Annotated in this window: 55 protein-coding genes and 4 tRNA genes (2 of these 59 only partly in view); 36 read left to right on the top strand and 23 right to left on the bottom strand. The window is 70.1% G+C overall.

Going from position 1 to position 56129, the window contains the following annotated elements; genetic code table 11:
* A protein-coding gene (locus AB3M90_RS06275; protein ID WP_412950692.1) for a TetR/AcrR family transcriptional regulator crosses the window boundary here: on the bottom strand, positions 1–420 show its 5' portion. 159 nt of this gene lie to the left of the window's left edge; the window shows 420 of its 579 coding nt (coding positions 1–420); it begins with the start codon at positions 418–420; its stop codon lies beyond the left edge, outside the window.
* A 20-nt stretch (positions 421–440) separates the two neighbouring features.
* Between AB3M90_RS06275 and AB3M90_RS06270 the strand changes: the two genes are divergently transcribed.
* The 3 genes from AB3M90_RS06270 to AB3M90_RS06260 are packed head-to-tail and all read left to right on the top strand — an operon-like array spanning position 441 to position 4608.
* Positions 441–2075, top strand: coding sequence for an FAD-binding oxidoreductase (locus tag AB3M90_RS06270; RefSeq protein ID WP_412950689.1), 1635 nt, complete (start codon positions 441–443; stop codon positions 2073–2075).
* On the top strand, positions 2076–2990 hold the full coding sequence (locus AB3M90_RS06265) for a YegS/Rv2252/BmrU family lipid kinase (protein WP_412950686.1): 915 nt from the start codon (positions 2076–2078) through the stop codon (positions 2988–2990).
* Positions 2977–4608 (top strand): GMC oxidoreductase, encoded by a 1632-nt coding sequence (locus AB3M90_RS06260; RefSeq protein ID WP_412950683.1) that lies wholly within the window; start codon positions 2977–2979, stop codon positions 4606–4608. Before AB3M90_RS06265 ends, AB3M90_RS06260 begins: the two co-directional genes overlap by 14 nt.
* A 69-nt stretch (positions 4609–4677) precedes the next feature.
* Here AB3M90_RS06260 and AB3M90_RS06255 read toward each other — a convergent pair whose 3' ends face one another.
* From AB3M90_RS06255 to AB3M90_RS06240, 4 genes are all read right to left on the bottom strand, one after another.
* Positions 4678–6837 carry a 3-hydroxyacyl-CoA dehydrogenase NAD-binding domain-containing protein gene (locus AB3M90_RS06255; RefSeq protein WP_412951235.1) on the bottom strand — a complete coding sequence of 720 codons (2160 nt, stop codon included), beginning with the start codon at positions 6835–6837 and terminating at the stop codon, positions 4678–4680.
* An 8-nt stretch (positions 6838–6845) separates the two neighbouring features.
* Entirely contained in the window at positions 6846–8054 is a 1209-nt protein-coding gene (locus AB3M90_RS06250) for a thiolase family protein (protein ID WP_412950682.1), read from the bottom strand.
* Positions 8055–8127: 73 nt separating this feature from the next.
* Entirely contained in the window at positions 8128–9321 is a 1194-nt protein-coding gene (locus AB3M90_RS06245; protein WP_412950680.1) for a ribonuclease D, read from the bottom strand.
* A complete protein-coding gene (locus AB3M90_RS06240) occupies positions 9314–9895 on the bottom strand; it encodes a DUF3000 domain-containing protein (RefSeq protein WP_412950679.1) in 582 nt (193 codons plus the stop codon). Before AB3M90_RS06240 ends, AB3M90_RS06245 begins: the two co-directional genes overlap by 8 nt.
* A gap of 25 nt (positions 9896–9920) precedes the next feature.
* On the opposite strand from AB3M90_RS06240, the gene AB3M90_RS06235 reads away from it, so the two are divergent.
* Positions 9921–11075, top strand: coding sequence for an alpha/beta hydrolase family protein (locus AB3M90_RS06235; RefSeq protein WP_412950678.1), 1155 nt, complete (start codon positions 9921–9923; stop codon positions 11073–11075).
* Here AB3M90_RS06235 and AB3M90_RS06230 read toward each other — a convergent pair.
* Positions 11059–11490: a SufE family protein gene (locus AB3M90_RS06230; protein WP_412950677.1), complete on the bottom strand. Its 432-nt coding sequence runs from the start codon at positions 11488–11490 to the stop codon at positions 11059–11061. The genes AB3M90_RS06235 and AB3M90_RS06230 overlap by 17 nt on opposite strands.
* Positions 11491–11509: 19 nt before the next feature.
* A complete protein-coding gene (locus AB3M90_RS06225) occupies positions 11510–12403 on the bottom strand; it encodes a sulfurtransferase (protein ID WP_412950676.1) in 894 nt (297 codons plus the stop codon).
* A gap of 143 nt (positions 12404–12546) precedes the next feature.
* Between AB3M90_RS06225 and zapE the strand changes: the two genes are divergently transcribed.
* The 4 genes from zapE to AB3M90_RS06205 all read left to right on the top strand — a co-directional run bounded on the left by zapE (position 12547) and on the right by AB3M90_RS06205 (position 16019).
* The gene (zapE, locus tag AB3M90_RS06220) at positions 12547–13581 is read left to right on the top strand and encodes a cell division protein ZapE (RefSeq protein ID WP_412950675.1); all 1035 of its coding nucleotides are present in this window, start codon (positions 12547–12549) and stop codon (positions 13579–13581) included.
* Between the two features lie 134 nt (positions 13582–13715).
* On the top strand, positions 13716–14954 hold the full coding sequence (locus AB3M90_RS06215; RefSeq protein ID WP_412950673.1) for an ammonium transporter: 1239 nt from the start codon (positions 13716–13718) through the stop codon (positions 14952–14954).
* Between the two features lie 23 nt (positions 14955–14977).
* On the top strand, positions 14978–15550 hold the full coding sequence (locus tag AB3M90_RS06210) for a type II toxin-antitoxin system PemK/MazF family toxin (RefSeq protein WP_412950671.1): 573 nt from the start codon (positions 14978–14980) through the stop codon (positions 15548–15550).
* Positions 15551–15632: 82 nt separating this feature from the next.
* The gene (locus AB3M90_RS06205) at positions 15633–16019 is read left to right on the top strand and encodes an SPW repeat domain-containing protein (RefSeq protein WP_412950669.1); all 387 of its coding nucleotides are present in this window, start codon (positions 15633–15635) and stop codon (positions 16017–16019) included.
* A 56-nt stretch (positions 16020–16075) separates the two neighbouring features.
* Here AB3M90_RS06205 and AB3M90_RS06200 read toward each other — a convergent pair whose 3' ends face one another.
* Positions 16076–16261, bottom strand: a complete 186-nt coding sequence (locus tag AB3M90_RS06200; protein ID WP_412950667.1) for a hypothetical protein — start codon at positions 16259–16261, stop codon at positions 16076–16078.
* Positions 16262–16377: 116 nt separating this feature from the next.
* Entirely contained in the window at positions 16378–16809 is a 432-nt protein-coding gene (locus AB3M90_RS06195; RefSeq protein ID WP_412950666.1) for a GIY-YIG nuclease family protein, read from the bottom strand.
* 144 nt (positions 16810–16953) lie between these two features.
* On the opposite strand from AB3M90_RS06195, the gene AB3M90_RS06190 reads away from it, so the two are divergent.
* The 3 genes from AB3M90_RS06190 to AB3M90_RS06180 all read left to right on the top strand — a co-directional run bounded on the left by AB3M90_RS06190 (position 16954) and on the right by AB3M90_RS06180 (position 20794).
* Positions 16954–18042: a PQQ-dependent sugar dehydrogenase gene (locus tag AB3M90_RS06190; protein ID WP_412950665.1), complete on the top strand. Its 1089-nt coding sequence runs from the start codon at positions 16954–16956 to the stop codon at positions 18040–18042.
* A 125-nt stretch (positions 18043–18167) separates the two neighbouring features.
* Entirely contained in the window at positions 18168–19133 is a 966-nt protein-coding gene (locus tag AB3M90_RS06185; protein ID WP_412950663.1) for a TIGR03885 family FMN-dependent LLM class oxidoreductase, read from the top strand.
* Entirely contained in the window at positions 19130–20794 is a 1665-nt protein-coding gene (locus AB3M90_RS06180; RefSeq protein WP_412950661.1) for an alpha-amylase family protein, read from the top strand. Before AB3M90_RS06185 ends, AB3M90_RS06180 begins: the two co-directional genes overlap by 4 nt.
* Here AB3M90_RS06180 and AB3M90_RS06175 read toward each other — a convergent pair.
* From AB3M90_RS06175 to AB3M90_RS06165, 3 genes are all read right to left on the bottom strand, one after another.
* Positions 20746–20970, bottom strand: a complete 225-nt coding sequence (locus AB3M90_RS06175) for a hypothetical protein (RefSeq protein ID WP_412950660.1) — start codon at positions 20968–20970, stop codon at positions 20746–20748. The two genes, AB3M90_RS06180 and AB3M90_RS06175, sit on opposite strands and share 49 nt — an antisense overlap.
* A gap of 38 nt (positions 20971–21008) precedes the next feature.
* Entirely contained in the window at positions 21009–23282 is a 2274-nt protein-coding gene (locus tag AB3M90_RS06170; RefSeq protein ID WP_412950659.1) for a hypothetical protein, read from the bottom strand.
* Positions 23283–23292: 10 nt separating this feature from the next.
* Positions 23293–23365 (bottom strand) — tRNA-Val (locus AB3M90_RS06165).
* Between the two features lie 151 nt (positions 23366–23516).
* On the opposite strand from AB3M90_RS06165, the gene AB3M90_RS06160 reads away from it, so the two are divergent.
* The 4 genes from AB3M90_RS06160 (at position 23517) to AB3M90_RS06145 (ending at position 24416) form a co-directional block, all read left to right on the top strand.
* A tRNA-Gly gene (locus AB3M90_RS06160) sits at positions 23517–23589 on the top strand.
* Positions 23590–23644: 55 nt separating this feature from the next.
* Positions 23645–23715 (top strand) — tRNA-Cys (locus AB3M90_RS06155).
* A gap of 25 nt (positions 23716–23740) precedes the next feature.
* Positions 23741–23812, top strand: a tRNA-Val gene (locus tag AB3M90_RS06150).
* Between the two features lie 91 nt (positions 23813–23903).
* On the top strand, positions 23904–24416 hold the full coding sequence (locus AB3M90_RS06145) for an AAA family ATPase (protein WP_412950657.1): 513 nt from the start codon (positions 23904–23906) through the stop codon (positions 24414–24416).
* 145 nt (positions 24417–24561) lie between these two features.
* Here AB3M90_RS06145 and AB3M90_RS06140 read toward each other — a convergent pair whose 3' ends face one another.
* Genes AB3M90_RS06140 through AB3M90_RS06125 form a run of 4 tightly spaced genes read right to left on the bottom strand, consistent with a single transcriptional unit; the run spans position 24562 to position 27307 of the window.
* Positions 24562–25035 (bottom strand): GNAT family N-acetyltransferase, encoded by a 474-nt coding sequence (locus AB3M90_RS06140; RefSeq protein WP_412950655.1) that lies wholly within the window; start codon positions 25033–25035, stop codon positions 24562–24564.
* Positions 25032–25502, bottom strand: a complete 471-nt coding sequence (locus AB3M90_RS06135) for a GNAT family N-acetyltransferase (RefSeq protein ID WP_412950652.1) — start codon at positions 25500–25502, stop codon at positions 25032–25034. The genes AB3M90_RS06140 and AB3M90_RS06135 overlap by 4 nt, the downstream gene beginning before the upstream one ends.
* Positions 25503–25506: 4 nt before the next feature.
* Complete coding sequence (locus AB3M90_RS06130; protein ID WP_412950651.1) at positions 25507–26856, bottom strand: cryptochrome/photolyase family protein; 1350 nt, start codon at positions 26854–26856, stop codon at positions 25507–25509.
* A 49-nt stretch (positions 26857–26905) separates the two neighbouring features.
* The gene (locus tag AB3M90_RS06125; RefSeq protein ID WP_412950649.1) at positions 26906–27307 is read right to left on the bottom strand and encodes a DoxX family protein; all 402 of its coding nucleotides are present in this window, start codon (positions 27305–27307) and stop codon (positions 26906–26908) included.
* Positions 27308–27416: 109 nt separating this feature from the next.
* On the opposite strand from AB3M90_RS06125, the gene AB3M90_RS06120 reads away from it, so the two are divergent.
* The 3 genes from AB3M90_RS06120 (at position 27417) to AB3M90_RS06110 (ending at position 30410) form a co-directional block, all read left to right on the top strand.
* A complete protein-coding gene (locus AB3M90_RS06120; RefSeq protein WP_412950648.1) occupies positions 27417–27776 on the top strand; it encodes a YnfA family protein in 360 nt (119 codons plus the stop codon).
* Between the two features lie 122 nt (positions 27777–27898).
* Entirely contained in the window at positions 27899–29845 is a 1947-nt protein-coding gene (gene thrS, locus AB3M90_RS06115) for a threonine--tRNA ligase (RefSeq protein WP_412951233.1), read from the top strand.
* A 22-nt stretch (positions 29846–29867) separates the two neighbouring features.
* A complete protein-coding gene (locus tag AB3M90_RS06110; RefSeq protein ID WP_412950647.1) occupies positions 29868–30410 on the top strand; it encodes an HIT family protein in 543 nt (180 codons plus the stop codon).
* 6 nt (positions 30411–30416) lie between these two features.
* Here the strand turns inward: AB3M90_RS06110 and pdxY are convergent, their stop codons facing one another.
* Positions 30417–31268, bottom strand: a complete 852-nt coding sequence (gene pdxY, locus AB3M90_RS06105) for a pyridoxal kinase PdxY (RefSeq protein WP_412950645.1) — start codon at positions 31266–31268, stop codon at positions 30417–30419.
* A gap of 46 nt (positions 31269–31314) precedes the next feature.
* On the bottom strand, positions 31315–32619 hold the full coding sequence (locus AB3M90_RS06100) for an aminotransferase class I/II-fold pyridoxal phosphate-dependent enzyme (protein ID WP_412950643.1): 1305 nt from the start codon (positions 32617–32619) through the stop codon (positions 31315–31317).
* Between the two features lie 104 nt (positions 32620–32723).
* On the opposite strand from AB3M90_RS06100, the gene pdxS reads away from it, so the two are divergent.
* Positions 32724–33617: a pyridoxal 5'-phosphate synthase lyase subunit PdxS gene (pdxS, locus tag AB3M90_RS06095; protein ID WP_412950642.1), complete on the top strand. Its 894-nt coding sequence runs from the start codon at positions 32724–32726 to the stop codon at positions 33615–33617.
* Positions 33607–34215 (top strand): pyridoxal 5'-phosphate synthase glutaminase subunit PdxT, encoded by a 609-nt coding sequence (gene pdxT, locus AB3M90_RS06090; RefSeq protein WP_412950641.1) that lies wholly within the window; start codon positions 33607–33609, stop codon positions 34213–34215. The genes pdxS and pdxT overlap by 11 nt, the downstream gene beginning before the upstream one ends.
* Here pdxT and AB3M90_RS06085 read toward each other — a convergent pair.
* The gene (locus tag AB3M90_RS06085) at positions 34212–35591 is read right to left on the bottom strand and encodes a pyridoxal phosphate-dependent decarboxylase family protein (RefSeq protein ID WP_412950639.1); all 1380 of its coding nucleotides are present in this window, start codon (positions 35589–35591) and stop codon (positions 34212–34214) included. The two genes, pdxT and AB3M90_RS06085, sit on opposite strands and share 4 nt — an antisense overlap.
* Before the next feature lie 134 nt (positions 35592–35725).
* Here AB3M90_RS06085 and AB3M90_RS06080 point away from each other — a divergent pair, with 134 nt between their 5' ends.
* From AB3M90_RS06080 to AB3M90_RS06045, 8 genes are all read left to right on the top strand, one after another.
* Positions 35726–36487 carry a YebC/PmpR family DNA-binding transcriptional regulator gene (locus tag AB3M90_RS06080; RefSeq protein ID WP_412950637.1) on the top strand — a complete coding sequence of 254 codons (762 nt, stop codon included), beginning with the start codon at positions 35726–35728 and terminating at the stop codon, positions 36485–36487.
* A 46-nt stretch (positions 36488–36533) separates the two neighbouring features.
* Positions 36534–37115 carry a crossover junction endodeoxyribonuclease RuvC gene (gene ruvC / locus AB3M90_RS06075; protein WP_412950635.1) on the top strand — a complete coding sequence of 194 codons (582 nt, stop codon included), beginning with the start codon at positions 36534–36536 and terminating at the stop codon, positions 37113–37115.
* Between the two features lie 9 nt (positions 37116–37124).
* Complete coding sequence (gene ruvA / locus AB3M90_RS06070) at positions 37125–37745, top strand: Holliday junction branch migration protein RuvA (protein ID WP_412950633.1); 621 nt, start codon at positions 37125–37127, stop codon at positions 37743–37745.
* The gene (gene ruvB, locus AB3M90_RS06065) at positions 37738–38763 is read left to right on the top strand and encodes a Holliday junction branch migration DNA helicase RuvB (RefSeq protein WP_412950632.1); all 1026 of its coding nucleotides are present in this window, start codon (positions 37738–37740) and stop codon (positions 38761–38763) included. Before ruvA ends, ruvB begins: the two co-directional genes overlap by 8 nt.
* A gap of 73 nt (positions 38764–38836) precedes the next feature.
* On the top strand, positions 38837–39253 hold the full coding sequence (locus AB3M90_RS06060) for a preprotein translocase subunit YajC (protein ID WP_412950630.1): 417 nt from the start codon (positions 38837–38839) through the stop codon (positions 39251–39253).
* 55 nt (positions 39254–39308) lie between these two features.
* Complete coding sequence (gene secD, locus AB3M90_RS06055) at positions 39309–41075, top strand: protein translocase subunit SecD (protein ID WP_412950628.1); 1767 nt, start codon at positions 39309–39311, stop codon at positions 41073–41075.
* The gene (gene secF / locus AB3M90_RS06050; protein ID WP_412950626.1) at positions 41075–42064 is read left to right on the top strand and encodes a protein translocase subunit SecF; all 990 of its coding nucleotides are present in this window, start codon (positions 41075–41077) and stop codon (positions 42062–42064) included. The genes secD and secF overlap by 1 nt, the downstream gene beginning before the upstream one ends.
* A 67-nt stretch (positions 42065–42131) precedes the next feature.
* The gene (locus AB3M90_RS06045; RefSeq protein WP_412950625.1) at positions 42132–44384 is read left to right on the top strand and encodes a RelA/SpoT family protein; all 2253 of its coding nucleotides are present in this window, start codon (positions 42132–42134) and stop codon (positions 44382–44384) included.
* On the opposite strand, the gene AB3M90_RS06040 is transcribed toward AB3M90_RS06045, so the two are convergent.
* A complete protein-coding gene (locus AB3M90_RS06040) occupies positions 44371–44922 on the bottom strand; it encodes a type IV toxin-antitoxin system AbiEi family antitoxin (RefSeq protein ID WP_412950623.1) in 552 nt (183 codons plus the stop codon). The genes AB3M90_RS06045 and AB3M90_RS06040 overlap by 14 nt on opposite strands.
* 64 nt (positions 44923–44986) lie before the next feature.
* Complete coding sequence (locus AB3M90_RS06035) at positions 44987–46351, bottom strand: DUF349 domain-containing protein (protein ID WP_412950622.1); 1365 nt, start codon at positions 46349–46351, stop codon at positions 44987–44989.
* 214 nt (positions 46352–46565) lie between these two features.
* On the opposite strand from AB3M90_RS06035, the gene nirB reads away from it, so the two are divergent.
* Genes nirB through AB3M90_RS06015 form a run of 4 tightly spaced genes read left to right on the top strand, consistent with a single transcriptional unit; the run spans position 46566 to position 51467 of the window.
* On the top strand, positions 46566–49145 hold the full coding sequence (gene nirB, locus AB3M90_RS06030; RefSeq protein ID WP_412950620.1) for a nitrite reductase large subunit NirB: 2580 nt from the start codon (positions 46566–46568) through the stop codon (positions 49143–49145).
* A complete protein-coding gene (gene nirD, locus AB3M90_RS06025) occupies positions 49142–49537 on the top strand; it encodes a nitrite reductase small subunit NirD (protein WP_412950618.1) in 396 nt (131 codons plus the stop codon). The genes nirB and nirD overlap by 4 nt, the downstream gene beginning before the upstream one ends.
* Positions 49534–50340 (top strand): uroporphyrinogen-III C-methyltransferase, encoded by an 807-nt coding sequence (gene cobA, locus AB3M90_RS06020; protein WP_412950617.1) that lies wholly within the window; start codon positions 49534–49536, stop codon positions 50338–50340. The genes nirD and cobA overlap by 4 nt, the downstream gene beginning before the upstream one ends.
* Positions 50337–51467: a uroporphyrinogen-III synthase gene (locus AB3M90_RS06015; RefSeq protein ID WP_412950615.1), complete on the top strand. Its 1131-nt coding sequence runs from the start codon at positions 50337–50339 to the stop codon at positions 51465–51467. Before cobA ends, AB3M90_RS06015 begins: the two co-directional genes overlap by 4 nt.
* Positions 51468–51520: 53 nt before the next feature.
* Here the strand turns inward: AB3M90_RS06015 and AB3M90_RS06010 are convergent, their stop codons facing one another.
* Positions 51521–52444, bottom strand: a complete 924-nt coding sequence (locus AB3M90_RS06010) for a formate/nitrite transporter family protein (protein WP_412950614.1) — start codon at positions 52442–52444, stop codon at positions 51521–51523.
* Positions 52445–52597: 153 nt separating this feature from the next.
* Complete coding sequence (locus AB3M90_RS06005; RefSeq protein WP_412950613.1) at positions 52598–52924, bottom strand: hypothetical protein; 327 nt, start codon at positions 52922–52924, stop codon at positions 52598–52600.
* Positions 52925–53081: 157 nt separating this feature from the next.
* Here AB3M90_RS06005 and AB3M90_RS06000 point away from each other — a divergent pair, with 157 nt between their 5' ends.
* From AB3M90_RS06000 to alaS, 4 genes are all read left to right on the top strand, one after another.
* Positions 53082–54431: a replication-associated recombination protein A gene (locus AB3M90_RS06000; RefSeq protein WP_412950612.1), complete on the top strand. Its 1350-nt coding sequence runs from the start codon at positions 53082–53084 to the stop codon at positions 54429–54431.
* A gap of 167 nt (positions 54432–54598) precedes the next feature.
* The gene (rpsD, locus tag AB3M90_RS05995) at positions 54599–55228 is read left to right on the top strand and encodes a 30S ribosomal protein S4 (RefSeq protein WP_017202148.1); all 630 of its coding nucleotides are present in this window, start codon (positions 54599–54601) and stop codon (positions 55226–55228) included.
* Positions 55229–55373: 145 nt separating this feature from the next.
* Positions 55374–55562, top strand: a complete 189-nt coding sequence (locus AB3M90_RS05990; RefSeq protein ID WP_412950611.1) for a hypothetical protein — start codon at positions 55374–55376, stop codon at positions 55560–55562.
* A gap of 52 nt (positions 55563–55614) precedes the next feature.
* A protein-coding gene (alaS, locus tag AB3M90_RS05985) for an alanine--tRNA ligase (RefSeq protein WP_412950610.1) crosses the window boundary here: on the top strand, positions 55615–56129 show its 5' end (the start). Its footprint extends 2146 nt past the window's final position; only the first 515 of its 2661 coding nucleotides appear in the window; it begins with the start codon at positions 55615–55617; the stop codon falls past the right edge of the window.

Here is a 56129-nt window from a genome sequence, read left to right as displayed (position 1 = left end):
GTCGGCCTGGGCGGCGGTGATCGCCTGCGCGAGCCAGGCGAGGATCAGTCGCTGGCTGGAGCCCACGCGCTGCAGCGTGTAGCGCGCGAAGGCCTCCGGCTCGTCGGCCAGCAGACGGCCGTAGACCGCGTCGGTGCGGAACATCGTCGTGAATCGGAGCACATCGTCGACGAGGGTCGCTCTGGTCTGCGCGGGAGCGGGGAACTGCGCGATGAGACCCGCGACCCGTCGGAGCAGCGCGGATCGGACGACGTCATCGGCGTCGCTCCAACTGCGGTAGATCGTCGGCCGGCTGAGGCCGGACCGCCGAGCGAGTTCGGCGATCGTCACGTCGTGCACGCCGCGGCGGCTGATGAGCACGTCTGCGGCATCGAGCACACGCGACTGCGTGGGATCCCACGATGGTTGACGTTCTTCCATGATCTGTCACACTGTAACGCATGGATCACGAGAGCGGCAGAGGTGCCGCGGACGCACCGATGCGATGGAACGGATGGGGCGATCCGACGCGGGCGCGCGAGCTGCCGCTCGCGGTCAGGGCGCTCCTCCCGCTGCTGCTCGGCCGACTGCGGCGGCCCGCCCCCGCGATAGAGCTCGACGATGTGCGCGTCTCGGAGAGCGCCTTCACCGTCGACGACCGCGCGAGCTTCGCGAGCGCCATCGGCGAGGAGGCGGTCGATTCGACGATCGAGTCACGCATCCGTCACGCCGGTGGACGCTCGACACCCGACCTCCTCCGCCGCCGGAGGGAGCGCCAGGTCGTGCCGGATGCCGTGATCCGGCCGAGCACCCACGACGAGGTGAGCGCCTGCCTCGCGGTCGCCGCGGCGCGAGGCGTCGCCGTGATCCCCTTCGGCGGTGGCACCAGCGTGGTCGGTGCACTCGACCCGGAACGCGGGTCGCATCGCGCGGTGATCAGCCTCGACCTGCGCCGGCTTTCGGGACTCATCGACCTCGACCCGGTCAGCGGGCAGGCCACGCTCGCCGCCGGGACGTCGGGCCCCGAGGCGGAGGAGCTGCTGGCGGCGCAGGGCTTCGAACTCGGTCATTACCCGCAGAGCTTTCGCTATGCCACGATCGGCGGGTTCGCGGCGGCCCGGTCATCGGGTCAGAACTCCGCCGGATACGGCCGCTTCGACGCCCTGGTGACGGGGATGAGGGTCGCCACCCCGACCGGCGAGCTCGACCTCGGCCGTGCCCCGGGATCCGCGGCGGGCCCCGACCTCACCCGCCTCTTCCTCGGCTCTGAGGGCATCTTCGGCGTGATCACCGAGGTGCGGGTGCGCGTGCATCCGGTCCCGCACGATCGCCTGTTCGAGTCGTGGACGTTCGCCGACTTCACCAGCGGGATCGAGGCCCTTCGCGCCGTCGCGCAGAGCGGAGACGGACCCACGGTGATCCGTCTCTCCGATGAGGCGGAGACGGCCGTCAGCCTCGCCCAGGTGGGGCGGATCGGCAAGGCGCTGGCCAAGGGCGCTGCGGCCGTCACGGTCTTCGAGGGCGAGCGCATCGAGGAGCGACGGGAGCGCACCGCCGCTCTGCTCGCTGCCGCGGGCGGCACCTCGTCCGGCGCCGGGGGAGCCGAGGAATGGATGAAGGGTCGCTTCGACGGCCCGTATCTGCGCGATTCCCTGCTCGAGGCGGGAGTGTTCTGCGAGACGCTCGAGACCGCCACGACGTGGTCGAACCTCGAACGGCTGCGCACCGCCGTCGACATCGCCCTCCGCGACGGCTTCGCGGCCGCCGACGCGAAGTGCTCCGTGATGTGCCACGTGTCGCACATCTACCCGACGGGCGCGTCGCTGTACTTCACCGTGCTCGCCGGCATCCGATCAGGCCCGCTGGCGACCTGGGAGCCGATCAAGGCGCGGGTGAACGACGCCATCATCGCCTCCGGCGGCACGATCAGCCACCATCACGGTGTCGGGCGCGACCACGCGCCGTGGCTGAGCCAGGAGGTCGGCGCGACCGGCATCCGCGTGCTGCGTGCGATCAAGCGCGAACTCGATCCGCACGGCATCATGAATCCGGGGGCCGTCATCGGCGACGAGGCTCCACGGGAGAGGACCGACTGAGTGGGACACATCGCGCTGCTGTCGAATCCGCTCGCGGGCAAGGGGCGCGGTCGCGACGCGACCGCCCAGGCCGTCGCCCATCTGCGATCGCGCGGCGCCGAGGTGCGGGTCTTCACCGGCGACTCGGCGGAGGCGTCGCGATCGCTCGTCGTGCGAGCCCTTCACGAGCACCCGGACGTGCTCGTCATCGTCGGCGGCGACGGCACCCTGTCGACGATCCTCGATCCGGTTTGCGCCGCAGGAGCTCCGATCGCCCTGGTCGCCGCCGGAACCGGCAACGACCTCGCCCGCGCCCTCGGACTTCCGCGCCGTGACGCCGCGGCGGCGGCCGAGCTCGCCCTCACCGGTGCGGCGCGGGTGATCGACGTGGGCGAGGTCAGAACCCGCGACCGCACCGCGGGATTCCTCACCGTCGCGGCGCTCGGGTTCGACGCACGGGTGAGCGATCGCACCAACCGCCTCCGCTGGCCGCACGGTGCGCTGCGGTACTACCTCGCGGTGGTCATCGAACTCGTGCGCCTCCGCGCGCTGCGATTCACGGTCGCCGTCGACGGCGGAGTGGCGGAAACCGGGCTGGGCACGCTCGTCGCCGTCGGCAACACCGCCAGCTACGGCGGGGGCATGCCGGTGTGCGCCGGGGCGGTGCCCGACGACGGGATGCTCGATCTCGTCGAGGTGTCGAGACTGGGCCGTCTGCGACTGCTGCGCCTCTTCCCCCTGCTGCTGACCGGTCGCCATCTGGCTCGTCGTGAGGTCACGCACCGCCGCGCGCGCACCGTCACGGTCAGCGCTCCCGGCCTCGTCGTCTACGCCGACGGAGAGCGCCTCGGCGAAGACGAGTGCACGATCTCGGTGCGCCCCGGTGCGCTGACCGTGATGACCCCGATGGATGGGGGCGCTCATGAGGTTCGATGAGGACGTGGTGGTCGTCGGCTCGGGCTTCGGCGGTTCGGTCGCCGCCCTCCGTCTGGTCGAGAAGGGCTACCGCGTGCGAGTCGTCGAGGCGGGGCGGCGCTTCGAGGACCAGGATTTCGCGAAGACCAGCTGGAACGTGCGCCGATACCTGTGGGCCCCTGCGCTCGGGTGCTTCGGCGTGCAGCGCATCCATCGACTGCCGCACGTCATGATCCTCGCCGGCGCCGGAGTGGGCGGCGGGTCGCTGAACTACGCCAACACGCTCTACCAGCCCGGCGAGGCGTTCTTCCGCGACCCGCAGTGGGCCGACATGGCCGACTGGGAAGTCGAACTGGCTCCGCACTACGCCACGGCGAAACGGATGCTGGGCGTCGTCGAGCACTACCCGCACGATGGGCCGGTCGAACGGATCATGGCCGGAGCCGCGGACGACCTCGGCGTGGCGGACTCGTTCCGTCGCGCGCCGGTCGGCGTTTGGTTTGGAAAGCCCGGCGAGCGGGTCGCGGATCCCTTCTTCGGCGGCGAGGGTCCGGAACGCACCGGTTGCACGCTCTGCGGCAATTGCATGGTCGGATGCCGCGTCGGGGCGAAGAACACCCTGATGAAGAACTACCTGGCACTGGCCGAACGACGCGGCGCCCGCATCGAGCCGCTGCGCACGGTGACGGAGGTGCGCGAGCTCCGGCGCGGAGGGTTCTCCGTCACGACCCGGCGCAGCGGGGCCTGGTTCCGGCGCGACCGGCGCACCATCACCGCCGAGCAGGTGATCCTCGCCGCCGGAACCTGGGGCACCCAGCAGCTGCTGCACCGCATGAAGCACTCGGGTGCGCTGCCCCGGATCTCGGAGGCGGTCGGCCGGCTCACGCGCACCAACTCCGAGGCGCTCGACGGCGCGGTCGCGACGCGGGTGCCGGAGTCGCTGGCGCTCGCGCGCGGCGTGGCGATCACCACATCGTTCCACGTCGATGAGCGGACGCACGTCGAGAACGTCCGCTACGGTCCGGGTTCGAACCTGATGGGAGCGCTCGCCAGCGTGATGGTTCCGGGTGATCGCCCGCTCGCCGGTCGACTTGCGGCAGTCGTCTCGCGCATCGTGCGGGCGCCGCTCCGACAGGCGCGCATCGGCTCGCTGCGCCGGTGGAGCGAGCGCGGCATCATCGCCCTCGTGATGCAGACGGCCGACAACTCGCTCACGCTCTCGCTGCGGCGGAGGTGGGGTCGACTGACGATGACCAGCGCCCAGGGCCACGGTGAGCCGAATCCGAGTCATCTTCCGCAGGCGCACCGTGCCGCCCGCGCCATCGCCGCACGGATCGAGAGCGAGGGCGGTGTCGCGGCCGAGGCCCGCGGCTCGTGGCCGGAGGTCTTCGGCATTCCGCTGACCGCCCACTTCCTCGGCGGGGCGGTGATCTCGGCCACTCCGGCCGACGGCGTCGTCGACGCCTACCATCGCGTCTGGGGCCACCCCGGGCTCCACGTGGTCGACAGCGCGGCGGTACCCGCGAACCCCGGCGTGAATCCCTCGCTCACGATCACCGCTCTCGCGGAGCGGGCCCTGGCGCACTGGCCGCGCGCCGGAGAGGCCGACAAGAGACCGGAGCAGCACCCCGGTCGTTGAGCGAGCGAGCGGAGCGACCGAGACGAAACGCCCGGGAACCGCTGGGGCGTTTCGTCTCGCTTCGCTCGCTCACCGACCGGGGGTGGATGCTCCGTCGATGCCGCGGATCTGCGGGGTGTGGAACGAGCCACCGAAGGCCCGCTCCGAGGCGCCCTCGCGATCGAGGTACGGCGAGGCGCCACCGTCGATGAAAGGCCAGCCCGCGCCGAGGATGAGGCAGAGGTCGATGTCTTCCACCTCCGGCACGACGCCCTCGTCGAGCATCAGTCTGATCTCCGTCGCCAGGCCGTCCTGCACGCGCTGCAGGATCGTCGACGCCGAGGCCGGGGCGTTCCCGACGGCGGGTCGGAGCAGCTTCTCGGCCTGCTTCGTCCAACCGGTGACGCGTCCGCCCTTGTCCTTCTCCACGACCGCGTCGAGCTCGGCGAGGGCATGGAAGTTCTCGTTGGCGTAGAAGCGGTCCGGGAAGGCCGACACCATCGTGTCCTGCACGTGGGCGGCGACCTTCCAGCCGACCAGGTCGATCAGCTGGAACGGCCCCATCGGCAGGCCGAGCGGAGCGAAGGCCTTTTCGACGTCGGCGATGGGAGTGCCCTCGTACACTGCGCGTGCGGCTTCGCCCATCACCTTGGCGAGCAGTCGGTTGACCACGAATCCCGGGGCGTCGGCGGTCAGCACCGCGTTCTTGCCGAGGTTCTTGGCGACGACGAACGCGGTGGCGAGCGCAGCATCCGCTGTGGCCGGTGTCTTCACGATCTCGATCAGCGGCATCACCGCGACCGGGTTGAAGAAGTGGAATCCCACGAGACGCTCGGGGTGGGCGAGCTTCGCGCCGATCTCCTCGACCGACAGCGACGAGGTGTTGGTGGCGAGGATCGCGTCTTCGGCGACGATCTGCTCGATCTCGCCGAACACTTGCTGCTTGACGCCGACCTCCTCGAACACCGCCTCGATGACGAAGTCGCAGTCCGCGTAGAGGCTCTTGTCGGTGGTGCCGGTGACCAGCGCGCGCAGCTTGTTCGCCGTGTCGGCGTCGAGACGCCCCTTGGCCTCGAGCTTGCCGATCTCCTCGTGGATGTAGGCGACGCCCTTATCGACGCGCGCCTGGTCGAGGTCGGTGATCAGCACCGGCACCTGCAGCTTGCGCACGAACAGCAGTGCGAACTGGCTGGCCATGAGCCCGGCGCCGATGATGCCGACCTTGGTGACCTTCTTCGCGAGCGCCTTGTCCGGCGCGCCGACGGGGCGCTTCGCGCGCTTCTGCACGAGGTCGAACGCGTACATGGATGCCGCGAACTGATCTCCGGTGACGAGGTCGGCGAGCGCCTCGTCCTCCCGGGCGAAGCCCTCCGCCTTCGTGCCGCTCTTCGCCTTGTCGAGCAGGTCGAGTGCGGCGTACGGCGACTTCGGGACCGTGCCGATCTTCGACTCGAGCATGCCGCGGGCCATCTTGATCGCGATGGGCCACTTGGTGAGACGCTCGATCCTGCCCGGCTCGTTGCGCCGCTCGACCTTCTTGCCGCCGAGCACCGCGTCGGCCCAGGCGAGCGAGTTCTCGAGGTAGTTCGCCGCGGGGAAGATGGCGTCGAAGATGCCGAGGTCGAACGCCTGCTGGGGCTTCAGCATCCGGTTCTGCTTCAGCGGGTTCGAGATGACGACCTCGAGGGCGTTCTCGATGCCGATGAGGTTCGGCAGCAGGTAGGCGCCACCCCAGCCGGGGATGATGCCGAGGAAGACCTCAGGGAGGGCGACCGCGGCCGCCGAGGCATCGACCGTCCGGTACGTCGAGTTCAACGCGATCTCCAGGCCGCCGCCGAGCGCGAGCCCGTTGACGAACGCGAAGGACGGGACACCCAGATCGCTGAGCCGGCCGAGCACCTTGTGCCCCAGCTGCGCGATGAGTCGTGCGTTGTCGCGGGATCCGACCCTGCTGATGTCGGAGAGGTCGGCGCCGGCGGCGAGGATGTACTGCTTGCCGGTGATGCCGACCGCCTGGATCTCGCCTGACGCGGCGCGCGCCTTCAGCGTGTCGAGCGTCTCGCCCAGCTCGGTGAGCGTGGCCGGTCCCAGCGTGTTGGGCCGGTTGTGGTCGCGACCGTTGTCGAGGGTGATCAGCGCCAGCACCTTGCCCGAGGCGAGGCGGATGTCGCGCACGGGGGAGTGGGTGACGACCTCCCCCTCGGTGAGGGCCTGGATGGGCGAGAAGTCGATGTCGTCGTAGTTCGTCACGTGCGCGCTCACTTCTTCCGCTTCTTGCCGTCGTAGTGCGGGTTCTCCCAGATGACCGACCCGCCCTGACCCAGGCCGACGCACATGGCCGTGAGGCCGTAGCGGACGTCGGGTCGCTCGGCGAACTGCGCCGCGAGCTGGATCATGAGGCGCACGCCCGATGCCGCGAGTGGGTGACCGAACGCGATCGCACCGCCCCACTGGTTCACCCGGGGGTCGTCGTCGGCGATGCCGAAGTGGTCGAGCAGGGAGATGACCTGGATGGCGAACGCCTCGTTGAGCTCGAACAGTCCGATGTCGGAAATGTCGAGCCCCGCTCGCCGGAGGGCCTTCTCGGTCGATGGGATCGGGCCGATGCCCATGATCTCGGGCTGCACGCCCGCGAACGCGAAGGAGACCATGCGCATCTTCGGTGCGAGGCCGAACTCCTTCACCGCCGCGCCCCCGGCGAGCAGCGACATCGTCGCTCCGTCGGTGAGCGGGGACGAGGTGCCCGCCGTCACGCGCCCGTGCGGGCGGAACGGCGTCTTCAGGGCAGCGAGGTCCTCCATCGTCGTCTGCGGGCGGCGACCTTCGTCTTCCGTGGCGAGGCCCCAGGCGCCGTCGGCGCCCTTGATGGCCACCGGAACCAGGTCGGGCTGGATCTTGCCGGCGTCGTACGCCGCCTGCACCTTGTGCTGGCTCAGCATCCCGAAGCGGTCCGAGCGCTCCTTGGTCAGATGCGGGAACCGGTCGAAGATCCGCTCGGCCGTCACGCCCATGTTGAGGGCGCCGGGGTCGACCATCTTCTCGGCCACGAAGCGCGGGTTGGGGTCGGCGTTGCCGCCGATGGGGTGGTGGCCCATGTGCTCGACGCCGCCGGCGAGGGCGAGGTCGTACATGCCGACGCCGATCGAGGCGCCCATGGTGGTGACGCTCGTCATCGCTCCGGCGCACATGCGCTCGACCGCGAGGCCGGGGACCGTCTGCGGGAGTCCGGCGAGGATCGCCACCGAGCGGCCCAGAGTGAGTCCCTGGTCGCCGGTCTGGCTGGTCGCGGCGATCGCGACATCGTCGATGCGGTCGGCGGGGACCGCCGCGTTGCGCTCCATCAGGCCGATGGTCGCCTTCACGGCGAGGTCATCAGCACGGGTGTTCCAGTACATGCCCTTTTCGCCGGCGCGCCCGAACGGGGTGCGCACTCCATCGACGAAGAAGACGTCCGAGATCTCGGCCACTCTGCCTCCAGTTTTGTGCGGTGCCCTCAGTCTAGGAATCGCCGGAAACGGGGAGGAATCGGTTGGATCGAACCTACGAAGCGGGTGCGGACGTGGTGTCGGGCGACTGGGCAGCCTCTACAAAGGCATCCGCGATCTTCTGTGCGGTCTGTGCAACCTGCCACGGTCGGGCACCGAGCGCCGAGAGCGCGGCACCGATGGCCTCCGCCGTGTCACCGGGGACGTCCCACGCGATCCGGCGCAGGAACTCGGGCGTCAGCAGGTTCTCGGTGGGCATGCCCAGCTCCTCCGCCACGGCCTCGACCGCGGGACGTGCGGCCTTGAGCCGGGCATCGGCCTCGGGATTGCGATCGCCCCACGCGCGAGCCGGAGGCAGGCTGTCGCTCGGCACCCGCTCGCGGGGAAGCTCTTCCGTCGCACGACCGTCGACGATCGCCTGCCACCAGCGGTCCAGCTGCGTGCGGCTCGCCCGCCCCTGGAACTCCTTGACGCCCGCCAGCGACTGCTTCGACTGCGGATTCGCCATGACCGCGGCGACCAGGGAGCGATCGGGCACCAGGCGACCGGGGGAGATGTCCTGCTCCTGTGCGTAGAGCTCGCGGGCCTGCCACAGGGCGCGGGCGACGGCGAGGTTGCGCGCCCCGCGCACCTGATGCAATCCGCTCAACCGTCGCCACGGGTCCTCGCGCGGGGGTTTCGGCAGACGCGTCAGCGTCGCGGCGAACTCCTCCGCGGCGAAGTCGGTCTTGCCCTGCTCGGCGAGCTCGGCGACGAGGACGTCGCGCACATCGATCAGATGTAGCACATCGAGCGCCGCATACTCCAGCCAGGCGGCGGGAAGCGGCCTGGTCGACCAGTCGGATGCCGAGTGCTCCTTCTTCAAGCCGATGCCCAGGGTGTCTTCGACCACCGCGGCGAGCCCCACACGCTCGTGACCGAGAAGGCGGGAGGCGAGCTCGGTGTCGAAGATGGACGGCGGCTCGAGGCGCAGTTCGCGGAGCGAGGGGAGGTCCTGACTCGCCGCATGGAAGACCCACTCGACTTCGCCGATCGCCTCCTGCATCGGTGAGAAGTCGCCGAGCTCCGGCGGGTCGAACAGGAAGACGCCGGCGTCGCGCCGGAAGACCTGCACGAGATACGCGCGCTGGGAGTAGCGGAAGCCGGACGCCCGTTCGACGTCGACGGCGACCGGCCCGGTGCCGGCGGCGAGCACAGCGCAGGCGGCGCGGAACTCCTCAGCATCCGAGATCACGGAGTATTCAGTCACGTACAGCCTTTCGCGCGCCGATCACGGCGATGCCCTCGGAGCCTGGCGGAAGTCCCGCCAGCATTCCGACCAGCTCGGCCCATGCTTCGACGTGCGGTCGGAACGGGCCATCCGGAGTCCAGGACGCCCGCAATTCTATCTGTGCTCCGTCGCCTTCCTCCGCGAGGCCGCCGAATCCCTTCGACAGTGTCTTGGTCGAGGTGCCCGATGCGGAGTGGTGACGGGCCTGACGCGACTCGAGCGCGTCGACGAGCCAGGACCACGTGACGTCGGCGAGGAGCGGATCGGTCCCGATCTCGCTCTCGAGGGGCGCCTGCGCGAAGATGACCACGCGCCAGGCGCCGCCCCAGGCCGCGGGCTCATCGGGGTCGTGGAGCAGGACGAAACGGCCCGTGCCGTAGATCGATTCGCCTTCGCCGTCCGGGCGGACGTCGGCGGCGAGGGCGATGGCGAAGGGGGCCAGGCCCTGCGGCGTCGCGATCTCGCGCACCACGATGTCGTCGCGGAACACGGTCTCGCGCAGTTCGGCCGCGGCGCTGTCGAAGGGGGTCCCGGCCTCGGGGTGTGCGGTCACGGCAACAGGCTAGAGTCAGGAGGCGATGAAGAGACTCAGGCACGCCGTTGCGCTCCTCGTCCCCGCGGTGCTGGCACTCGGGGCGACCCTGTCGCTGCTCGTCCTCGCCGTCGCCCGTCGCGTCGTCACGCCGATGGGCCGACCCGCCGACACCCGCATCCTGGCCGTCGACACCGGTGCGCAGACCATCGAGCTGCAGCGCACGGTCGACACCGAGCTCCCAGGGCGCTACGGCCTGTTCACCACTGGGACGTACGGATACGTCAAGCTCGGCGCCGTCCTCAGCGCCGACGCGACGAGCGTGCGACGCAAGCTGCTGACGAAGATCGAGACCGGCGCGCGGGTCGACGCGGGCGCCGGCTTCAGCGGCTACTACTACGCCTCGCCGAACGAGCTGCACCTGCCCTGGGAGAGCGTGCTCATCGGGTCGCCGGCCGGCCCGTGCCCCGCCTGGTTCTTCCCGGGTGCGTCGTCGACGTGGGTCATCCAGGTGCACGGTCGCGGGGCGACCCGGGTCGAGTGCCTGCGCGCGGTGCCCGTGCTGCATGCCGCAGGTCTGCCGAACCTCGTCGTCTCGTACCGCAACGACGGCGAGGCGCCGCGCAGCCGCGCCGGAGCCTACGCCCTGGGCGCCGCGGAATGGCGCGACGTCGATTCGGCCATCGCCTACGCGCTGCGCCACGGCGCCGAGCGCGTCATCCTGATGGGCTGGTCGATGGGCGGAGCCGTCGCGCTGCAGGCGGCGGTCAGCTCGGGTCATCGCGACCGGATCGCCGGGCTGATCCTCGAGTCGCCCGTCGTCGACTGGCGCACGGTGCTGCGGTTCCAGGCCCGGCTCGCCCGTGTGCGCGCACCGCTGCCCGAACTCGCCATGAGGGCGCTGCAACAGCGCCTCACCGCGCGCATGAGCGGCGCGGACGACGCGATCTCGTTCGACCGCCTCGACATGGTCGCTCGTGCAACCGAACTGTCGGCGCCGATCCTGATCCTGCACAGCGTCGACGACGGGTTCGTCCCGATCGACTCCTCGCGGGCGCTGCGTGACGCACGGCCCGATCTCGTGACCATGCCCGAGTTCAGCGGAGCACGCCACACCAAGATCTGGAACTACGATCAGGACGGCTGGACGGCGGCGATCACCGACTGGGTGACCGCCCGAGGCTTCAGCGCTTCTGCCTGACCTGGTTCTTCGCCCGCATCAGCATCCCCGTCATGCCGCCGAGGCGGAGCGGCGATACCGCCTTGGTGAGGCCGATCGTCTGCGGGTAGTCGTCGGGTATGGCCAGGACCTCGTCGGCGCTGAGGCCGGTGATGCCCTGGACCAGGATGCTGGCGAAGCCGCGGGTCGTCGGTGCCTCCTCGGGCGCCGTCGCGTGCATGGTCACGATGTCGTCGTGCACCTCGACGTGGATGTACACGGGTGACTGGCACTCCGCGACGCGCTCGCACATCTCGGGGTGGCTCGCCACCTCGTCGGAGACGGGCGGCAGCTCATCGGAGTACTCGAGGAGGAGCAGGAGCCGATCGGCCTCGGGGGTCTCGAGGAAGCCGTCGCGGATCTCGGTGAGGACGTCAGGAAGGTCGCTTTCGCTCATCCCCGCCATTCTCCCACGTTCAGAGGGAGCCGGGCTCGGTCCCCGTGACGATCGGAACACGCACCGCGCTGCCCCACTCGGTCCACGAGCCGTCGTAGTTGCGCACGTTCTCGAAGCCGAGCAGATGCCGCAGGACGAACCAGGTGTGGCTCGACCGTTCGCCGATCCGGCAGTACGCCACCACGTCGTCGCCGTCCTTCAGTCCGGCGCCGTCGCGGTAGATCGCGTCGAGCTCGGCGCGGGTGCGGAACCCGCCGTCCTCGGCCACCGCCTTCGCCCACGGCACGCTCTGCGCCGTCGGGATGTGACCGGCGCGCAGCGCGCCCTCTTCCGGGTAGGCGGGCGCCGTGGTGCGCTCACCGCTGTACTCCTCGGGGGAGCGCACGTCGATCAGGGGGTTGCCGAGGTGCGAGAGCACGTCTTCCTTGTAGGCGCGGATGACCGAGTCGTCGCGCTCGACGACGGGATAGTCGGTCGCAGGCCGGGTGGTCGCGTCGCGCGTCAGCTCGCGCCCTTCGGCGATCCAGCGGTCGCGCCCGCCGTCGAGCAGCCGGACGTCTTCGTGCCCGAACAGCGAGAACACCCACAGCGCGTACGCCGCCCACCAGTTGTTCTTGTCGCCGTAGATGACGACCGTGTCGTCGCGCGCGATCCCCTTGGCGCCGAGCAGCGCGGCGAAGCCCTCGCCGTCGACGTAGTCGCGCACGACCGGGTCGTTGAGCTCGGTGTGCCAGTCGACCTTGACGGCGCCCGGGATGTGCCCGGTTTCGTACAGCAGCACGTCTTCATCCGACTCGACGACGACCAGACCCGGGGTCCCGAGATGCTCCGCCAGCCAGTCGGTGGAGACGAGGCGACCGGGGGCCGCGTACTCGGCGAACTTGGGGGAGGAGGTGTCGAACTCGATGGCCATGGGATCTCCGGTAGCGGTGAGCGGGCGAGGGGCGCGTGCGGACGGCGTAGGGTGGAGCCGTCCCTTCGACGATAGATCCCCGCCGGGCAGCCGGCGTCGGATTCGTAAGACTTCGACACAGCCAGCACCGATTCAGGACCGTGATGACCCAGAGCACCCGCACGGGAGTCGTGCACCTCACCGATCGCCAGCCGACCGTGAGCGGGCCCGAGATGCTGGCGAGTCTGGTGCCGCCGCCGCAGTTCGACGAGGCGACGTTCGACAGCTATCGCGCCGATCCCGCCCACCCCTCGCAGGAGGAGGCGAAGCAGACGCTGATGCGCTTCTCCGGTCGCGGCGGCGCCGTCCGACGCGGCGGGCTCTTCAGCCGGGCGAAGAAGGAGCCCGAGATGAAGCCGGGCGTCTACCTCGACGGCGGCTTCGGAGTGGGCAAGACCCACCTGCTCGCGTCGATCTTCCACGCGATGCCGGTGCGACGGAAGTACTTCGGCTCGTTCATCGAGTACACGGCGCTGGTCGGCGCTCTGGGGTACAAGAACACCGTCGAACTGCTCAAGGGCGCCGATCTGCTCTGCATCGACGAGTTCGAGCTCGACGACCCGGGCGACACGATGGTGATGACGCGCCTGCTGGGAGAGCTGGTCCCCACGGGCACCCGGCTCGCAGCGACCTCGAACACGCCTCCCAACGCGCTCGGAGAGGGACGCTTCGCCGCGCAGGACTTCCTGCGCGAGATCCATGCGATGTCCGATCGCTTCCAGACTCTGCGCATCGACGGCGTCGACTTCCGTCAGCGCGCTCTCGACGGTCACGCCGTCGTCCTCGACGACGACGCCTATGCCGAGGCGTCGGAGCGGGCGGCGGCGGCCGGTGCGGCATCCGACGATCGCTTCGACGACCTGATCCGCCATCTCGCCCAGGTGCACCCGTCGCGCTACATCCGCGTGATCGACGGGATCGGCCAGGTGGGCCTCCGCGATGTGCGTCAGCTCACCGACCAGTCCGAGGCGCTCCGTTTCGTCGCTTTCGTCGACCGGGTCTACGACGCGCAGATCCCGGTCATCGCGACCGGCCGCGGCCTGGACGAGGTCTTCAGCGACGAGATGCTCGCCGGCGGATACCGCAAGAAGTACCTGCGCGCCATCTCCCGGTTGAACGCGCTCACGCATTCTGCGTGACCCCGCAGCCCCGTGTAACGCGATGTTCACACGCCGGGCACTCCTGTAACAGCGAGGAAACAAACCTCACGCATGCGCGAAACCGCGCGTGGTCACACTGAAGCTCTCAATTACTTCGGATGTGAGGTTTTCCTATGGATGCTCCCGGCAACATCTCGTGGGCGATCACCGCGACCGCGCTGGTCCTGCTCATGACGCCCGGCGTCGCCTTCTTCTACGGTGGTCTGGTCAAGGCCAAGAGCGTCGTCAGCATGATGATGATGAGCTTCGGCTCGATCGGTCTCGTCGCCGTGCTGTGGATTCTCTTCGGCTTCTCGATGAGCGCCGTCGACAGCCCGACCGCTTTCGCCGGCAACCCGTTCGCCGACTTCGGTCTCTCGAGCCTCGCCTCGGGTGAGGGCTCGAACGTCGCCCTCCTGGGTGTCGCCTACGGTGCCACCTTCGCGATCATCACCGTCGCGCTGATCTCGGGCGCCATCGCCGACCGGGCGAAGTTCGGCAGCTGGCTGATCTTCGCGGGCGTCTTCGCCACCGTCGGATACTTCCCGGTCGCCGCGTGGGTCTGGGGCGGCGGCTGGATCATGAACCTCGGCACCGCCCTGTTCGGCGAGGACAGCGGCATCGGCGTCATCGACTACGCCGGCGGCACCGCGGTGCACATCAACGCGGGTGCGGCCGCACTCGCGCTGGCCCTCGTGCTCGGCAAGCGGATCGGGTTCCAGAAGGGCATCCTCAAGCCGCACAACGTGCCGCTGACCCTCCTCGGCGCCGCGCTGCTGTGGTTCGGCTGGTTCGGGTTCAACGCCGGCGCCGAGTGGCTGGCCGAGGACATGGGCGGCGTGGGCCTCATCGGACTCAACACGCTGGGCGCCACGGCCGCCGCGATCCTCGGCTGGATCCTCATCGAGAAGATCAAGGACGGCAAGCCCACCTCGGTCGGAGCCGCCTCAGGTGCCGTCGCCGGTCTGGTCGCCATCACGCCGGCCTGCGCCAACCTCACCCCCGGCTGGTCGCTGCTGCTGGGAGCCGTCGCCGGCATCGTCTGCGCCCTCGCGGTCGAGCTGAAGTTCCGCCTCGGCTTCGACGACTCGCTCGATGTGGTCGGCATCCACCTCGTCGGCGGTCTGATCGGCACCGTGTACCTCGGCTTCTTCGCCACCGGCACCGGCCTGTTCGTCGGCGGAGACGCCCGACAGCTCGCCGTGCAGGTGATCGCCGCGCTGGGAGTGCTGATCTACTCCTTCGTGGTCGCCTTCATCATCGGCTTCGCGATCCAGAAGACGATCGGCTTCCGCATCACCAACGAAGACGAGATCGCCGGCGTCGACCAGGTCGTGCACGGCGAGGAGGGCTACGCTCTCGCCGACGCCTGAGCCGCTGTCGGTAGGGTGACCGTGTGAGCAACGGAAACGGCATCCTGACGGCACTCGCGCAGCTCGTGCGCACCGCGATGGGATCATCGCATCGGGCGCCTCGGACCTCTCGTCCGAGGCGCCCGATGGCGCGTCTGCGCACCTCGGGCGGGGCGGCGGTCGATCGCGCGGGCGCCCCGCGGACGATCAGGGTCGATCCGACTCGCATCGCCGCACTGCAGGTCGCTTACGCGCCGGAGCCCGACGGCGCCCCCGATGCCGGGGAGATCGTCTGGACCTGGGTCCCCTATGAGGAGGACGACGGCCGGGGGAAGGACCGCCCGGTGCTCGTCATCGGACGATCGTCGGGCGATCGCGTGTACGCGGTGCGCCTGACCAGCACACCGCATGACGGCGACCGCGACTTTGTGCCCATCGGATCGGGCGACTGGGACTCGCAGGGGCGCGAGTCGTGGGTCGACGTGGAGCAGCTGTACAGCGTGCACGAGAAGGGCCTGCGTCGTGAGGCGGCCGTTCTCGACCGGCGCCGCTACGACGCGGTGGCGAGCGTGCTGCGACGCCGTTACGGCTGGGCGGACGCCGGCGGACGGCGCTGATCCCCGCGACGCCGCAATCCGATTCCGAGCGGGCGCCGAACCATGTGTGAGCCGCGAGCGCGGCGAAGCACAAGGAGGAATCATGCGTTTCATCCCCACCAAGGTCCACGGCATCCTCGACTACGTCGTCGGCGTGGCGCTCATCGCGGCACCCTGGCTCTTCGGATTCGCCGGCATGGGCGGACCCGCCGTCGTCATCCCGATCGTGCTGGGTGTCGGCCTCATCGTCTACAGCCTCTTCACGAAGTACGAGTGGGGCCCGTTCGGCTTCATCCCGATGCCCGTGCACCTCGCCTTCGACATCGTCGCGAGCCTCTTCCTCGCGCTGTCGCCCTGGATCTTCGGATTCTCGGGCGAAGCGCCCAACGTCTGGGTGCCGCACGTGGTGGTCGGCATCGCGGTGATCGTCGTGGTGCTGTTCTCTCAGCCCCAGCCGGCGGGCAACCGCGGTCGCGCCGCCACCGCCTGACTCCCGGACGATGAGGCGCCCCGCCGATCGGCGGGGCGCCTCGTCGTGCGCGAAGGTCAGACCGTCGAAGGATCCTCGTCGTCCTCGGCATCCGTCTGGGCCTCCTGCACGGCGTCGTCGTCCACCTGCGCGGGCGGGAGGTCCTGCAGGAAGCCGCGGTCGCGGTTCGGGTCGCCGCTGCCGTCGCCGGCGATCGCGGCATCGTCGTCGGTCGGGTTGCCGCTGTCGTTCACATCGCTCATGGCGTCTCCTGTCGTTCGTGATCCAGCTGCGGACGCTCGTGTCGTCGCCCGCTCGGTCGGAGTCTGCAACCCCGATCGGCCGAGGACGAGCCCCTGGTGCGCAGCGGAACCGGATGCTAGTCCTCGCCGCGCAGGGCGGCGCTGAGCCAGCGCGCGTAGAGCAGCCACGGGTCGCCGGCGGCGCGCAGGGCATCGGTGTGCGCGCGCAGCGCGTCGGTGAGGGTGAACCATTCGCCGCCCTCGCGCTCCGCCGACCAGTCGCGGTGGCGCTGCTGCTCGACGGAACGCCCGCCGCGCTCGAACGCCAGCAGCTCGTCGTGCCGGATGGCGGCGAGCCGCTGCCGCGGACGCCGGCTCGTGCCGATCTTCACGCGGCGGTCGAACCGGAGGTAGTACACGACCTCGATCTGCGGCAGGGGCAGGTCGCCGTCGGGCACGTCTCCGTATCGCCAGCCGCACGCGCTGCAGATCCACGCCGCTCCCAGGCGCGCGCCGGAACCGCCACCGCAGAGGTGGCAGGGGCCGGGGAGGTCGCCGTCGGAGAGCACGGATCGCACGCTACGCCCGGCCGCCGACATCCCTCCGGACGGCGCCGCCTCGGGGCGCGACGGGCTCGCGGTGGAAGGGAAGGGAGCCTAGTGTCGAAGGGACGCGCGGGGCGATGCGCTCGCGCCACGAGGGGAGGTGACGGGATGCGAGATCTTCGACGATCGGGGTTCGCGACCGCCTCCCTGGCGATGGTGGTCGTGCTCTCCGCGTGCACCGCCCCGTCGGCCGGTCCGTCGGCGGGTCCGACGGCGGCGCCGCCGTCGACCCCGCCGGTCGTCGACCTGACGAGCGCAGAGGTCGTGGCCGAGGGCCTGCAGGCGCCCTGGTCGATCGCGTTCCACGAGGGCGTCGCCCTGGTCAGCGAGCGCGACTCGGGCCGCATCGTCCAGGTCGCCGCAGACGGCGGCATCCGGGAGGTCGGCGTCATCGACGGCGTCCGTCCTCGGGGCGAGGGTGGACTCCTGGGCATCGCCGTGCACGACGGCGACCTCTACGCCTACCTGACGACGGCCGACGACAATCGCATCGAGCGTTTCGCCCTGAGCGGGCCGGGTGATTCCCTGCGGCTCGGCCCCGCCGAGGAGGTCATCTCCGGAATGGAGGCCGCGGCGAATCACAACGGCGGCCGCATCGCCTTCGGACCCGACGGAATGCTCTATGCGACCGTCGGCGACGCGGGCGACCCGTCGTCGGCTCAGGATGAGACGTCGCTCTCCGGCAAGATCCTGCGGCTCACGCCCGAGGGCGAGGTGCCCGCCGACAATCCGGTCGACGGATCCCCCGTATACAGCTCGGGACACCGCAACCCGCAGGGCCTCACCTGGGCGGCGGACGGCACCCTCTACGCGAGCGAGTTCGGTCAGGACACGTGGGACGAGCTCAATGTGATCGAGCCCGGCGGGAACTACGGCTGGCCCGAGGTCGAGGGCATCGCCGGGCGCGAGGGCTTCATCGACCCGGTGCAGCAGTGGAATCCGGACGACGCCAGCCCGAGCGGCATCGCCGTCGCGGGGGAGTCGATCTTCCTCGCCAACCTGCGCGGGGAGCGCCTGCGCGAGGTGCCGCTCGCCGACCCGGGCGCCGCCCACGAACACCTCGTCGGCGAGCACGGCCGGTTGCGCGACGCGGTCGTCGCGCCGGACGGGGCGCTGTGGATCCTCACGAACAACACCGACGGCCGTGGTGCCCCTCGCGACGGCGACGACCGCATCCTCCGATTCGGGGTCGGCTGAGACTGCAGCTCCCCTCCCGGTCGATCCGCGGGCGCGACGACGTCGAGGCTGTCGACGCGCGACGCATCGGCGGACACAGCGGCCGAGGTCTCCCGCATCCGCGCGTTCCTTGCCAGACTCGGGGCATGGTCTTCCTCGGTTTCCACGCCTCCCATGAGCAGATCCCACCGAGCGCGCTCCTGCAGGCGGTGATCGACGCCGAGCGCGCCGGCTTCGACGGGGCGATGTCCTCCGATCATCTGGCGCCCTGGACGACCGCTCAGGGGGAGTCGGGATTCACCCTGAGCTGGATCGCGGCCGCCCTCGCCCGGACGAGCTTTCCGATCGGCATGGTCAACGCACCCGGTCAGCGCTATCACCCGGTGATGATCGCACAGGCGTTCGCCACCCTGGAGGAGATGTTCCCCGGCCGCTTCTGGGCCGCCATGGGAAGCGGCGAGGCGATCAACGAGCACGTCACCGGCGACGAGTGGCCGCCCAAAGACGTCCGCAACGAACGCCTCCGTCAGAGCGTCGACGTCATCCGCCGACTCATCGCGGGCGAAGAGGTCAGCGAAGACGGATTGGTCCGGGTGCACCGAGCGCGGGTGTGGAGCAGACCCGCGCACCCGCCGCCGCTGTTCGCGACCGCCGTCAGCGCGGAGACGGCGGGCTGGGCGGCGTCGTGGGCGCAGGGCCTCGCGACGGTCGCGCAGGAACCCGACGCGCTGCGGCGCGTCGTCGAGGCCTACCGCTCGGCCGGGGGCATCGGACCGTGCATCCTCCAGGTGCACCTCAGCTGGGCGGAGAGCGACGACCGGGCGTTCGCGATCGCGCGGGATCAGTGGCGCAACGGCCTGCTCGCGCCGCCGATCACCTGGGATCTCGAACAGCCGGAGGACTTCGACGCAGCCCTCGCGGGCAAGGATCCGGAGGAACTGCGCCGGGCGGTGCTGATCGACCACGACCCCGCCTCGCTGGCGTCCCGCATCGCGGAACTCGTGACCATCGGCTTCGACCGCGTCTACCTCCACCACGTCGGAACCGAGCAGTCCGAGTACCTCGACATGGCGGCATCCGACCTCCTCCCCGCACTCAAGGAGCAGCTGTGAAGATCACCGACACGAGCGATCTCTGGTGGAAGACGGCGGTGGTCTACTGCCTCGACGTCGAGACCTTCCTCGACTCGAACGGCGACGGCGTCGGAGACCTGCAAGGGCTGGGGCAGCGCATCGACTACCTGGCACAGCTGGGCGTGACCTGCCTGTGGCTGATGCCCTTCTATCCCACGCCCGATCGCGACGACGGCTACGACATCAGCGACTTCTACGGCATCGACCCGCGCCTGGGCACGCACGGCGATCTGGTCGAGGTGATCCGCACGGCTCGCGACCGCGGGATGCGGGTGATCGTCGACCTCGTCGTCAACCACACCTCGGACCGGCATCCCTGGTTCCTGGCGGCGAAGCGCAGCGTGGACTCGCCGTACCGCGACTACTACATCTGGCGTTCGGACGCGCCGCCGAAGGGACAGAAGAACGCCGTCTTCCCCGGACAGGCCGACGGCATCTGGGAGAAGGACGAGAAGTCGGGGCAGTGGTACCAGCACAGCTTCTACGAGCACCAGCCCGACCTCAACATCGCCAACCCGCGGGTGCGCGATGAGATCGCGAAGGTCATCGGTTTCTGGCTGCAACTGGGCATCTCGGGCTTCCGTGTCGATGCCGTGCCCTTCCTGCTCGAGATCCCGGAGGGCGCCGACATCCCGGAACCCCATGACCTCCTCAAAGACATCCGGCGGTTCCTGCAGCGCAGGTCGAGCGAGGCGATCCTGCTCGGCGAGGTGAATCTGCCCTACGAGCAGCAGATCGAGTACTTCGGCGGCGAGAGCGGTGACGAGCTGACGATGCAGTTCGACTTCGTGGGGATGCAGGCCCTGTACCTCTCGCTCGTGCGGCGCGACCCCGCGCCGCTGATCGAGGCGCTGCGGTCGCGACCCGAGCTCGGGACCGAGGTGCAGTGGGCCAACTTCCTGCGCAATCACGACGAGCTGACCCTCGACAAGCTCAGCGACGCCGAGCGCGAGGAGGTCTTCGAGGCCTTCGCCCCCGACGAGCGCCAGCGCGTCTTCGGGCGCGGCATCACGCGTCGGCTGCCGCCCATGCTCGAGGGCGACCCCCGCCGCATCCGCATGGCGTACAGCCTGCTGTTCACCCTGCCGGGGACGCCCGTGCTGTTCTACGGCGAGGAGATCGGCATGGGGGAGAACATCGAGATCCCCGGGCGACAGGCGGTGCGCACGCCGATGCAGTGGTCCGACGATCGCAACGGCGGTTTCTCGGATGCTGCGCCCTCGCGGCTCGTCGCCGCGCCGCCCTCCGACGGCTATGCGCCGACGCACGTCAACGTCGCGACGCAGCTCGAGGACCGCGGGTCCCTACTGCACTTCGTCCGCGATCTCGTGTCGCGCTACCGGATCTCGCCCGAGCTGGGCTGGGGCGCGTTCGAGGTCGTCGAGCAGCCGGCCTCGTCGGTGCTCGTGCATTCGCTGACCGCCGACGTGGGGCGGTTCGTCGCGGTGCACAACTTCTCGGAGGTTCCCGTCGAGACGCGCTTCCGACTGCCCGACGAGCCCGACGGCTCGGCTCTCGTCGACCTGCTCCATGCGGCGCGACTGCCGCTCGGTCCGAAGGGGGTCGTGGCGTTCGAGGTGCCGGCGTTCGGCTACCGCTGGCTGCGCGTGTCCCGTCCGGGCGACGGTCGCGTGACCTGAGCGTCATCCGCCTCGGCGGTGTCCGGGGACGGCTCGGCGTCGGGGGACGGCTCGGCGTCGGGGGACGGCTGGACGAAATCGGCATCCGAGATGTTCCCGGATGCCAGGTCGTCATCGGGGCCGTCGTAGGTGCTGCTGTCGTCGTCGGCGGGGGTGGCGCTGGGGATGCTGCTCATCGCGTGCTCCTGTCTGTTCGTCGCGGACCGTGTTCTTCCTATCGCGCGCAGACCGCAGGCTGCAGGGCGTTGACAGACGACGGTTGCCGTCCCGGGTCGCGGTCGGGCAAGCTCGGAATGCCGATGGGGAGGTGCGGGTGTCGCGGAAGAGAGCCGGGTCCGTTCCGCATGCGCCTGTCCGCCGCCGGGTCTACCTGCTGTACCTGCACGGAATCGGCGTGCGCGACCGCGAGCACTTCGTCGAACAGCAGCTCCGCCATCTGAGCGAGGTCGTCGCGAGCGGTGAGCGACCCTGGGAGCCAGGGGAGTGCGCACCGGAGTGCCGAGCCGGCGCATACGGGCGGCACACCCATTGGATCGCCGACTCGCCGGAGGATCGGGTCGATGTGACGATCCAGCCGTTCCACTGGGGCGCGGATGTCGCACCGCGACCCGTCACCGTCGTCGCCTGGTGGGTCTTCCGCGCCGCTCTGGCCGTCATGCTCCTGCAGCTGGTCGCTCCCTGGGGCGTGTTCGTCCGCCGGGTGCGACGGGCGACAGAGATCGGGCAGACCCTTCGCCGTCGGACGCTCGTCCTGGCGTCGGTGCTCATCGTCGGTCTCGTCCTGCCTCTCGCGACGTTCCTGCTCGTCGTCCCCGTCGCCGTCTGGCTGGCCTGGCTGATCGTCCGAGCCGCCGCATTGCTGCTGCTCGGGTGCCTCGCACTCGTGGGCATCCTCCTCTACGGTGGCGTCGCGTGCGCCATCGGGCTCGTCAGCAGCGCCGCCCAGGCGAGGTTGAGCAGGCCGATCCTGCTGCTCAACGATGCGCTGGTCTGGTGCTCGGACGACGCGTTCCGACTCTGGGCGATCGATCAGTGCGGTCAGCGCATCGCCGCCGCCGCGGCGGACCACCACGTGCTGATCGGACACTCGCAGGGCGGGTCGATCCTCACCGAATGGGCCCGATCGGCAGACCTGGTCGCGACGCCGGTCACCCTGCTCACCCTCGGCAGCGGTCAGGGGATCCTCGCCACGCTGCACGAGGCGACGAAGAAGGGCCGGGCCTGGCTGGCCCTGGCGGCGAGTGTGGCGGTCATGGCCTTCATCGCGTCGGTCGGAGGGGCGATCGCCGCGATCGTGGGATCGATCCCCGAGGCTGCGGCGCAGCTGCGCGTGCACGAGCAGATCGTGCAGCTGGTGTGGCTCGGAGGCACGGCGGCGGAGGGTCATCTGCGTGCGGTCGCCGAGGAGACCGCGCGCATCGCGTCGGTGATGCTCCCGGCAGCGGTCGATCAACTCGCCGACGGAGAGCCGCCGTCCGCGGTCGTTCTCGCGTCGTACGTGCTTTCGATCGCGCTCCTGGCGCTGCTCGGCGCGGTCCTCTCGATCATCCGGCCGCTCGCGCGGGCGATCATCGCCCGTTGCCACACCACGGCACCGGGCATCGACTTCAGCGCCGGTCGCGACCCGATCTCGCTGCCCCTCCACGTGCTCGGACCGGCCGCGCGGCTCAGACGCATCCCGCAGACCGGATCGATGAGCCTCGATCACGTGCGCTATGCGCGAAACGGGATCGCCGTCACGCCGACGATCGCCGTCGCCGCGCGGCTCGCGGTGCGCGGTGAGCCCTTCGACGACCGGCGGCGGATGGCGTGGGACGCCGAACTGCGACCCGCGCTCTACGAGCACCGCGTGGAGCTGAACGGACTGCGCGCGCTCCGCGCCATCGTGATGATCGCGGCGATCCTCTCGCTGCTCGGTGTCGCCGTCGGCACGTCGACGGACATCGCCTCGGTGGTGGTGGTCGTCGCTCTGCTGGTCGCGGTGTGGTGGGCGGCCGCCGCGCGCGGTGCACATCTGTTGGAGCGGAACTCGGTGCTCGCCGCGGCGGGTGAGCTTCGCCGGACGGGTCGTCGGCGTCGTGCCCGGCGAAGCCTGCCGAGGGCTGCCGTGCTCCTCGCTCTCGCGCTGCCCTTGTTCGGGGCCCTCACCCTCCCGGCTGACCTGGAAGGGATCGTCGCGCCCGCTCAGATCGCGGCGGTCGACAGCGCCCGCAGCCTGGCCGCGCCGTCGTTCCTCGCCCTGGTGCTCAGCGCCGGTCTCTTCGTCCGCGGCTCGCGCATCGCGCGGCCGGCGGCTCTCGTGGCGACGGCGACGGCGGCGGCCGGCTGGTTCGCTCTGGGCTGGCCGTTCGCGTCGATCTGGCTCATCGGCACGCTGGCGGCCGGACTCGCGTGCGTGCTGATGCCGATCACGGTCCGGAAGACGCGGGGCGGAGACGACGAACGCTACCGTGACGACGAAGGCCCCCGTCTCGGCGGCGGCCTTCATGATGATCCTGTGGGCGATACCGGACTCGAACCGATGACCTCTTCCGTGTGAAGGAAGCGCGCTACCAACTGCGCCAATCGCCCCTACCTGCGGGGTACGTCAACCGATACTACCCGACACCCAGCGGCCGTGAGGACCACTCCGAGGGACACGCGCGAGATTCGATTCCGGTTTGGACACTCGTCGATCATCGGCTAATGTTTCATGAGTGCCCGGGTCGACCGGGAACGAAATGCGGATGTAGCGCAGTTGGTAGCGCACAACCTTGCCAAGGTTGGGGTCGCGAGTTCGAGTCTCGTCATCCGCTCGAGTGCAGAGGTTCCCCTTCGGGAGGATCCACCGCACGTGGGCTCGATCCACACGGTGGCGTGGCCGAGCGGCTAGGCACCGGCCTGCAAAGCCGTTTACACGGGTTCGAATCCCGTCGCCACCTCACCGCAACTGAATAGCCCACACGGGCGCGATTGGCGCAGCGGTAGCGCGCTTCCCTGACACGGAAGAGGTCACTGGTTCGATCCCAGTATCGCGCACAGAGAAACCCCCGGAGCTCCGGGGGTTTTCGCATTCCTGGCCGCTCGACCCGGGATGCCTGCCCACGACGGGCATTGCTATCGTCGGCGGATGGACTCCGCCAGCGTTCTGATCCTGCACGGCTCTCCCGGCTCCGGGAAGAGCACCCTGGCCCGAGCGATGTCGGAACTCCTGCGGGCCGCGGGCGTGCCGCACGGGGTGATCGACGTCGACGAGCTGAACCTGATCTTCCCCTCACCGGAGCGGGACTTCTGGCTGGGCAACCTCGCAGCCGTCTGGCCCCGCTACGCCGCGGTGCCCGGCATCCGCATGATCATCCCGACGGTCGTCGCCGATGTCGACCGCCTCGAGCTCCTGCGCGCCGCCGCTCCCGCGGCCTCGTTCCAGGTGTGCGAGCTGGTGGCGCCGCTGGAGGTCCTCAAGGCACGGGTCACCGAGCGTGAACCCACCGAGGAGTGGCGCGCCTCGTTGCGAGCGTGGGTCGACCATCACGCGGCGCGCACCGACCTCGAGGACGTGCGCGACTTCGTCGTCTCCACGTGTGACCGTACGGAGGTCGATGCCGCCGAAGAGGTGCTCCGGCGCGCGGGGTGGAGCGTCTGAGAGGCGAGCCGCGATACGGCGTGGGCAGGACGGAGGAGAAGTAGTCGGATTCGGCATCGGCATCGGGATGGCTGTCGGCATCGCCATCGGCGTCGCGGTCTGGCTGTTCCGACGAGGCCGCGCGGACTGACGCCTCGAGGTCAGGTCATGCCGGGAATCGCGTCCGGTTGAACGGCGTGTGCACGCGGGTGAACGGCCAGGCGGAATCGATCCACGCCGTGACGCGCCGGCCCAGCTCCCTGTTCAGCCACTCGGGTGCCTCCGCCGTCACCCACCACGACACCTCCGCCTCGATGCCGTCGGCGTCGACGGGGTCGATGTAGACGCAGCCGTACAGCTCCGATTCGTCGGCCGCCAGGATCGCGTAGTTGAACGACTCGTGGCGTTCGACCTCATCGGCATGGCGCTGCAGGTCGTCGGCATCCTGCTCCGGGGTCATCGTCGCAGGCGGCCATCCCCAGGCCTCGCCGTACATCTCCCAGAGCATCTCCCGGCTGCCCATGACGGCCGGCATGTCGATATCGACATCGGATGCGCGGATGGGCCGCAGGTGCACGCCGTCGCGCCATTCGACCAGACGCGGGTGGAGGAAGTCCGACGGCAGCCAGGTTCCGCTCATGCGCCCATCCTCCTCGTCATCCGATGGTTCGTCAGGACGATACCCGCGCGCACGACCTCCTGAGAGGCCTCGACCACGAAGCCGTATCGAGCGAAGAAAGGACGGGCGGTCTCGCTGGCGTTCACCGACAGGTCGGAGAGGCCCCGCGCCGCGGCGATCGCCGTCACGTGCGCGAGCAGAGCGCCGGCTATCCCGCTGCGGCCGACCTCGGGATCGACGAACATCATGTCGATGTACCCGTGGTCGTCGATGTCGGTGAACCCCACGACCGCGCCGTCGCGCTCGGCGACCCAGGTGGCGGCCGACGCGCGGCGAGCCGCCCAGCCGGCGGGATCGACACCGCCCGCCCATGCCTCGATCTGTTCGGGCGTGTAGTCGGCGGCGGCCGTGACCCTGATCGCACGGTCGAAGACCCTGCGCGTCGCCGATGCGTCGTCGGGCCGGTATCGCCGGATGCTGGTCGCCACGCCGTCACCCCTCATCCCGCGGGGCGCGCTTGACGACGTCGTACGCGGCGAGCGCGGCCCTGCGCGTCTCGCCGAGGTCGACGATCGGCCGAGTGGGTGCGTCGCCGGCCCATCTGCCGATGTACACGCCCTCCGGGTCGAACTTCTTCGCCTGGAGCTCCGGGTTGAAGATGCGGAAGTAGGGGGCCGCATCCGCGCCGGAGCCGGCGACCCACTGCCAGTTGAACGGGTTGTTGGCGCCGTCGGCATCGACCAGGGTGTCCCAGAACCACTGTTCGCCGAGCCGCCAGTCGATGAGCAGGTTCTTGACGAGGAACGATGCCGCCACCATGCGCACCCGGTTGTGCATGTAGCCCGTGTGCCAGAGTTCGCGCATGCCCGCGTCGACCAGTGGGATGCCGGTCTCGCCGTGCTCCCAGCGGTCCAGGAGTGACGGGTCGAGCGGGGGCCACGGGAAGGCGTCGAACTCTCGGCGGAGGTTCGTGGTGGCCAGATCGGGAGCGTGGAACAGCGTGTGCCAGGCGAACTCCCGCCACCCGAGTTCGGAGAGGAATCGCCCCGCGCCGTCGACGTTCACCGCCTCGTGCCAGACGGTGAACGGGCTGAGCTCTCCCCAGCGCAGTCGCGGGGAGAGAAGAGAGGTCGCCCCCGCCGACGGCTCGTCTCGCGCGCGACCGTAGGCGGGGAGATCCTCGGCGAGGAACTGCTTCAGCCGGCGGCGTGCTGCCGGTTCGCCTGGCTCCCACGTCTCGCGCAGCCCGCCCGCCCAGTCCGGCGTCGTCGGAAGCAGACCCCAGCCGTCCAGGGCGTCGGATGCAGGTCGTGTGCGCGGGCCGTCGATCGAGCGCGGCTCGGGCAGGGGAGCGCGCGGGGCGGGCAGCGCGAGGCACGCGCGCCAGAAGGGGGAGAAGACGGAATAGTGCGTGCCGCTGCCGGTGGTCACCGTCCACGGCTCGTGCAGGAGCGATGCCGCGAAAGACGCCACCGTGAGACCGTCGTCGCGCAGCGCGGCCTTGATGCCCGCGTCGATCTCGCGCTCGGGACCCCCGTACCGCCGGTTCCAGAACACCGCTCCGGCGTGCGTCTCCTCGGCGAGCGCACGGATCGCCTCGGCGGCGCGCCCGCGGCGCAGCACGAGCTGCGACCCGCGCTCCTCGAGCCGCTCCGACAGCGATGCGAGGGAATGATGAAGCCACCAGCGCGCAGCGCCGCCGAGCGGTCGGATGCCGTCGGACGCCTCGTCGAGCACGTACACCGCGACGACGGGCTCACCGCGGTCGACGGCCGCGCGGAGCGCCGGGTTGTCGGCGAGACGCAGGTCGTCGCGGAACCAGACGAGGGAGGGGGAGGTCATGGGCCCATTGTGGCGGACGGCGGCGCGAGCGTCTCGGGCGCGCGACACGTCAACGGCGGCGCCCCTTCGCGGCGGCATCCCCGGTCGCCCACAGCGCCCACACCACGAGGAGGGGCTGGAGGAAGAGTCGTCCGAGCCTCCGGGCGTCGGTGTCGAGTCCGGGCGTGGACCGCCGCGTCCGCCACTGATGCACGTTGCCGGGGAACACGGCCACGAAGAATGCCGCTGTCGCCCAGCCGATCCGGCGGCGCTCTCGCGGGAGGGCGACGAGGCCTACGGCGAGAGCGACCTCGGCGGCGCCCGACGCGAGCACGATGTCGTTCTTGTCGAGACGCGTGAGGCTGGTGGCCCACTCCGGCACCACGACACGGAAGCCCCGGGTCGCGGTGAAGTGCAGCACGCCGATCGCGGCGAGGGCGAGTGCGAGGATCCAGCGGGCGAGTGCTCTCATGCGGCCACGCTACCCGCCACCGCAGCGCATCGCCGCGTTCGGCGTCGTCCTCGCATCCACCCGGCGTCGTGCGGTCGCGTCGTGAATCGCGCCCTGCGACACTGTCCCCGTGACCGTCTTGCGCATCGCCGTCCTCTTCGTCCTCGCCGCCCTCGCAGAGATCGGCGGCGCCTGGCTCATCTGGCAGGCGGTGAAGGAGGATCGGGGCTGGCTGCCCGCCGTGCTGGGCGTCATGGCCCTGGGGGCCTACGGCTTCATCGCGGCCCTGCAACCCGATGCGAACTTCGGCCGCGTCCTCGCCGCCTACGGCGGTGTCTTCATCGCCGGGTCCCTGGCGTGGGGGATCATCGTCGACGGGTTCCGCCCGACGCTGTGGGACTGGGTGGGTTCCGCGGTCGCCCTGGTCGGGGCCGCGATCATCATCGTCGCGCCCGCCGCGTCGACGACGGCATCCGATCCCGTCTCGTGACGGTCGGCGCGACGGTGCCGTGCGAGTAACCTGGGTACCGACCCAGATGGAGAGTTTCTGTGCCTGACAACGCCCGGCCGCACGACGGCTTCGCCCTGTTCTCTGACCGAAACGTCGTCGCGATGCGCGTCAACGGCGACCTCAAGGATCTCGCCACGGTCGTGACCGAGTCCGACGAGGTGGAGCCGGTCACGATCGACAGCGCGGACGGGCTTGCAATCCTGCGGCACTCGACCGCGCACGTCCTCGCCCAGGCGGTGCAGCGCATCAACCCGCAGGCGAATCTCGGCATCGGCCCGCCCATCACCGACGGGTTCTACTACGACTTCGGTGTCGAGACGCCGTTCACCCCCGATGACCTCAAGGCCATCACGAAGGAGATGCAGCGGATCGTCCGCGAGGGCCAGCGGTTCGTCCGCCGTGTCGTCACCGACGATGAGGCGCGCGCCGAGCTCGCCGACGAGCCTTTCAAGCTCGAGCTGATCGGCCTCAAGGGCCCTTCGACGAGCTCAGGGACCCAGGTGGGCAAGGTCGAGGGGGCATCCGTCGAGGTCGGCGAGGGCGAGCTCACGATCTACGACAACACGACCCGCGACGGCGAGGTCGTCTGGAAGGACCTCTGCCGCGGCCCCCATCTGCCGAACACCCGCATGATCGGCAACGGCTGGGATCTCACCCGCATCGCCGCCGCGTACTGGCGAGGCAGCGAGACGAACCCGCAGCTGCAGCGCATCTACGGCACGGCGTGGCCGACGAAGGACGAGCTGCGCGCCTACCAGCACCGGCTCGAGGAGGCCGCCAAGCGCGACCACCGCCGTCTCGGCAAGGAGCTCGACCTCTTCTCGTTCCCCGACGAGATCGGCTCGGGCCTGTCGGTCTGGCATCCCCGCGGCGGCATGATCCGCGGCGAGATGGAGCAGCACGCCCGCAAGCGCCACATCGAGGGCGGCTACACCTACGTGTACACCCCGCACATCTCAAAGGAAGACCTCTTCCTCACCTCGAACCACCTCGTCACCTACAAAGAGGGCATGTTCCCGCCGATCGTGATGGACGAGGAGCGCGACGAGAACGGCGAGATCACGAAGCAGGGCCAGGACTACTACCTGAAGCCCATGAACTGCCCGATGCACATCCTCATCTACAAGGAGCGTGCGCGCAGTTACCGTGATCTCCCCCTGCGCTTCGCGGAGAACGGCACGGTCTACCGCAACGAGCTCTCGGGCGCGCTGCACGGTCTCACGCGCGTGCGCGGCTTCACGCAGGACGACTCGCACCTGTTCGTCACGCCCGACCAGCTCGAGGGCGAGGTCGCGAAGGTGCTCGACTTCATCCTGTCGATGCTGCGCGATTTCGGCCTCACCGACTTCGAGCTCGAACTCTCGATGAAGGACGACGAGAAGGCGAAGTGGATCGGCTCCGACGAGTTCTGGGAGACGTCGACCGAGGCGCTGCGCCGTGTCGCCGTGGCATCCGGCCTCAAACTCACCGAGGTTCCCGGGGAGGCGGCGTTCTACGGTCCGAAGATCGACCTCAAGACGCGCGACGCGATCGGACGCACGTGGCAGCTGTCGACCGTTCAGGTCGACCCGAACCTGCCCGAGCGCTTCGATCTCGAGTTCATGGACAAGGACGGGCAGAAGAAGCGCCCGATCATGATCCACCGGGCGCTGTTCGGCTCGATCGAGCGCTTCTTCGCGATCCTGCTCGAGCACTATGCCGGCGACTTCCCGGTGTGGCTCTCTCCCGTCCAGGTGGTGGGCATCCCCGTGGCCGAGGACTACGCCGACTATCTCGGCGACGTGATCCGCACGCTGCGCGATGCGGGGGTGCGGGCCGAGCTCGACACGTCCGACGACCGGATGCAGAAGAAGATCCGCACCCACACGACCGGCAAGGTGCCGCTGCTGCTGATCGCGGGGGAGACCGACCGGGATGCCGGAACCGTCTCGTTCCGCTACCGCGACGGCTCGCAGGAGAACGGGGTGCCGATCGCCGACGCGGTCGCCCGGATCCGCAGCGCGATCGACTCGCACGCGCTGGTGCAGACGGCGGGGGATCTCTCGTGACCGTGCACGGGGAGAACGTCCGGTGACCGAGATCGAAGACGGCGGTCTCCTGGCCGGAGTCCCCGACGAGTTCCAGCGCCTGTGGACCCCGCACCGGATGGCCTACATCCAGGCCGGCCCGGAGCCGCTCCGCGAGGAGTGCCCGTTCTGCGAGGCGCCCAAGCATGCCGACGCCGATCGACTCATCGTGGCGCGCGGTGAGACCGCGTACGTATTGCTCAACCTCTTCCCCTACAACTCCGGTCACCTCCTGGTGTGCCCCTACCGGCACATCGCCACCTACGATCAGGCGACAGCGGCGGAGGTCGCCGAGATCGGCTCCCTCACGCAGACGGCGATGCGGGTGCTGCGCGAGGTGTCACGGTGCGACGGGTTCAACCTCGGCATGAATCAGGGTGCCGTCGCGGGCGCGGGCGTGGCCGAGCACCTGCATCAGCACGTCGTTCCGCGTTGGGCGACCGACGCCAACTTCTTCCCGATCATCGCGAAGACGAAGGCGCTGCCGCAGCTCCTGGGAGAGGTGCGCGAGGCCGTCGCGAACGCCTGGCCGCATCCCGGCCGCTGAGCGGATTCAGCGCACCTGGCGGGCCGTGAACTGCAGGCGCGGATGAGCGTAGAACTCCTGCGCCTCGACGAGCTGCAGTTCGCGCTCACCGGAGTCGAGCGTCGTCTTCAGCAGGTCGAACACGCTCGAGGCCGTGCGCTCGAGCGCGGTGCGCGCGCTGCCCGTCTCGACGTAGTGCGCTGTGAACAGGGCCGCGGTGACGTCGCCGGAGCCGTTCGCCTTCATCGGCAGGTGCGGGGTCTGCACGATCCAGGCGCCGGCGTCGTCGACGGCCAGCATCTCGATCGTCCCCTCCTCGCGATCGGGCCGCTCGACGCTGGTCACCAGCACCGTGCTCGGCCCCAGCGCGCGCGCCAGGTCGACGGATGCGAGGGTCGACTCGAGCGTGTCGGGCTCGGTTCCGGTGAGGAAGCCCAGCTCGAACTGGTTCGGCGTGATGATGTCGGCCACCGGCACCACGCGCTCGCGCAGCAGGATCGGGATCGCCGGCGCGACGAAGCATCCGGACTTCGCGTTCCCCATGACGGGATCGCACGCGTAGACGGCCTTCGGGTTCGCCGCCTTCACACGCGCCACGGCGTCGATGATGACGTCGCCGATGCCTTCGCCGCCCTGATACCCGCTGAGGACCGCGTCGATGCGCTCGAAGGCGCCGCGCTCCTCGATGCCGGTGATGACCTCGCGCACGTCGGCGGGGTCGATCAGCGGGCCGCGCCAGGCGCCGTACCCGGTGTGGTTGGAGAACGTGACGGTGTAGACCGGCAGCACCTCCACGCCGATGCGCTGCAGGGGGAACACCGCGGCCGAGTTCCCGACGTGGCCGTAGGCGACGGCCGACTGGATGGAGAGGATCCTCATTCTCCGATCCTTTCATTCAAGGCGAGCGGATGCCCGCGGCGGGTGGTCAGCGGACGGCGGAGACGATGTCGTCGACGAGCGTCGCAGCATCCTCGTCGTCCAGGTCGTGCACGGTGAGCCGCAGGTGACGCGACGGCTCGGCTCGGTCGTCGAGTGCGAACTCGTCGCCGGTGCGGGCGAGCCAGCCCCGGCGCATGAGCCGCTCGGCGACCGTGCGCGCCGAACGCGGGAGTTCGATCCACAGGCTCAGGCCGTCGGATGCCGGTGCGTCGATGCCGCGTGCGCGCAGGCGCTCCGCGAACGCCGCGTTCCGCTCGGCGTAGTGCGTGGCGGCCGCAGCGACCTCTGCGGTCACGGCGTCGTCGGTGAGCTGGGTCAGGGCGAGCCGCTGCAGCAGGTGGCTGACCCAGGTCGTGCCGGGACTGAGCCGCATCGCGAGCCGCTCGGCCGTCTCGGGATCGGTGGCCGCGACCGCGAGGCACATGTCGGGGCCGAGGAACTTCGACACCGAGCGCACGAGGGCGAAGCGGCGGTGATCCGGGCCGATGAGCGTCTCGTAGCGCCGCTGCGACAGCATCGAGAAGTGGTCGTCCTCGATGATCAGCACGTAGGGATGATCGGCCAGCACGGCGCGCAGCGCGGCGGCGCGCTCGGGTGACAGGCTCGCGCCGGTGGGGTTCTGCGCACGCGGCGTGCAGATCACCGCCCGCACGCCCGCGTCGAGGGCGGCGCGGAGTCCGTCGACCGTCATGCCCTCGTCGTCGACCGGCACGGCGACGGCGCGATACCCGCCGAGCCGCACGGTGTGGATGCTGGCGAGGAAGCACGGGTCCTCGAGAGCGACGGCGTCGTCGCGCATCAGGGCCTGGGCGAGCAGCCGTTCGACGGCGTCGACCGCTCCGCTCGTGATCGTGATGCGGAAGTCGGCGGCGAGGTCCGCTGCGACCCAGGCGCGCGCCCAGTCGTCGAGGTCGCGGTCGATCACGGGCTCGCCGTAGAGCACGGGGCGGCCGGCGATGTTCACCAGAGCGCGCGACGGGTCGGGGATGCGCCGGGGGTCGGGGTTGCCGGTGCCGATGTCGCGGAGGACGGTGTCGGCGGCGTAGCCCTCCTGCGCGACGGCCTCGATGCCGGCCACCACGGTGCCGGCGCGACCGCGCGAGACGACCAGGCCCGCCTGGGCGAGCTGCCGGTACGCGGCGACGGCGGTGTTGCGGTTGACGCCGAGCCGGGCAGCGAGCTCGCGCACGGGCGGCAGGGGATTCCCCGCTCGGAGGACCCCGCGGTCGCGGAGGCTGCGGACGCTGTCGGCGATGTCGGCCGCGGTCGTTCCTGTGATGTCGTCGCTCATGGGGTCCCTGCCTCGATTCTAGGTCGAATCGGACAGTGCTATGTTTGGCCTAGATCAATCCGTACTCTGTGCCACCGTTTGTGGCGCCTTCGACAGGAGCACCCATGGCAGACCAGACCACCACCGGTTCCTCCCGCGTCAAGCGCGGGCTCGCGGAGATGCTCAAGGGCGGCGTCATCATGGACGTCGTCACCTCCGAGCAGGCGAAGATCGCCGAGGATGCCGGTGCCGTCGCCGTCATGGCACTGGAACGGGTCCCGGCCGACATCCGCGCGCAGGGCGGCGTGTCGCGGATGAGCGATCCCGACATGATCGACAGCATCATCGATGCGGTCTCGATCCCGGTGATGGCGAAGGCCCGCATCGGTCACTTCGTCGAGGCGCAGGTGCTGCAGGAGCTCGGCGTCGACTACATCGACGAGTCCGAGGTGCTCTCTCCGGCCGACTACGTGAACCACATCGACAAGTTCGGCTTCACCGTGCCGTTCGTCTGCGGTGCCACCAACCTGGGAGAGGCCCTGCGCCGGATCAACGAGGGTGCGGCGATGATCCGCTCCAAGGGCGAGGCCGGTACCGGCGACGTCTCCGAGGCCATGAAGCACATCCGGAAGATCCGCGGCGAGATCGCGGCCCTCACGGCGCTTCCGAAGGACGAGCTGTTCGTCGCGGCGAAGGAGCTGCAGGCCCCGTACGAGCTGGTCGCCGAGATCGCCGAGACGGGGAAGCTCCCGGTGGTCCTCTTCGTCGCCGGTGGCGTGGCGACGCCCGCCGACGCGGCGATGATGATGCAGCTGGGCGCCGACGGCGTGTTCGTCGGCTCGGGCATCTTCAAGTCGGGCAACCCCGCCGAGCGCGCCAAGGCCATCGTCAAGGCGACGACGTTCTACGACGACGCGAAGGTCATCGCCGAGGTCTCGCGCGGGCTGGGTGAGGCGATGGTCGGCATCAACGTGTCGGACCTCCCCGCCCCGCACCGCCTCGCCGAGCGTGGCTGGTAATCCGTCGGTCGGCGTGCTCGCCCTGCAGGGCGACGTGCGCGAGCACGCCGCCCTGCTCGCGGGGCTCGGCGCCGATGTCACGCCGGTGCGTCGCCCGGCCGAACTCGCCGCGGTCGACGGGCTCGTGATCCCCGGGGGCGAGTCCACCGTCATCGACAAGCTGTCTCGCACCTTCGGGATGCAGGAGCCGATCCGCCGCGCCATCCGGATGGGGATGCCGATGCTCGGCACGTGCGCGGGACTCATCATGCTGGCCGACACGGTCGTCGACGCGATCGAGGGGCAGCAGTCCTTCGGCGGGCTCGACGCCGTCGTGCGGCGCAACGCGTTCGGGCGCCAGGTCGAGTCCTTCGAGTCGGAGCTGGTCGTGCCCGAGCTGGGAGATGCGCCGGTGCGAGCGGCGTTCATCCGCGGACCGGTGGTCGAATCGGTGGGTCCCGAGGCTGCACCGCTCGCCGCCCTCTCCGACGGACGGGTCGTGGCCGTCGAGCAGGGCGCGCTGCTCGGATTGAGCTTTCACCCCGAGATCACCGGCGAGACGCGGTTCCACCGCCGCTTCCTCGAGCGCGTGCGCTCCTTCGCCGCCGTTCCCGCCTAGGTCGCCAGGAGCGCACCGACAGCTGCGACCGACCTCGCGATGTCGTCCGGTGTCGTCGCCCAGGACGACATCGAGCATCGCAGCACCGCGCGACCCCGCCATTCCGCTCCGGTCACCGCCGCGGTGCCGTCGGCGAGGATCGCGGCGCCCAGGGCGCGGGTCGCGGCATCGGTCCGTGCGCCGAACATCACCTGGGTGTAGTCGACGGAGTTCAGCACCTCGATCCCGTCGAGCGACCGCAGGCCCGATGCCATCTCCACCGCGTTGCGGTGCAGCCGGTCGACGAGCGCAGCGATGCCCGAGCGGCCGAGGCTGCGCAGGGCCGCCCACGCGGGCACGCCCCGGGCGCGTCGCGACAGCTCGGGCGTCACGTCCCACGGGTCGAGTCCGGAGTAGATGAGATAGTCGCCGCCGGTGCGGAAGGCGGCGATCGAGTCGGCCGGATCGCGAACGATCGCCATGCCGCAGTCGTACGGCACGTTCAGCGTCTTGTGGGCGTCGGTCGCCCATGAGTCGGCATCCGCCATCCCGCTCGTGAGCGGACGCAACGAGTCGGATGCCGCCGCCCACAGCCCGAACGCGCCGTCGACGTGCACCCATGCGCCATGGCGCTTCGCGAGGGGGATCAGGGCGGCGAAGTCGTCGAACGCGCCGGTGTGCACCTCGCCCGCCTGCAGACACACGATCAGCGGACCGTCCCCGTCGGCGAGGGCGGCGTCGAGGGCGTCCGGCCGCATCCGCCCCTGATCGTCGGATTCGACGATCGTCAGCTCTGAGCGACCCATGCCGAGGAATCGTGTGGCACGGTCGACCGACCCGTGCCGGTCGGCGCCGACGACGAAGCGCAGCGGGGGAGCGCCGCGGAGTCCGCTCTCGGCGAGGTCCCATCCGGCGCGGGCGAGCACGGCGTGGCGCGCGGTGGCGAGACACGTGAAGTTCGCGAGCTGACCGCCGGTGACGAACCCCACGCTCGACGTCGCCGGCAGCCCCAGCAGCTCCAGCATCCAGCGACCCGCCACGCGCTCCAGCGCGACGGTCGCCGGCGTCAGCGTCGCCGATCCCGAGTTCTGGTCCCACGCCGAGACCAGCCAGTCGGCGGCGAGAGCGGCGGGATGCGTGGCTCCGATCACGAATCCGAAGAAGCGTCCGCCGGGGATGGCGACGAGCCCGGGGTCGGCCCGCTCCGCCATCTCCTCGACCACGGTCGCCGGATCGGCGCCGTCCGGCGGCAACGGCCCGCCGAAGGCCTCGAGCATGTCGTCGAGCGTCGCGCGCGGCCAGACGGGGCGCTCGTCGACCGTGTCGAGGAACGCCGCCGCGGCGCGATGGGCCGCGTCGAGGGCGCGGAACGTGTCGTCGTGTCCGCTGTCGTCCATGGCTCAGGCCTACACCTCTCGTGCCCGCCGCACCAGGGGCGGTGCGGCGGCGTGCCGCGGCCGCGATGCCCGTTCGATAGACTGGACGATGCCCTGGGCGCGAGCTCCGGGGCGGATTCGACGAGCGGAGACCTATGTCCGGGCATTCCAAGTGGGCGACCACGAAGCACAAGAAGGCCGTCATCGACGCGCGTCGCGCGAAGTCCTGGGCCAAGCTCATCAAGAACATCGAGGTTGCGGCCAAGCTCGGCGGCGCCGATCTCGCGGGCAACCCGACGCTGTTCGATGCGGTGCAGAAGGCCAAGAAGACGTCGGTCCCGAAAGACAACATCGACCGCGCCGTCAAGCGTGGCGCCGGCATCGGCGGCGAGGCCGTCGAGTACACCTCGATCATGTACGAGGGCTACGGCCCCAACGGCGTGGCGCTCATGATCGAGTGTCTGACCGACAACAAGAACCGTGCGGCGGCCGAGGTGCGCACCGCGCTCAGCCGCAACGGCGGCACGCTCGCTGACCCGGGAAGCGTCGCCTACAACTTCAGCCGCAAGGGCGTCATCGTCGTCGGGTCGGAGGGCACCACCGAAGACGATGTGATGATGGCGGCGCTCGAGGCCGGGGCCGAGGAGATCGAGCCGCACGCCGAGGGCTTCGAGATCATCACCGAGGCCACCGATCTGGTGGCGGTGCGCACGGCGCTGCAGGATGCCGGCATCGACTACGAATCGGCCGACGTGGAGTTCGTGCCCAACCTCAAGGTCGAGATCGACGCCGACACGGCGCGCAAGATCTTCCGCCTCATCGACGCTCTCGAAGACAGCGAGGACGTGCAGAACGTCTTCACGAACTTCGACCTGTCGGCCGAGGTGCAGGCCGAGCTCGAGAACGACGACGCCTGAGGCGAGCCTCACCGACGACGGCGATCGCTCGGCATAGCCTCGAGGGGTGACCTCCTCCCTGCGCGTGCTCGGTATCGACCCCGGCCTCACCCGGTGCGGCGTGGGCATCGTCGATGTCGACCGTGCGCGTCGCGGCACCCTCGTGCACGTCGGCGTGATCCGCTCGGCGCCCGACGCTGAGATCGGCGACCGGCTCGCCGTCGTCGCGGCGGGCATCCGGGAGGCGATCGCGGAGCATCGTCCGGACGCCGTGGCCGTCGAGCGCGTCTTCGCCCAGCAGAACACGCACACCGTGATGGGCACCGCCCAGGCGAGCGGTGTCGCGCTGTTGATCGCGTCGGAGGCGGGCCTGCCGGCGGCCACCCACACGCCGAGCGAGGTGAAGGCGGCCGTGACCGGCTACGGCTCGGCCGACAAGCGCCAGGTGCAGGCGATGATCGCGCGCATCCTCCGTCTCGACGCACCCCCGCAGCCCGCCGACGCCGCCGACGCCCTCGCCATCGCCCTGTGCCACGCCTGGCGTCGAGGCGCCGCCGCCCCCGGCTCGCGCGACGCGCAGACCCCCGCGCAGCGGGCGTGGGCGGATGCCGAGCGTGTCGCTCGAACATACCTACGAGCAGCCCCGTAGGGTGGGGGGATGATCTCCTCTCTGCACGGCGTCGTCCTGCACGCGGCGTCCGACCAGGTGGTCGTCGAGGTGGGCGGGGTCGGATTCTCCGTGTTCGTCCCCGTCGATGTGGCTCACACCGCGACGGTGGGCGAGCAGCTGCGTCTGCACACCAGTCTCATCGTCCGGGAGGACGCTCTCACCCTGTACGGCTTCGCGGATCGGGCCGAGCTCGAGATCTTCGGCCTGCTCATCAGCGTCACCGGAGTCGGGCCGAAGTCCGCACTCGGGGTGCTGTCGCACCTGACCGTCGATCAGATCGCGGATGCCGTGACCGCCGAGGACGATGCGCCGTTCCGGCGTGTGTCGGGCATCGGCCCCAAGACGGCCAAGCTCATCGTCGTGCAGCTCGCCGGGAAGGTGCATCCGTCCGCCACGAGCCGGATGCCGACGTCATCGGCGGCCGGCGACATCGTGTCGCAGGTCGCCGCGGCACTGGTGGGTCTGGGATGGTCGGAGAAGGTGGCCACCGAGGCGGCGGCACAGACGGCCGAAGAGGCCACCGAGACGGAGAGCGCATCGGTGGCGCTGCTGCTGCGTCGCACCCTGGCTCTGCTCGGTCCAGCGCAGGGGGGTCCGTCGCGTGGCTGACGCGCGCGATGCCGCCGAGCCGGCCGACGAGACCGAGCTGGCGATCGAGGGCGCGCTGCGTCCGGCGAGCCTGGGCGAGTTCGTCGGACAGCAGAAGGTCCGAGGCCAGCTGCAGCTGCTCCTCGACGCCGCGCGCATCCAGAGCAGGCCGGCCGATCACATCCTCCTCGCGGGCCCTCCCGGGCTCGGCAAGACCACGCTGGCGATGATCGTCGCCCATGAGAGCGACCGTCCGCTGCGGCTGTCGAGCGGTCCGGCCATCCAGCACGCCGGCGATCTCGCCGCGCTGCTGTCGAGTCTGGTGCCGGGCGAGGTCCTCTTCATCGACGAGATCCATCGCATGGCTCGCTCGGCCGAGGAGATGCTGTACCTCGCGATGGAGGACTACCGCATCGACATCATGGTCGGCAAGGGCGCCGGTGCGACCAGCATCCCGCTCGAACTCGCGCCGTTCACCCTCGTGGGCGCCACCACGCGCTCCGGGCTGCTGCCCAACCCGCTGCGTGACCGGTTCGGCTTCACCGGTCATCTCGAGTTCTACGACGAATCGGAGCTCGAGCAGGTCATCGGGCGGTCGGCGACGGTGCTGGGCGTCGAGCTGCCCCGGGACTCGCTCGCCGAGATCGCCCGACGGTCGCGCGGAACGCCGCGGATCGCCAACCGGCTGCTCCGCCGAGTACGCGACTACGCGCTGGTGCACGGCGGCGGGGCGGCGACGATCGACGACGTGCGCGCGGCGCTCGACCTGTACGACGTCGACGCGATCGGGCTCGATCGGCTCGACCGCGCGGTCCTCGACGCGCTCGTCCGACGCTTCCGCGGCGGACCGGTGGGCCTCGGCACCCTCGCGGTGGCGGTGGGAGAGGAGGCCGAGACGGTCGAAAGCGTCGTGGAGCCGTATCTCGTGCGCATCGGATTCCTCGGCCGCACCCCTCGCGGCCGGGTCGCGATGCCCGAGGCCTACGCGCATCTCGGTATGCCGCATCCGGACGGGACGCTGCGGCTCGATGACCTATAATCGCTGAAGACTTCCCGGATACACCTCTGTGCGCCCAAAGGCTGGTGCGTGCACCTGAGAAAGGCGCTTCCCCATGCCCATGGAATTTGTCCTCTTCGGCCTCCTCGCCGTCCTCCTGGTCTTCATGATCTTCAACACGCGCAAGCGCACGAAGCAGATGAAGGCCGAGCAGGAGGAGAAGGCGTCGAAGACCGTTCCCGGCGTCAAGGTGCTGCTCCAGGGCGGCATCTACGGCACGATCGTCGCCTACGACCCGGAAGACCTCGACGCCCCCGCGCTCGTCGAGATCGCTCCCGGCACGGTGATCGAGGTGCACAGCCAGGCGATCCTCCGCATCGTCGAGCCGAAGGACGTCGTCGTGGAGGAGCCCGTCGCCGTGGTCGAGGACGACGTGGTCGTCGATGACGTGGTGGAGAAGACCGACGTCCCGGCGGTCGAGACCACCGAGGAGACGCGCGCTCGTCTCGAGCGCGACGCCGACGACAAGTAAGACCGCCGCCCGCGCGGCCTCTCGCAGCGCCGGCATCTCAGAAAGCTGAACACACGTGGCTTCATCCTCTCCGGTCCGTCACGCCTGGCGGGTCCTCCTCGGCCTGCTCCTCGTGACGGGCGTCCTCTTCGGCATCAACTCGCTGGGCGTCTACGTCTTCAAGGACGGCGACGGGGGAGCGGCGAGCTCCTGGTCGCCCGAGCTGGCCCTCGACCTGCAGGGCGGCACCCAGATCGTCCTGAGCGCCGAGACCGAAGACGGCGCTGCGCCGACGGCGGAGCAGCTCGACCAGGCCGCGGCCATCATCCGCCAGCGCGTCGACGCGTCGGGCGTGGCTGAGGCCGACATCACCACCGAGGGCGGCCAGAACATCGTCGTCCAGATCCCGGGCGTGGCCGACGAGCAGACGCGAGAGCGCATCCAGTCCAGCGCCCAGCTCGAGTTCCGTCCGGTGCTCTACACGACGGCCGCGAGCACGGAGTTCATCGGCGACGACGGCAACTCCACGCCGTATCCGTCGCCCGATCCCTCGTTGAACGCGACGCCGACGGCCGAGCCGACCGATGCGAGCGATCTGTCGTGGGTGACCGACAAGCTCGCGGCGGAGTTCCAGGCGTACGACTGCGCCGACCCCGACAACGACCCGGCCCGCGCTCCCAAGGACGAGCCGCTCATCGCATGCGATGAGACCGGCACGGCCAAGTTCCTCCTCGGGCCGGCCGAGCTCGACGGCACGGCGATCACCGACGCGACGTCGGGCCGCGACCCCAAGACCGGCGCATGGCTCGTCCAGCTGACGATGAACAGCGCCGGCGGCAACGCCTTCGGCAAGGTCAGCACCCGTCTGAACCAGAACCGCATCGACGGCCTGTCGCCGCGCGACCAGTTCGCGTTCGTGCTCGACGGCCGCGTGATCAGCGCACCGAGGATGAACGGCGTGATCCTCGACGGGCGCCCCAGCATCTCGGGCAGCTTCACGCAGGAGAGCGCCACGACGCTGGCCGACCAGCTGAAGTTCGGAGCGCTGCCGCTCAGCTTCACCGTGCAGAGCTCCGACACGATCTCGGCGACCCTTGGCACGCAGCAGCTGCAGATCGGCCTGATCGCGGGTCTCATCGGCCTCGCGCTGGTCGCGATCTACTCGCTCATCGTGTATCGGGCACTCGGGTCGGTGATCATCGCGTCGATCGCGGTGATGGCCGTGCTGACGTACATCATCATCTGCATCCTCGCCTGGCGGATCGGGTTCCGGCTCTCGCTCGCCGGCGTCGCGGGTCTGATCGTCTCGATCGGATTCACGGCCGACTCGTTCATCGTCTACTTCGAGCGCATCCGCGACGAGCTGCGCGACGGCAAGTCGATCACGTCGGCTGTCGAAGACGGCTGGGGCCGCGCGAAGCGCACGATCTACATCTCGAAGTCGATCAACATCCTCGCCGCCGTCGTGCTTTATATCCTCGCCGACTCGACGGTGAAGGGCTTCGCCTTCACGCTGGGGCTCACCACCCTCATCGACGTGTTCATCTTCGTGATCTTCACGCACCCCGTCATGCAGCTCCTCGCCCGCACCCGGTTCTTCGGCGGCGGACACCGGCTCTCGGGTCTCGATCCCGAATCGCTCGGTGCCGTCTACCGCAGCCGTTCCCAGTTCCGCGAGGTCGCCACCTCGACGGCGGGACGAGGGGCGAGGAACGCCCGGTCGCGCGGCGAGGCAGAACGACGGCAGACGATCGCCGAGCGCAAGCGCGCCGAGGCCCTCGCCGCCGAGAAGCCGTCGAGAGCAGACAGTCCCACCAGCGACACCAGGGAGGGAGACGCCTGATGCCTTCCATGAACGAATTCGGCAACAACCTGTACACGGGGAAGACCTCCTTCCCGTTCGTCGGCAGGCGACGGCTCTGGTTCATCATCGCGATCGTGCTGGTCGTCGGCTCGGCGCTCGTGCCGCTGATCCGGCCGATCCAGTTCTCGATCGAGTTCACCGGCGGTTCGCAGTTCACCGTGCAGGCGCCCGACAGCCGCGATCAGAGCACGGCGAGCGACGCCGTCCGATCCGTCGTCCCGGGTGCCGCGACGAAGGTGGTCGTCGTCAACGACACCGACATCCGCGTGCAGACCGACCAGATGAGCGCCGACGAGACTCAGCAGGTGGCCGCCGCCCTGGCCTCGGCCTACGAGGTCGACGCCGACAGCGTCACGTCGTCGTTCATCGGACCGGCGTGGGGTGAGAACGTCACGAAGCAGTCGCTGTGGGGTCTCGCCATCTTCCTCGCCCTGACCTTCCTCATCCTCGCGATCTACTTCCGCACCTGGAAGATGTCGGCAGCGGCCATCCTGGGCCTGCTCGACGTGCTCGTGATCACGGTCGGCGTCTACGCCCTGGCCGGTTTCGAGATCTCGCCGGCCGCCGTGATCGGCTTCCTGACGATCCTCGCGTACTCGCTGTACGACACCACGGTCGTGTTCGACAAGATCCGTGAGAACACGACCGAGGACGGCGAGAAGTCGGCCCGTCTGTTCGGCGAGTCGGTGAACCTCGCCGTCAACCAGACGCTCGTGCGCTCGATCAACACGTCGGTCGTCGCCGCGCTCCCGGTCGGCGCCGTGCTCTTCATCGGCGCGTTCTGGCTCGGCGCGGAGTCGCTCACCGACATCTCGCTGTCGATCTTCGTCGGCATCCTGGTGGCGACGTACTCGACGTTGTTCGTCGCGGCGCCGCTGTACTCGCTGTTCCGCGAGAACGAGCCGCGGATCAAGGAGCGCGACGCGCGCATCCGCGAGGCCCGCAGCAAGGCGTCGGTCGAGGCCTGACCGCCCCCTCCGCGGGCGATCGTCCCGCACAGCACGCGTAGGATGAGAAGGTTCGGGAGGTGAACGGATGGCGGAACCGCAGACGACGTCGCAGGGCTCGAGCCTGCGACGGCTGGTTCCCCGCATCTTCTCCCGCGCCTCGAGAATCAACGACCTCGACAATCTGATCCGCACGGTTCGCACGAACCATCCGCGCGGCGACTTCCCGGTGATCGAGCGCGCGTACGCGGTCGCGAAGGAGAAGCACCAGGGGCAGAAGCGCCAGAGCGGCGAGCCCTACATCACCCATCCGCTCGCGGTCGCGCAGATCCTCGCCGAGCTCGGTCTCGGGCCGCGGGCGATCGCCGCCGCGCTGCTGCACGACACGGTGGAGGACACCGGCTACGCCCTGACCGACCTCACCGCCGAGTTCGGCGACGAGGTCGCCATGCTCGTCGACGGCGTCACGAAGCTCGACAAGGTCAAGTACGGCGAGAGCGCGCAGGCCGAGACGGTCCGCAAGATGATCGTCGCGATGTCGAAGGACATCCGCGTCCTGCTCATCAAGCTCGCCGATCGCCTGCACAACGCGCGGACGTGGGGCTTCGTCTCGCCCGAGAAGGCGGCGAAGAAGGCCAAGGAGACGCTGGAGATCTACGCGCCGCTGGCGAATCGTCTCGGCATCCAGGCGATCAAGTCGGAGCTCGAGGACCTGTCGTTCGCGGTGCTGCATCCGAAGATCTACAACGAGATCCACAGTCTGATCGCGCAGCGCACGCCGCAGCGCGAGAAGTACCTGGGACAGGTCGTCGAGGAGATCGACGAGGATCTGCGCGATCTGCGCATCCGCGGCAAGGTCGTGGGCCGTCCGAAGCAGCTGTACTCGGTGTATCAGAAGATGGTGGTGCGCGGTCGCGAGTTCGACGACATCTACGACCTGATCGGCATCCGCGTCCTGGTCGCGTCGGTGCGCGACTGCTATGCCGTGCTCGGCGCCATCCACGCCCGATGGACCCCGCTGCCCGGACGGTTCAAGGACTACATCGCCACCCCGAAGTTCAACCTCTACCAGTCGCTGCACACCACGGTGATCGGTCCGGCGGGCCGGACGGTCGAGATCCAGATCCGCACGCACGAGATGCATCATCAGGCCGAGTACGGTGTCGCCGCGCACTGGATGTACAAGGAGCGGATGAACGGCGGCGGCAAGACCGAGGTCCGCGCCTCCGACACCGACATGGCGTGGCTCGCCCACATCTCCGACTGGCAGGCCGAGACCGCCGATCCGGGAGAGTTCCTCGACTCCCTCCGTTTCGAGATCGGCGCGAAGGAGGTGTACGTCTTCACGCCGAAGGGGCGCGTGATCGGCCTTCCGGCCGGTGCGACGCCGGTGGACTTCGCCTACGCCGTGCACACCGAGATCGGCCATCGCACCATGGGTGCCAAGGTCAACGGCCGGCTGGTCCCGCTGGAATCGGTGCTGAAGAGCGGCGACGTCGTCGAGGTGTTCACCTCGAAGAACCCGGATGCCGGACCGAGTCAGGACTGGCTCGGCTTCGTGGCGAGCACCCGGGCCCGCAACAAGATCCGCGGCTGGTTCACCAAGGAGCGCCGCGAAGAGGCGATCGAGCAGGGCAAGGAGGCCATCGCCCGCGCGATGCGCCGCCAGAACCTCCCGCTGCAGAAGCTCATGAGCCAGGACTCGTTCGCCGAGGTGGCCCAGCAGCTGCACTACGAAGACGTGTCGGCGCTGTACGCGGCGGTCGGAGAGGGGCACGTCTCGACCCAGTCGGTGCTCGAGAAGGTCACCGCGCTCGTCGCGACGACCGATCCCGTCACGGGGACGATCGACCTGCCCGGCAGCGTTCCCACGCGCGAGCCGCGCGCCGGCGATTCCGGGGTGCTCGTGCGCGGTGCGGCCGACATCCTCGTCAAGCTCGCCAAGTGCTGCACTCCCGTGCCCGGCGACCCGATCGTCGGCTTCGTCACCCGGGGGAGCGGGGTGTCGGTGCATCGAGCCGACTGCGTCAACGTGAAGGCGCTCAGCTCGGAGCAGGATCGATTCGTCGACGTCTCGTGGGCGCCGACGAAGAAGAGCGTCTTCCGCGTGCAGATCCAGGTGGAGGCGCTGGACCGCTCCGGACTGCTCTCCGACGTGACGCGGGTGCTCAGCGAGCATCACGTGAACATCCTGTCGGCGACCGTCACGACCAACGACGACCGTCTGGCGCTCAGCCGCTTCGTGTTCGAGATGGGCGACGCCGTGCACCTCGACCGCGTGCTGAACGCCGTGCGGCGCATCGACGCCGTGTACGACGTCTACCGCGTCACCTCGTCCTGACAGCGAGACGCTCGAGGGCCGCGAGGCCGGCTCGGCTGCCCGGCACGCGATGCAGAGCGCGCAACGACTCGGCGGCCTCCGCTGCCACGTCGGGGACGACCAGCGACAGCCGGTTCATCCACTCCCGCATCCGCGGGTCGCGGTGCAGCGCCGTGGCGAGGTCGACCATGGTGCGGACGGGCGTGGACACCGCGATGCCGCCGATCGACCGGAGATCGGATGCCGCCAGCAGGGCGTCATGGAAGACCAGCCGTCCGCTGACCGGTGGACGTCCTCGTCGATCCACCGCGCGCTTGAGATGATGCACCGACGGCGGGGCATCGCCGGCGCCGTGGATCCACGCGGCGGTCGGTCCGACCGCGGCCATGCCGGAGCGCACCAGCGGGGCCATCGCGCCGGCACGCAGGTCAGGGGTCTCGATGAGGTCGGCGGGGACGTAGCCCTCGCCGATCTCGACGACGTGCCCGTCGATGCGGGCGGCGCTGAGCTCCGCGGCACTGAGCCGCGTGCCGGACAGGTACAGGAACGCGGGGTGCATGCGGCCAGTGTGGCGCAGTGCACCCCGCGTGCGAGGGCTCGTGTCCGAGCTGTGGAGAACGCGGTCAGCCGCCGAGCGCGCTCAGCCAGGCGCGGCGTGCCTCGAGCGCTTCCGCCGCCGCCTTGGCCGCCTTCGCATCGCCCGCCTTCTCGGCTGCCGCCAGTTCGGCCTCGAGCTTCTCGATCGCGTCGAGGAGCTGAGAGCTCATGTCGTTGGCCCGCGCCTTCGTCTCGGGGTTGTTCTTCTTCCAGTCCACGTCTTCGCGCGCCTTGAGGGCCTGCTCGATGACGCGCAACCGGTCGTCCAGGGCGCGCTCCTTCTCACGCGGGAAGATGCGGCCGGTCTCGTCCCACTGCTGCTGGATGCGGGTGAGCAGCGCGCGGGCGCGCTTGATGTTCGACTCGTCCGCGACCGCCTTCGCCTCTTCGAGGAGCGCTTCGCGCGCCTCGATCTTCGGCCCGGACTCGGCCTCTTCCGCCGCCGCCTGCTCCGCGCGCGCGGCGTACAGCGCGTCACCGGCCGCCTTGAAGCGCGCCCACAGCGCGTCGTCGGCCTTGCGTCCGGCGCGGCCCGCGGCCTTCCATTCGTCGAGCAGGGAGCGGTACGCCGGGATGCCGTCCGTGCCGCGGGGAGCGAGGGCCTCGGCCCGCTCGACCAGACGCGACTTCGCGTCGCGCGCCGTCTTGTGCGCGTCGTCGAGCTCGGAGTAGAACGCCCGACGCTGCTTGTCGACGATCGCCCGGGCGTCGCGGAACCGCTTCCAGAGCTGCTGCGAGACGCCCTTCGACAGACGGGGTCCGTTCTGCTGCTGCGCCTGCCAGGCCTCGAAGAGCTCGTTCAGCTCGGCGGTGATCTGCTTCCACTGCACCTTCGTCAGGTCGCGTGCGGCGATGGCCTCGGCACGCTCGACGAGCGCGGTCCGCTCGGCGATCGCCTGATCGACCAGCTCCTTGGCCTGCTGCGCCTCCTGCTCGGTCGCTTCGGAGAGGGAGGAGGTCAGTGCGTCGAGGCGCCGGCGGAGCGCGGCCAGGTCGCCGACGGCCGCGGCATCCGTCGCCTCGTCGATGAGGTGGGCCGCCTGCTTCGCGAGGTCGCTCGCCGACGCACCGCCGGACTGCTGACGTTGCTCGAGGGCGCTGACCTTGAACGCGATGTCGTCGTACTTGCGCACGAAGTAGGCGAGCGCCTCGTCGGGCGTGCCGTCGGGATACTGTCCGACGACGCGCCAGGTCTCACCCTCTCGCACCTCGACGGTGCCGTCTTCCGAGACCCGCCCCCACTCGGCGGCCGATGCGGCGGAGGACGCGGCGGGAGCGGCTGCGGGCGCCTTCGGCGCCAGGGCGGCCGGGCTCGGCACCTTGCGGGGCATCGGCACGGCAGGGGGTGCGGGAACGGGGGGAGTCGGCTTCGACGGCTCGGTGGCAGACACGGTGATTCTCCTTGCGCGGACGGGCCGCGGGAGGCGGAAAGGACGAGGCTCAGCCTAGTACGCCCGCGCCCGAGAGGTGAGGGCCATCGTCCTCACACGACCGTTACCGATCTGTGAGGAGATCGTTCGACGGGCGAAACATCCAGCGTCCTCTCCGGGAAACACGGCGCTCCTATCGTCGCCACCACGACAGTCCCCGGTCGACAGGAGCCCCATGGAAGACACCATCACCCCACCGCACGAGATCCTCGTCGTCGGGGCGGGCATGGTGGCCCACCGTTTCGTCGAGAGCCTCCTCAGCCGCGCCGACGCCGACGTGCGGGTCACCGTGATCGGTGACGAGGGGCGTCGGCCGTACGACCGCGTCGGGCTGACGAGCTTCTTCTCGGGCGCGAGCGCCGACGACCTCGAGCTCGACCCCGCGGTCTTCCGCGACGCCCGTGTGCGGCTGCTGGTGAACGACCGCGTGCTGCGCATCGATCGTGCGGGCCGCTCGGTGCGCACCCGTTCCCGGCGCACCTACGGGTACGACACGCTCGTGCTCGCCACCGGCTCGTACGCGGCGAGGGTGGCGGTCGACGGCGCCGACCTCCCCGGGTGCTTCGTGTACCGCACGCTCGATGACGTGCAGGCGCTGCAGCGCTTCGTGCGCGACCGCTCCCTCGCACTCGGCCGGCCGCTGCGCGGCGCGGTCATCGGTGGCGGCCTGCTCGGACTCGAGGCCGCGGGCGCCCTGCAGGGGATGGACGTCGACACCACGGTGGTGCAGTACTCCGATCGGCTCATGTCGGCGCAGCTCGATCCGGCGGGGGGCGGCATGCTCAGGCGTCTGCTCGAGGCTCGGGGGATCGCGGTGCGGACGCAGGCGCGCACGACGCGACTCGACCCCGACGAGTCGGGTGCTGTCACGGCTCTCGAGTTCCAGGATGGATCGTTCGAGCGCGCCGACGTCGTGGTCTTCACGGTGGGGGTGCGTCCGCGCGACGAGCTGGCGCGCAACGCCGAACTCGCGGTGCACCCGCGCGGGGGCGTGCTGATCGACGAGCGCTGTGCGACGTCCGATCCGCACATCCTCGCGATCGGCGAGGTGGCCAGCTTCGACGACCGATGCGTCGGTTTGGTCGCTCCGGGCTATGCGATGGCCGAGGTCGCCGCCACGCGGCTGCTCGGTGCGGAGGCGAGTTTTCCCGGGTACGACGAGTCGGCGAAGCTGAAGCTCTCCGGCGTCGACGTGGCGAGCTTCGGCGACGCGCTGGCCCGCACGCCCGACGCCCTCGACGTCGTCTACGCCGATCCCGTGGCGGGCGTGTACAAGAAGCTCGTCCTCTCGGACGACGCGCAGACGCTGCTGGGCGGCATCCTGATCGGAGACGCGAGCGCCTACGGCGCCCTGCGTCCCCTCGTCGGGGCGCGGCTGGGAGCCGATCCCGCGGCGTACCTCCTGCCCGAAGGAGGCATCGAGGCGCCCGCCGGCGAGCTTCCCGACGCCGCCGTGGTCTGCTCGTGCTCGAACGTGACGGCCGGACGCATCCGGCAGGCGGTTCACGAGGAGGGCTGCCGCGATGCCGCCGCCGTGAAGGGGTGCACCCGCGCGGGGGCGACGTGCGGCTCCTGCGTGCTGACGGTGAAGAAGGTGGTGGGGCAGGAGCTGGCCAAGAGCGGTCACGCGGTGTCGAACGCGCTGTGCGAGCACTTCGACCTGTCGCGCCGCGAGCTGTTCGACGCCGTCCGCGTCGCCGGCTTGACGACCTTCACCTCGATCGTCGAGCGCTTCGGCCGCGGGCGCGGCTGCGACATCTGCAAGCCGGCGATCGCCAGCATCCTGTCGTCGCTGGTCGGAGCCCACGTGCTCGACGGCGAGAACGCCTCGCTGCAGGACACCAACGATCACGTCATGGCCAACATGCAGAAGGACGGCACGTACTCGGTCGTCCCGCGGATGCCGGGCGGCGAGGTCACTCCGGACGGACTGCTGGCCATCGGTCAGATCGCGAAGGACTTCGCGCTGTACACGAAGATCACCGGCGGGCAGCGGATCGACATGTTCGGCGCTCGCCTGGAGCAGCTGCCGCTGATCTGGCAGCGGCTCGTCGACGCCGGCTTCGAGTCGGGTCACGCCTACGGCAAGTCGCTGCGCACGGTGAAGTCGTGCGTCGGCTCGACCTGGTGCCGATACGGGGTGCAGGACGCGGTCGGGATGGCCGTGAGGCTCGAGCTGCGGTACCGCGGTCTGCGGGCTCCGCACAAGCTCAAGGTCGGGGTGTCGGGATGCGCGCGGGAGTGTGCGGAGGCGCGCTCGAAGGACGTCGGCGTCATCGCGACGGAGACCGGATGGAACATGTACGTCGGCGGCAACGGCGGATTCTCGCCGCGTCACGCGGAGCTGCTCGCCTCCGACCTCGACGACGAGCAGCTAATCCGCGCCATCGATCGCTTCTTCCTGTATTACATCCGCACGGCGGATCGCCTTCAGCGGACCGCTCCGTGGTGCCAGGAGCTCGAAGGCGGCCTCGACGGCCTGCGCTCGGTGATCTTCGACGACAGCCTGGGGATCTGCGCCGATCTGGATGCGGCGATGGCCCGGCACGTCGACCGCTATGAGGACGAGTGGGCGGCGACGCTGCGCGATCCGCAGAAGCTCGCCCGGTTCCGCTCGTTCGTCAACGCGGCGGACACCCCCGATCCGTCGCTCGCCTACGTGGCCGAGCGCGGACAGATCCGACCCGCCAGCCCCGAGGAGCGCCGCTCGGGCGCCATCCTGATCGCCGGCACGGCTCTGGAGGTGCGACGATGACCGCTCTGATCGACGCCGGGACCACGGTCCGCGTCTGCGATCTGACGGAGCTCGAGGTCGAGCGCGGCCGTGCCGCCCTCATCGGCGAGCGTCAGGTGGCGCTCTTCCTCCTGTCCGACGGGCACGTGCACGCGGTGTCGAACCTCGACCCCTACAGCGGCGCCCACGTGATCTCGCGCGGCATCGTCGGGAGCCGCGGAGACGCGCCGACGGTCGCCTCCCCGCTGCACAAGCAGGTGTTCGATCTGCGGACGGGCAGGTGTCTCGAGACCCAGGGGAAGCCGGATGCCGCGCTGCAGGTGTGGCCGGTGCGGGTGATCGACGGCGTCGTGCACGTCGAGATGTCGCAGGACGGCATCGGCGACGGCGGCTCGCGGGGAGCGATCGGATGAGGTTCTCGCTGCGTCGGCGCACCTCGCGGGGGATGACGGCACCGACGCGGGTCGGCCGGGTCGACCTCATCGGGGGAGGGCCGGGGCCGGCCGATCTGATGACCGTGCGTGCGCATCGGCTGCTCGCCGAGGCCGACGTCGTCGTCGCCGATCGACTCGGCCCGGCCGACGAGGTGCGCGCGGGACTCGCGCCGCACGTGCTCGTGGTCGACGTCGGCAAGCGCCCCGGCCACCATCCGGTCCCGCAGGCTCAGATCAACGCCCTGCTCGTCGATCACGCGCGAGCGGGCAGGCGGGTCGTGCGGCTGAAGGGCGGCGATCCGTTCGTGCTGGGTCGCGGTGGCGAGGAGGTGCTCGCCTGTCAGGCGGCCGGCATCCCGGTCACCGTCACGCCCGGCGTGAGCAGCGCCATCTCCGTGCCGCAGGCGGCGGGGATTCCGGTGACGCATCGCGGAGTCGCCTCCGGCCTGCACGTCGTGAACGGGCAGGGCCCGTTCGGCGATTCGGCGCTGGCCTCGCTCGCCGATCCGTCGGTCACCACGGTCGTGCTGATGGGAGTCGCCGCCCTCCCACGACTCGTCTGCGAAGCTCTGGCGCATGGCGTCGGCGCCGACCGGCCGGTCGCGATCGTCGAGAACGGGCACACCGCGCACCAGCGCACGCTGCGCAGCACCCTGGGTTCCGTCGTCGCCGAGGCGGAGGTCGCTCGCGTGACCAACCCCGCCGTGATCGTCGTGGGCGACGTCGCGCGCGCGGGACTGCTGCTGCCGACGGCTGCGCATTTCGCGGAGAGCTCCGCGTGACGCCGTCTCCGCCGTCGCACGCCACCCTCGCGGGGTGCACGATCATCGTGGCCGCCGACCGTCGATCCACCGACCTGGCGACGGCGCTCCAGCGGCGCGGCGCACAGGTGCATCGCGCTCCCGCGCTGAGCATCGTCCCGAACGCCGACGACGTCGAGCTGATGAGCCGAACCGAGGAGCTGATCGCACGTCCGCCCGACATCGTGGTCGCCACGACCGGCGTCGGCTTCCGAGGGTGGATGGATGCCGCGCACGAGCACGGCCTCGACGAACCCCTCGGCGACGCCCTGCGCGGCGCGCACTTCGTCGCTCGCGGTCCCAAGGCGCACGGCGCGATACAACAGGCCGGGTTCACCGCCGACTGGGTGGCGGAGTCGGAGACGTCGGCCGAGGTGGCCGAGTACCTGCTCGCCTCGGGCGTCGAGGGCAGGCGCATCGTGGTGCAGCACCACGGTGCAGGGTCCGACGGTCTCGACGAGCGTCTCGTCGAGGCGGGTGCCGACGTGCGGAGCGTCACCGTCTACCGATGGGGGCCACCGCCCGACCCCGAGGTGGTCCGCCGGTCGACGCTCCACGCCGGCGGGGGAGAGGCCGACGCGGTGCTGTTCACCTCCGCACCCGGCGCCGCGTCGTGGCTGGCCGTGGCCGATGCCGCGGGCTCGCTCGACGGCATCCGTCACCGCGCGGCGACCGGACGGCTGCTCCTGGCCGCCGTGGGGCCGATCACAGCCGGGCCGCTGCACGCCGCCGACCTGCGGACCACGGTCGCCGAGCGAGGGCGCCTCGGCTCGCTCGCGCGGTGCGTGATCGCCCACTTCGGAGGAGGTCGTGCGCCGACGCTGGAGACGGATGCCGGTCGGCTGGAGGTCCGCAGCGGCGGGGTCGTCGTCGACGGGCGCTTCCTTCCGCTGTCGCGCACCGCGGCCGGTCTCATCGAAGCGCTGTTCGTGGCGGGAGGTCGGGTTCTCTCGCGTGCCGAGATCGGACGCGTCCTCCCCGGCGGGGACCGCAACGGCCACGCGGTGGAGGTGGCGGTCGCGCGACTGCGGGAGTCGCTCGGAGGCATCGACCTGGTGCAGACCGTGGTCAAGCGCGGCTATCGGCTCGCCGTCACGGAGCCGTTCTGACGCGAGCGATGCCCGGCGGCGGAACCGCCGGGCATCGCTCGTCCGTCGGTCCGTCAGGCCACCTCGACCGGAGCCGCCACGCGGTCGGTGAGCGCGGGCGTCTGAACGGCCGCGACCGGTGCCGCGGGTGCCTCGTTCGTCGTCGGGGCGGCGCTCACCCGGCGGACCTTGCGCGCCCTCCGCGCCGAGGTGCGACCGTAGGTGACGTACAGGGGCAGGGCGACGAAGATCAGTCCGCCGACGAGGTTCCCGACCACGGTGGGGATCTCGTTCCAGAGCAGGTAGTCCATGATCGTGAAGTCGGCGCCGAGGAGGAGACCCGACGGGAACAGGAACATGTTCACGATGGAGTGCTCGAATCCCATGTAGAAGAACAGCATGATGGGCAGCCACATCGCGACGATCTTGCCGAGGACGTTGTCGGAGACCATCGCCAGGACGACACCGGTCGAAACCATCCAGTTGCACAGCACTCCGCGGATGAAGAGGGTCAGCATGCCGCCGGCGCCGTGATCGGCGTAGCCGACGGTACGGCCGTGGCCGATCTCGCCGATGGCATGGCCGACCGCACTGGGCTCGCTCGTGAATCCGTAGGTGAAGTAGACGGCCATGAGCACCGCGACGAGGAACGCGCCGCCGAAGTTGCCGAGGAACACCAGACCCCAGTTGCGCAGGACGCCGCCGACGGTCGCGCCCGGACGCCGATCGAGCACGGCGAGCGGCGCGAGCGTGAAGACGCCGGTGAGGAGGTCGTATCCGAGCAGGTACAGGATGACGAACCCGACCGGGAACAGCAGGGCGCCGAGCAGCGGCTGGCCGGTGTTCGTCGACACCGTGACCGCGAAGGCGGCGGCGATGGTGAGCATCGCGGCGCCCATGAAGGAGCGGATCAGGGTGTCGCGTGTCGACATCTGGATCTTGTACGCGCCGGCATCGACCATGCGGATGACGAGTTCGGCGGGCTTGACGTAGGACACAGGCGACCTCCACAGGGGACTCGGGGAGCTGATGCTCGCTGTGCCCAGCGTGGAGGACGCACGTTTCGGTCAGGGGTGCGCGCGATTACGGCTGTGGTGCGAACCCCTCACATCACGGCTCCGGGCGCGTGAGGGGCGCGGTCGCCGGCGTCGTCACCCGGCCGGGGTGTCGGAGGGGATCGGCTCAGGGCTCCCGGTCGGCGCCTCCGTCGGATCGGTCGGCGCTTCCGTCGGATCGGTCGTCGGCGCGACGCTGGGCGACGGCGTCGGGGTGGGCTCCGGCGCGGTCACCTGGGCGTGCACGACTTGGCTGGCGATCGCCGCCACGACGATCACCGATCCCGCGATGATCGCCACGGCGTTGTCGCGAACGCGTCGACGGATCCGGCTCTCGTGCCAGTCCTTGCGCGCGGCGTGCAGTCGAGCCCGTTCCGCCTGGGTGCGCTCCTGACGTGTGCTCCTCGAACCGCGTGCGGCCATGCGCCCGGTCTCCTCTCGTGCTGCCGTCGTCGATGCGGGCGCTCGATCCGCGTGCTCGATCTGCACTCGATCGCGCTCGACATCGCCTGCGAGCCTACCGGCCGCGATCGGGTCGTCCGCACGCGCGGGTGTCGGCGCCCGCCAGTAGCCTGGAGTGATGACGTCCCCCGCCGCGCTGCTCTCCGGGCAGACGCCCCTCGCCGTGCGCATGCGACCGGTCTCCCTCGACGAGGTCGCGGGGCAGCGCCACCTGCTGCGGGCCGGGTCGCCGATCGTGGCCCTCGCCGACCCGGAGGCGGCATCGCCGGGCGCGGTGTCGATCATCCTGTGGGGGCCGCCCGGCACCGGCAAGACGACCCTCGCGCAGGCCATCGCCCGCTCGTCGGGGCGCCGCTTCGTCGAGCTCTCCGCGATCACGGCCGGGGTGAAGGACGTGCGCGAGGTGATGCAGGAGGCGATCACGCAGCGCGATCTCTACGGCCAGACCACCATCCTGTTCCTCGACGAGATCCACCGGTTCACGAAGGCTCAGCAGGACGCACTGCTCCCGGGCGTCGAGAACGGCTGGGTCATCCTGATCGCCGCGACCACCGAGAACCCGTCGTTCTCCGTGATCTCGCCGTTGCTGTCGCGCTCGCTGCTCCTCACGCTGCAGCCGCTCACCGACGACGACATCGGGATCCTCGTCGATCGGGCCGTGAGCGATGTGCGCGGCCTGAACGGCGGCGTCCGGCTGAGCGACGAGGCACGGTCGGCCCTCATCCGGCTCGCGTCCGGCGACGCGCGGCGTGCTCTGACCGGCCTCGAGGCCGGCGCGGCGGTCGCTGTGTCGCACGCGCCGGCCGCCGGCGGCAAGGGGCGCGCGACCGTGCCGGAGGTCACCGCCGACGACGTCGCGCAGGCCGTCGACAAGGCCCTGCTGCGATACGACCGTCAGGGCGATGAGCACTACGACGTGATCAGCGCGTTCATCAAGTCGATCAGAGGCTCCGATCCCGATGCCGCGCTCCACTACCTGGCCCGCATGATCGAAGCCGGGGAGGACCCGCGGTTCATCGCCCGGCGCCTGGTGATCTCCGCATCCGAGGACGTCGGTCTCGCCGATCCTCAAGGGCTGGTGATCGCCGTGGCCGCCGCGGATGCCGTCGCCTTCATCGGCATGCCGGAGGGGCGCATCCCGCTCGCCGAGGCGACGGTGTACCTCGCCACGACGGCGAAGTCCAACGCGGCCTACACGGGCATCGACGCCGCCATCGCCGACATCCGCGCCGGCGGATTCGGTCGCGTACCGGTGCATCTGCGCGATGCCCACTATCCCGGCGCGAAGCGCCTCGGGCACGGCAAGGGCTACGTGTACTCCCACGACAGCGAGTACGGCGTCGTGCCGCAGCAGTACCTGCCAGACGAGCTCGAGGGCCGGCGCTACTACGAGCCGAAGAGCCTGGGGGCGGAGCGCGACATCGCGGCGCGCCTCGAGCGGATCCGTCGCATCCTCGGAGATCGATGAGCCGCGGGGCGATCTGTTAGACTTGATCGGCTCGAAACCGAGTTTTCGGGCATCTCCTCGTTCACACCCCACCTTGTCGGCGCCCCGGCGTGCGCAGCAAGGCAGAACGCGGACGATACGTCCGCGAGTCGCGAGAGACGCGACCGCGTCATCGGAAGGACAGCTTCGTGACCACGAAGTCCCAGGACCGCCGCAAGGTGCGTCTCAGCCGCGCCCTCGGCGTCGCTCTCACCCCGAAGGCCGCCCGCTACCTCGAAAAGCGTCCCTACGCTCCGGGCGAGCACGGCCGCACCAAGCGCAAGGCCGACAGCGACTACGCCGTCCGTCTGCGCGAGAAGCAGCGTCTGCGCGAGCAGTACGGCATCCGCGAGAAGCAGATGCGCAACACGTTCAACGAGGCCCGTCGTCACGACGGCCTGACCGGTGAGAACCTGGTCGAGCTCCTCGAGATGCGTCTCGACGCGCTCGTGCTGCGTTCGGGCTTCGCCCGCACCACCGCACAGGCTCGCCAGCTCGTCGTGCACCGTCACATCCTCGTCGACGGCCAGCTCGTCGACCGCCCGTCGTTCCGCGTGAAGCCGGGCCAGCTCATCCACGTCAAGGCCAAGAGCGAGGGCACCGAGCCCTTCCAGGTGGCGGCTGCCGGCGGTCACGCCGAGGTGCTGCCCCCCGTTCCGGGCTACCTCGAGGTCGAGCTCGACAAGCTCCAGGCCCGCCTGGTCCGTCGTCCGAAGCGCGCCGAGGTCCCCGTGACCTGCGAAGTGCAGCTTGTCGTCGAGTACTACGCGGCTCGCTGACCTGAGGCTGGGTTCCTGAGCCTGTCGAAGGACAGCGACCCAGTAGGGCAGACGGAAGGCGTCGGGGGAGACCCCGACGCCTTCTGTGGTTTCCCCCTACGATGGAGAGACCGCGCCTTCGCGGATCAGAGGCAAGGATGACGAGATGAAAAGCATGCGGTGGTTCCTGTTCGGACTGATCGGCGGCTTCGTCGCCGCGCACTTCATGAACAAGGACCCGCGCGGCCACGACATCCTCGCCGAGGTCGACGCCCGGATCAACGGCTTCACCGCCGCGCTGGGCGACGCCTACCGCGAGCAGGAGGCACGGCTCACGGAGCCGGGCGACAACTGAACCATCGCCGCGTCACCACGCGGCATCCTCACGCAAGGACACCCGGCACGCAATGAAAACCGCGGAGATCGCGCAGCGCTACCTCGACTTCTTCGAGAAGAACGACCATGTCATCGTCCCGTCGGCCTCGCTGGTCAGCGACGATCCCTCGCTCCTGTTCACGGTCGCGGGCATGGTGCCCTTCATCCCGTACCTGACCGGGGTCGTCCCGGCGCCGCATCCGCGCATCGCCGACGTGCAGAAGTGCATCCGCACCAACGACATCGAAGAGGTCGGCAAGACCGCACGGCACGGAACCTTCTTCCAGATGATGGGCAACTGGTCCTTCGGCGACTACTTCAAGGAAGGCGCGATCCGCTACGCGTGGGAGCTGCTCACGAGCTCGGAGGCCGACGGCGGATTCGCGTTCGACGAGAAGGACCTGTGGGTGACGGTCTACGAGACCGACGACGAGGCGGAGGCGATCTGGCGCGACGTCATCGGGCTCAAGCCCGAGCGCATCCAGCGCCTCGGCCGGGCCGACAACTACTGGAACACGGGGCAGCCGGGGCCGGGCGGCCCCGACTC

This window comes from Microbacterium martis (assembly GCF_047246685.1).
Lineage (GTDB): Bacteria > Actinomycetota > Actinomycetes > Actinomycetales > Microbacteriaceae > Microbacterium.
This window is presented reverse-complemented; position numbering and strand designations above follow the sequence as displayed.

Coding starts and splice junctions, on each gene's coding strand:
- AB3M90_RS06185 (WP_412950663.1), top strand. CDS start 18,168: ATGGTCTTCCTCGGTTTCCACGCCTCCCATGAGCAGATCCCACCGAGC.
- AB3M90_RS06140 (WP_412950655.1), bottom strand. CDS start 25,035: ATGAGCGGAACCTGGCTGCCGTCGGACTTCCTCCACCCGCGTCTGGTC.
- AB3M90_RS06085 (WP_412950639.1), bottom strand. CDS start 35,591: ATGGACGACAGCGGACACGACGACACGTTCCGCGCCCTCGACGCGGCC.
- AB3M90_RS06230 (WP_412950677.1), bottom strand. CDS start 11,490: ATGAGCGAAAGCGACCTTCCTGACGTCCTCACCGAGATCCGCGACGGC.
- pdxY (WP_412950645.1), bottom strand. CDS start 31,268: ATGAGGATCCTCTCCATCCAGTCGGCCGTCGCCTACGGCCACGTCGGG.
- secF (WP_412950626.1), top strand. CDS start 41,075: ATGCCTTCCATGAACGAATTCGGCAACAACCTGTACACGGGGAAGACC.
- AB3M90_RS06260 (WP_412950683.1), top strand. CDS start 2,977: ATGAGGTTCGATGAGGACGTGGTGGTCGTCGGCTCGGGCTTCGGCGGT.
- nirD (WP_412950618.1), top strand. CDS start 49,142: ATGACCGCTCTGATCGACGCCGGGACCACGGTCCGCGTCTGCGATCTG.
- AB3M90_RS06125 (WP_412950649.1), bottom strand. CDS start 27,307: ATGAGAGCACTCGCCCGCTGGATCCTCGCACTCGCCCTCGCCGCGATC.
- AB3M90_RS06100 (WP_412950643.1), bottom strand. CDS start 32,619: ATGAGCGACGACATCACAGGAACGACCGCGGCCGACATCGCCGACAGC.
- AB3M90_RS06170 (WP_412950659.1), bottom strand. CDS start 23,282: ATGAAGGCCGCCGCCGAGACGGGGGCCTTCGTCGTCACGGTAGCGTTC.
- ruvA (WP_412950633.1), top strand. CDS start 37,125: ATGATCTCCTCTCTGCACGGCGTCGTCCTGCACGCGGCGTCCGACCAG.
- AB3M90_RS06200 (WP_412950667.1), bottom strand. CDS start 16,261: ATGAGCGATGTGAACGACAGCGGCAACCCGACCGACGACGATGCCGCG.
- AB3M90_RS05990 (WP_412950611.1), top strand. CDS start 55,374: ATGAAAAGCATGCGGTGGTTCCTGTTCGGACTGATCGGCGGCTTCGTC.
- AB3M90_RS06190 (WP_412950665.1), top strand. CDS start 16,954: ATGCGAGATCTTCGACGATCGGGGTTCGCGACCGCCTCCCTGGCGATG.
- pdxS (WP_412950642.1), top strand. CDS start 32,724: ATGGCAGACCAGACCACCACCGGTTCCTCCCGCGTCAAGCGCGGGCTC.
- AB3M90_RS06130 (WP_412950651.1), bottom strand. CDS start 26,856: ATGACCTCCCCCTCCCTCGTCTGGTTCCGCGACGACCTGCGTCTCGCC.
- AB3M90_RS06040 (WP_412950623.1), bottom strand. CDS start 44,922: ATGCACCCCGCGTTCCTGTACCTGTCCGGCACGCGGCTCAGTGCCGCG.
- AB3M90_RS06175 (WP_412950660.1), bottom strand. CDS start 20,970: ATGAGCAGCATCCCCAGCGCCACCCCCGCCGACGACGACAGCAGCACC.
- AB3M90_RS06145 (WP_412950657.1), top strand. CDS start 23,904: ATGGACTCCGCCAGCGTTCTGATCCTGCACGGCTCTCCCGGCTCCGGG.
- AB3M90_RS06045 (WP_412950625.1), top strand. CDS start 42,132: ATGGCGGAACCGCAGACGACGTCGCAGGGCTCGAGCCTGCGACGGCTG.
- AB3M90_RS06080 (WP_412950637.1), top strand. CDS start 35,726: ATGTCCGGGCATTCCAAGTGGGCGACCACGAAGCACAAGAAGGCCGTC.
- AB3M90_RS06000 (WP_412950612.1), top strand. CDS start 53,082: ATGACGTCCCCCGCCGCGCTGCTCTCCGGGCAGACGCCCCTCGCCGTG.
- thrS (WP_412951233.1), top strand. CDS start 27,899: ATGCGCGTCAACGGCGACCTCAAGGATCTCGCCACGGTCGTGACCGAG.
- AB3M90_RS06060 (WP_412950630.1), top strand. CDS start 38,837: ATGCCCATGGAATTTGTCCTCTTCGGCCTCCTCGCCGTCCTCCTGGTC.
- AB3M90_RS06235 (WP_412950678.1), top strand. CDS start 9,921: ATGAAGAGACTCAGGCACGCCGTTGCGCTCCTCGTCCCCGCGGTGCTG.
- AB3M90_RS06270 (WP_412950689.1), top strand. CDS start 441: ATGGATCACGAGAGCGGCAGAGGTGCCGCGGACGCACCGATGCGATGG.
- cobA (WP_412950617.1), top strand. CDS start 49,534: ATGAGGTTCTCGCTGCGTCGGCGCACCTCGCGGGGGATGACGGCACCG.
- zapE (WP_412950675.1), top strand. CDS start 12,547: ATGACCCAGAGCACCCGCACGGGAGTCGTGCACCTCACCGATCGCCAG.
- AB3M90_RS06225 (WP_412950676.1), bottom strand. CDS start 12,403: ATGGCCATCGAGTTCGACACCTCCTCCCCCAAGTTCGCCGAGTACGCG.
- AB3M90_RS06005 (WP_412950613.1), bottom strand. CDS start 52,924: ATGGCCGCACGCGGTTCGAGGAGCACACGTCAGGAGCGCACCCAGGCG.
- AB3M90_RS06205 (WP_412950669.1), top strand. CDS start 15,633: ATGCGTTTCATCCCCACCAAGGTCCACGGCATCCTCGACTACGTCGTC.
- nirB (WP_412950620.1), top strand. CDS start 46,566: ATGGAAGACACCATCACCCCACCGCACGAGATCCTCGTCGTCGGGGCG.
- AB3M90_RS06215 (WP_412950673.1), top strand. CDS start 13,716: ATGGATGCTCCCGGCAACATCTCGTGGGCGATCACCGCGACCGCGCTG.